Origin of the sequence: Streptomyces sp. NRRL B-24085 (assembly GCF_001282115.1) — a bacterium.
Taxonomy (GTDB): domain Bacteria; phylum Actinomycetota; class Actinomycetes; order Streptomycetales; family Streptomycetaceae; genus Streptomyces.
Genome location: NZ_LJBR01000082.1, coordinates 1 through 48,956, shown reverse-complemented (window position 1 = coordinate 48,956; position 48,956 = coordinate 1). Strand labels below are relative to the sequence as shown.

45 protein-coding genes and 2 pseudogenes are annotated in these 48,956 nt (G+C 71.0%); 30 read left to right on the top strand and 17 right to left on the bottom strand.

The features are described from left to right. The 5 genes and pseudogenes from AOJ26_RS12140 to AOJ26_RS12120 form a co-directional block, all read right to left on the bottom strand. Positions 1-200 (bottom strand): annotated as a pseudogene (locus tag AOJ26_RS12140) (MFS transporter); the annotation flags it as partial. Between the two features lie 194 nt (positions 201-394). Continuing rightward, positions 395-1,426, bottom strand: a complete 1,032-nt coding sequence (locus tag AOJ26_RS12135) for a LacI family DNA-binding transcriptional regulator (RefSeq protein ID WP_053848255.1) — start codon at positions 1,424-1,426, stop codon at positions 395-397. Between the two features lie 76 nt (positions 1,427-1,502). Next, complete coding sequence (locus tag AOJ26_RS12130) at positions 1,503-2,339, bottom strand: ATP-binding cassette domain-containing protein (RefSeq protein ID WP_053848254.1); 837 nt, start codon at positions 2,337-2,339, stop codon at positions 1,503-1,505. Then, positions 2,336-3,349 carry an ABC transporter permease gene (locus AOJ26_RS12125; protein ID WP_053848253.1) on the bottom strand — a complete coding sequence of 338 codons (1,014 nt, stop codon included), beginning with the start codon at positions 3,347-3,349 and terminating at the stop codon, positions 2,336-2,338. Before AOJ26_RS12125 ends, AOJ26_RS12130 begins: the two co-directional genes overlap by 4 nt. A gap of 131 nt (positions 3,350-3,480) precedes the next feature. Further along, a complete protein-coding gene (locus tag AOJ26_RS12120; protein WP_053848252.1) occupies positions 3,481-4,497 on the bottom strand; it encodes a sugar ABC transporter substrate-binding protein in 1,017 nt (338 codons plus the stop codon). A 420-nt stretch (positions 4,498-4,917) separates the two neighbouring features. Here AOJ26_RS12120 and AOJ26_RS12115 point away from each other — a divergent pair, with 420 nt between their 5' ends. Next, the gene (locus tag AOJ26_RS12115) at positions 4,918-7,479 is read left to right on the top strand and encodes a GH32 C-terminal domain-containing protein (protein WP_053848251.1); all 2,562 of its coding nucleotides are present in this window, start codon (positions 4,918-4,920) and stop codon (positions 7,477-7,479) included. Positions 7,480-7,493: 14 nt separating this feature from the next. After that, positions 7,494-7,787 carry a putative quinol monooxygenase gene (locus tag AOJ26_RS12110; protein WP_053848250.1) on the top strand — a complete coding sequence of 98 codons (294 nt, stop codon included), beginning with the start codon at positions 7,494-7,496 and terminating at the stop codon, positions 7,785-7,787. 69 nt (positions 7,788-7,856) lie between these two features. Here the strand turns inward: AOJ26_RS12110 and AOJ26_RS12105 are convergent, their stop codons facing one another. Then, positions 7,857-9,116 carry an ROK family transcriptional regulator gene (locus AOJ26_RS12105; RefSeq protein ID WP_053848262.1) on the bottom strand — a complete coding sequence of 420 codons (1,260 nt, stop codon included), beginning with the start codon at positions 9,114-9,116 and terminating at the stop codon, positions 7,857-7,859. A gap of 157 nt (positions 9,117-9,273) precedes the next feature. On the opposite strand from AOJ26_RS12105, the gene AOJ26_RS12100 reads away from it, so the two are divergent. The 5 genes from AOJ26_RS12100 to AOJ26_RS12080 all read left to right on the top strand — a co-directional run bounded on the left by AOJ26_RS12100 (position 9,274) and on the right by AOJ26_RS12080 (position 16,130). Further along, complete coding sequence (locus AOJ26_RS12100; protein ID WP_053848249.1) at positions 9,274-10,590, top strand: ABC transporter substrate-binding protein; 1,317 nt, start codon at positions 9,274-9,276, stop codon at positions 10,588-10,590. A gap of 5 nt (positions 10,591-10,595) precedes the next feature. Further along, complete coding sequence (locus tag AOJ26_RS12095; RefSeq protein ID WP_053848261.1) at positions 10,596-11,588, top strand: carbohydrate ABC transporter permease; 993 nt, start codon at positions 10,596-10,598, stop codon at positions 11,586-11,588. A 13-nt stretch (positions 11,589-11,601) separates the two neighbouring features. Continuing rightward, positions 11,602-12,441, top strand: coding sequence for a carbohydrate ABC transporter permease (locus tag AOJ26_RS12090; RefSeq protein ID WP_053848248.1), 840 nt, complete (start codon positions 11,602-11,604; stop codon positions 12,439-12,441). A 20-nt stretch (positions 12,442-12,461) separates the two neighbouring features. Next, positions 12,462-13,820 (top strand): GH1 family beta-glucosidase, encoded by a 1,359-nt coding sequence (locus AOJ26_RS12085; protein WP_053848247.1) that lies wholly within the window; start codon positions 12,462-12,464, stop codon positions 13,818-13,820. A 159-nt stretch (positions 13,821-13,979) separates the two neighbouring features. Beyond that, complete coding sequence (locus AOJ26_RS12080) at positions 13,980-16,130, top strand: MMPL family transporter (RefSeq protein ID WP_053848246.1); 2,151 nt, start codon at positions 13,980-13,982, stop codon at positions 16,128-16,130. A 517-nt stretch (positions 16,131-16,647) separates the two neighbouring features. Here the strand turns inward: AOJ26_RS12080 and AOJ26_RS12075 are convergent. The 3 genes from AOJ26_RS12075 to AOJ26_RS12065 all read right to left on the bottom strand — a co-directional run bounded on the left by AOJ26_RS12075 (position 16,648) and on the right by AOJ26_RS12065 (position 19,604). Continuing rightward, positions 16,648-18,099 carry a HAMP domain-containing sensor histidine kinase gene (locus AOJ26_RS12075; protein WP_053848245.1) on the bottom strand — a complete coding sequence of 484 codons (1,452 nt, stop codon included), beginning with the start codon at positions 18,097-18,099 and terminating at the stop codon, positions 16,648-16,650. Beyond that, on the bottom strand, positions 18,096-18,788 hold the full coding sequence (locus AOJ26_RS12070; protein WP_053848244.1) for a response regulator transcription factor: 693 nt from the start codon (positions 18,786-18,788) through the stop codon (positions 18,096-18,098). The genes AOJ26_RS12075 and AOJ26_RS12070 overlap by 4 nt, the downstream gene beginning before the upstream one ends. Positions 18,789-18,956: 168 nt before the next feature. Next, positions 18,957-19,604 (bottom strand): hypothetical protein, encoded by a 648-nt coding sequence (locus AOJ26_RS12065; RefSeq protein ID WP_078959859.1) that lies wholly within the window; start codon positions 19,602-19,604, stop codon positions 18,957-18,959. A gap of 302 nt (positions 19,605-19,906) precedes the next feature. On the opposite strand from AOJ26_RS12065, the gene hemL reads away from it, so the two are divergent. From hemL to AOJ26_RS12020, 9 genes are all read left to right on the top strand, one after another. Then, on the top strand, positions 19,907-21,226 hold the full coding sequence (hemL, locus tag AOJ26_RS12060; RefSeq protein ID WP_053848243.1) for a glutamate-1-semialdehyde 2,1-aminomutase: 1,320 nt from the start codon (positions 19,907-19,909) through the stop codon (positions 21,224-21,226). Beyond that, a complete protein-coding gene (locus AOJ26_RS12055) occupies positions 21,223-21,912 on the top strand; it encodes a histidine phosphatase family protein (RefSeq protein ID WP_053848242.1) in 690 nt (229 codons plus the stop codon). The genes hemL and AOJ26_RS12055 overlap by 4 nt, the downstream gene beginning before the upstream one ends. A gap of 178 nt (positions 21,913-22,090) precedes the next feature. After that, the gene (locus AOJ26_RS12050; protein ID WP_053848241.1) at positions 22,091-23,374 is read left to right on the top strand and encodes a hypothetical protein; all 1,284 of its coding nucleotides are present in this window, start codon (positions 22,091-22,093) and stop codon (positions 23,372-23,374) included. A gap of 66 nt (positions 23,375-23,440) precedes the next feature. Then, positions 23,441-24,049 (top strand): TlpA family protein disulfide reductase, encoded by a 609-nt coding sequence (locus AOJ26_RS12045; protein ID WP_053848240.1) that lies wholly within the window; start codon positions 23,441-23,443, stop codon positions 24,047-24,049. A gap of 1 nt (position 24,050) precedes the next feature. Next, positions 24,051-24,824 (top strand): cytochrome c biogenesis CcdA family protein, encoded by a 774-nt coding sequence (locus AOJ26_RS12040; RefSeq protein WP_053848239.1) that lies wholly within the window; start codon positions 24,051-24,053, stop codon positions 24,822-24,824. Between the two features lie 3 nt (positions 24,825-24,827). Beyond that, positions 24,828-26,522, top strand: coding sequence for a cytochrome c biogenesis protein ResB (gene resB / locus AOJ26_RS12035; RefSeq protein WP_053848238.1), 1,695 nt, complete (start codon positions 24,828-24,830; stop codon positions 26,520-26,522). Continuing rightward, on the top strand, positions 26,519-27,625 hold the full coding sequence (gene ccsB / locus AOJ26_RS12030) for a c-type cytochrome biogenesis protein CcsB (protein WP_053848237.1): 1,107 nt from the start codon (positions 26,519-26,521) through the stop codon (positions 27,623-27,625). Before resB ends, ccsB begins: the two co-directional genes overlap by 4 nt. A 39-nt stretch (positions 27,626-27,664) precedes the next feature. Then, complete coding sequence (locus tag AOJ26_RS12025) at positions 27,665-28,069, top strand: SRPBCC domain-containing protein (protein ID WP_053848236.1); 405 nt, start codon at positions 27,665-27,667, stop codon at positions 28,067-28,069. A 116-nt stretch (positions 28,070-28,185) separates the two neighbouring features. Continuing rightward, the gene (locus tag AOJ26_RS12020) at positions 28,186-29,085 is read left to right on the top strand and encodes a transglutaminase-like domain-containing protein (RefSeq protein ID WP_053848260.1); all 900 of its coding nucleotides are present in this window, start codon (positions 28,186-28,188) and stop codon (positions 29,083-29,085) included. Here the strand turns inward: AOJ26_RS12020 and AOJ26_RS12015 are convergent. Then, positions 29,082-30,380, bottom strand: coding sequence for a PucR family transcriptional regulator (locus tag AOJ26_RS12015; protein ID WP_053848235.1), 1,299 nt, complete (start codon positions 30,378-30,380; stop codon positions 29,082-29,084). The genes AOJ26_RS12020 and AOJ26_RS12015 overlap by 4 nt on opposite strands. A 93-nt stretch (positions 30,381-30,473) precedes the next feature. Between AOJ26_RS12015 and AOJ26_RS12010 the strand changes: the two genes are divergently transcribed. Together AOJ26_RS12010 and AOJ26_RS12005 are read left to right on the top strand one after the other, a co-directional pair. Further along, the gene (locus tag AOJ26_RS12010) at positions 30,474-30,923 is read left to right on the top strand and encodes a nucleoside deaminase (protein WP_179200209.1); all 450 of its coding nucleotides are present in this window, start codon (positions 30,474-30,476) and stop codon (positions 30,921-30,923) included. Continuing rightward, on the top strand, positions 30,916-31,890 hold the full coding sequence (locus AOJ26_RS12005; RefSeq protein WP_053848233.1) for an isopenicillin N synthase family dioxygenase: 975 nt from the start codon (positions 30,916-30,918) through the stop codon (positions 31,888-31,890). Before AOJ26_RS12010 ends, AOJ26_RS12005 begins: the two co-directional genes overlap by 8 nt. 6 nt (positions 31,891-31,896) lie before the next feature. Here the strand turns inward: AOJ26_RS12005 and AOJ26_RS12000 are convergent, their stop codons facing one another. Then, complete coding sequence (locus AOJ26_RS12000; RefSeq protein WP_053848232.1) at positions 31,897-33,288, bottom strand: purine-cytosine permease family protein; 1,392 nt, start codon at positions 33,286-33,288, stop codon at positions 31,897-31,899. A gap of 81 nt (positions 33,289-33,369) precedes the next feature. Beyond that, a complete protein-coding gene (locus AOJ26_RS11995) occupies positions 33,370-33,759 on the bottom strand; it encodes a PLD nuclease N-terminal domain-containing protein (protein ID WP_053848231.1) in 390 nt (129 codons plus the stop codon). An 87-nt stretch (positions 33,760-33,846) separates the two neighbouring features. Here AOJ26_RS11995 and AOJ26_RS11990 point away from each other — a divergent pair, with 87 nt between their 5' ends. From AOJ26_RS11990 to mqnP, 3 genes are read left to right on the top strand one after another with little or no spacing between them, the layout of a single operon-like run. Beyond that, a complete protein-coding gene (locus AOJ26_RS11990) occupies positions 33,847-35,304 on the top strand; it encodes a menaquinone biosynthesis decarboxylase (RefSeq protein ID WP_053848230.1) in 1,458 nt (485 codons plus the stop codon). Then, the gene (locus AOJ26_RS11985) at positions 35,301-35,771 is read left to right on the top strand and encodes a hypothetical protein (RefSeq protein WP_053848229.1); all 471 of its coding nucleotides are present in this window, start codon (positions 35,301-35,303) and stop codon (positions 35,769-35,771) included. The genes AOJ26_RS11990 and AOJ26_RS11985 overlap by 4 nt, the downstream gene beginning before the upstream one ends. Beyond that, positions 35,768-36,691: a menaquinone biosynthesis prenyltransferase MqnP gene (gene mqnP / locus AOJ26_RS11980; protein ID WP_179200210.1), complete on the top strand. Its 924-nt coding sequence runs from the start codon at positions 35,768-35,770 to the stop codon at positions 36,689-36,691. The genes AOJ26_RS11985 and mqnP overlap by 4 nt, the downstream gene beginning before the upstream one ends. Positions 36,692-36,756: 65 nt before the next feature. Here the strand turns inward: mqnP and AOJ26_RS11975 are convergent, their stop codons facing one another. Then, a complete protein-coding gene (locus tag AOJ26_RS11975) occupies positions 36,757-37,350 on the bottom strand; it encodes a rhomboid family intramembrane serine protease (RefSeq protein ID WP_053848227.1) in 594 nt (197 codons plus the stop codon). Between the two features lie 130 nt (positions 37,351-37,480). On the opposite strand from AOJ26_RS11975, the gene AOJ26_RS11970 reads away from it, so the two are divergent. The 7 genes and pseudogenes from AOJ26_RS11970 to AOJ26_RS11940 all read left to right on the top strand — a co-directional run bounded on the left by AOJ26_RS11970 (position 37,481) and on the right by AOJ26_RS11940 (position 42,207). Then, positions 37,481-38,110, top strand: a complete 630-nt coding sequence (locus AOJ26_RS11970; protein ID WP_234358535.1) for a UbiX family flavin prenyltransferase — start codon at positions 37,481-37,483, stop codon at positions 38,108-38,110. A 67-nt stretch (positions 38,111-38,177) separates the two neighbouring features. Beyond that, positions 38,178-38,633 carry an Lrp/AsnC family transcriptional regulator gene (locus AOJ26_RS11965; RefSeq protein ID WP_037720768.1) on the top strand — a complete coding sequence of 152 codons (456 nt, stop codon included), beginning with the start codon at positions 38,178-38,180 and terminating at the stop codon, positions 38,631-38,633. 49 nt (positions 38,634-38,682) lie between these two features. Further along, a complete protein-coding gene (mqnE, locus tag AOJ26_RS11960; RefSeq protein ID WP_053848225.1) occupies positions 38,683-39,846 on the top strand; it encodes an aminofutalosine synthase MqnE in 1,164 nt (387 codons plus the stop codon). A gap of 67 nt (positions 39,847-39,913) precedes the next feature. Further along, positions 39,914-40,559: pseudogene (locus AOJ26_RS11955) on the top strand (UdgX family uracil-DNA binding protein). Between the two features lie 16 nt (positions 40,560-40,575). Beyond that, a complete protein-coding gene (locus AOJ26_RS11950) occupies positions 40,576-41,100 on the top strand; it encodes a GNAT family N-acetyltransferase (protein WP_053848224.1) in 525 nt (174 codons plus the stop codon). A gap of 74 nt (positions 41,101-41,174) precedes the next feature. After that, the gene (locus tag AOJ26_RS11945; protein ID WP_053848223.1) at positions 41,175-41,486 is read left to right on the top strand and encodes a DUF4229 domain-containing protein; all 312 of its coding nucleotides are present in this window, start codon (positions 41,175-41,177) and stop codon (positions 41,484-41,486) included. A 46-nt stretch (positions 41,487-41,532) separates the two neighbouring features. Continuing rightward, positions 41,533-42,207: a TetR/AcrR family transcriptional regulator gene (locus AOJ26_RS11940; protein ID WP_053848222.1), complete on the top strand. Its 675-nt coding sequence runs from the start codon at positions 41,533-41,535 to the stop codon at positions 42,205-42,207. Here AOJ26_RS11940 and AOJ26_RS11935 read toward each other — a convergent pair. Both AOJ26_RS11935 and AOJ26_RS11930 read right to left on the bottom strand, forming a co-directional pair. Further along, positions 42,200-43,117, bottom strand: coding sequence for a MaoC family dehydratase (locus AOJ26_RS11935; protein WP_373413138.1), 918 nt, complete (start codon positions 43,115-43,117; stop codon positions 42,200-42,202). The genes AOJ26_RS11940 and AOJ26_RS11935 overlap by 8 nt on opposite strands. Continuing rightward, positions 43,117-44,397 carry a 3-oxoacyl-ACP reductase gene (locus AOJ26_RS11930; RefSeq protein WP_053848258.1) on the bottom strand — a complete coding sequence of 427 codons (1,281 nt, stop codon included), beginning with the start codon at positions 44,395-44,397 and terminating at the stop codon, positions 43,117-43,119. Before AOJ26_RS11930 ends, AOJ26_RS11935 begins: the two co-directional genes overlap by 1 nt. A gap of 88 nt (positions 44,398-44,485) precedes the next feature. Here AOJ26_RS11930 and AOJ26_RS11925 point away from each other — a divergent pair, with 88 nt between their 5' ends. Both AOJ26_RS11925 and AOJ26_RS11920 read left to right on the top strand, forming a co-directional pair. Next, entirely contained in the window at positions 44,486-45,772 is a 1,287-nt protein-coding gene (locus AOJ26_RS11925; RefSeq protein WP_053848221.1) for an acetyl-CoA C-acetyltransferase, read from the top strand. Positions 45,773-45,992: 220 nt separating this feature from the next. After that, positions 45,993-47,909 (top strand): AMP-dependent synthetase/ligase, encoded by a 1,917-nt coding sequence (locus tag AOJ26_RS11920; protein WP_053848220.1) that lies wholly within the window; start codon positions 45,993-45,995, stop codon positions 47,907-47,909. Here AOJ26_RS11920 and AOJ26_RS11915 read toward each other — a convergent pair. Further along, positions 47,897-48,088: a DUF397 domain-containing protein gene (locus AOJ26_RS11915; protein WP_053848219.1), complete on the bottom strand. Its 192-nt coding sequence runs from the start codon at positions 48,086-48,088 to the stop codon at positions 47,897-47,899. The genes AOJ26_RS11920 and AOJ26_RS11915 overlap by 13 nt on opposite strands. After that, positions 48,085-48,939: a helix-turn-helix domain-containing protein gene (locus tag AOJ26_RS11910; RefSeq protein WP_063790266.1), complete on the bottom strand. Its 855-nt coding sequence runs from the start codon at positions 48,937-48,939 to the stop codon at positions 48,085-48,087. The genes AOJ26_RS11915 and AOJ26_RS11910 overlap by 4 nt, the downstream gene beginning before the upstream one ends. Positions 48,940-48,956 lie beyond the last annotated feature (17 nt).

Below are 48,956 nucleotides of genomic sequence, written 5' to 3'. Positions count from 1 at the left end.
CCGGCGGCGAAGGTGCCGAACGCGGCGATCGTGCCGACGGCGGGGTCGGCGCCGGGGAAGAACAGTTCGCCGAAGACGAGGGCTGCGACGGTGCCGTAGACGAGGAAGTCGTAGAACTCGACGGCGGTGCCGAGCAGGCCGGAGAGGGCGACCCGGCGGAGTTGGCGGGTGCGGTCGGACGGGGCGGGGGACGGGGGCATCGCGGTCTCCCTTGAGCGGGGGAAGGACACCGTGAAATTAGGCTGTCTGATGACCGTCGTCAATAAAGTGCACAACATTGGCTTCGGCGGGACCCGGGTGGGTCGCGCGTCATGGAAACCCGCGGCGGGTTCGCTTCCGGGTTCGGTCGGCCTCCGGGGCGGGTCCCGTCCGCCCCGCCCGCGCGGCCGTCAGGTCAGGCCCGTTGCAGCACCGGGGCGGGCCGCTCGCCCGAGCCTCGTACGATCAGGCGGGTCGGGACCGTGATGGTCCGGGCCCGGGTGCGGTCGCCGTCGAGGCGGGACAGGGCCGTGGTCGCCGCTGTCCTGCCGATCTCCTCGGGGTCCTGGGCGACGACGGTCAGGGCCGGTTCGAGCGCCTCGGCGAGCGGGACGTCGTCGAAGGAGACGACGGCGACGTCCTTGCGCCTGCTGCGGGCGAGTTCGGCGACTATGCCCAGGGCGACGATGTTGTTGCCGGCGAACAGGGCGGTGGGGGGATCGGCCAGGGCGAGGAGTCGGGAGGTCGCGGCCGAAGCCCCCTGCTGGTCATGGGCGTTGGCGACCAGGGAACGGTCGTACGGCAGGCCGGCCCGGTCGAGGGCCTCGCGGTACCCGGCCAGGCGCTCACGCCGGGTGTAGAGCTTGACCGGCAGGTCGCCGACGAAGCCGATGCGCCGGTGGCCGTGGGCGATCAGGTGGGCGACACCGTCGTGCGCGCCGGTGCGGTTGGAGCTGACCACGCTGTCGGCGGCCAGGCCCACTCCGGGGCGGTCGAGGAAGACGACGGGCAGCCCCGTGGCACGGTGGGTCTTGAGGTGGGAGTGGTCGGCGCCGACGGACGGCACGACCAGCAGGATGCTGACGCGGCGGGCCAGGAACTTGTCCGTCAGGGCCCGTTCACGGTCCGGTTCGTCCGCCGAAGAGCCCATGAGCAGGGTCAGTCCGCGGTCGCGGACCGTGTCCTCGATGCTGCGGGCCACCGCCCCGAAGAACGGGTTGCCCAGGTCGGGGATGACCAGACCGATCGTGGTGTCGGGCCCGCCGACGCGGATGTTGCGGGCCATGAGGTTCGGCTGGAAGCCGAGCTTGGCCACGGCGGCGAGCACCTGTTCCCTGGTCTCGGCCGACGCGGGTCCGTCCTCGTTGAGAACGCGGGAGACCGTCTTGGCGCTGACGCCCACTTCGCGGGCGACGTCGGCCAGGGTCGGGCGGCGGTTCGCTGCCATGGAGGAAACCGTCTCCTGTGCTCGTCGGTTCCGGCCGCGGCCTCGGCCGGACGCCGTCGAGTGTCGAGTGCTGTGGTCAGGTGGCCTGGACGCCCGCGGCCTTCGCGGCCTCGGAATCCGCTACGACAGTACCTCCGGCCTCGTCGACGGTGAGCGCGCCGGTCATGATGGCGACGACCTCCGCCATGGAGTAGTCGGAGGGCTTGATCAGGGCGGCCCGCCGGCCCAGCCGGTGCACGTGGATCCGGTCCGCGATCTCGAAGACGTGCGGCATGTTGTGGCTGATCAGGACGACCGGCATGCCCTTGTCCCGGACCCGGCGGATGAGGTCGAGGACCTGTCCGGACTCCTTGACGCCGAGCGCGGCGGTGGGCTCGTCCATCACGACGACGCTGCGCGCCCAGGCGACGGAACGGGCGACCGCCACGGCCTGCCGCTGTCCGCCGGAGAGCGTCTCGACCGCCTGGGTCAGCGACCGCAGGCCGATCTTCAGGTCGGCCATGTGCTCGGCGGCCTCCTGCCGCATCCTTTTCTTGTCGAGCATCCGGAACACGCTCCCGAGGACACCGGGGCGCCGCAGCTCCCGTCCGAGGAACATGTTCGAGGCGATGTCCATGGAGGCGGCCACGGCCAGGTCCTGGTAGACCGTCTCGATGCCGTGGGCGCGGGCGCTCTGCGGGCCGGAGAAGGTGATGGGCTCGCCGTTGAGCCGGATCTCGCCCGCGTCCGGTGTCACCGCACCGGTGAGGGCCTTGATGAGGCTGGTCTTGCCGGCGCCGTTGTCGCCGATGACGGCGAGCACCTCACCGGGCAGCAGGTCGAAGTCGGCGCCGTCGATGGCGGTGACCTGGCCGTAGCGCTTGACGAGACCGCGGGCCTGGAGGACGGGGGTGGGGGAGGCGAGGGCGCTCATCGGGCCTTCTTCCGGGAGATCTGGTCGACGGTCACCGCGAGGATCACCAGCACACCGGTGATCAGGGTCTGGTAGATGGAGGCGACGCCCATCAGCTGGAGCCCGTTGCGGAAGACGCCGACGATGAGGACGCCGATGAAGGTGCCGAGCACCGAGCCGCGGCCGCCGAAGAGGCTGGTGCCGCCGAGGACGACGGCGGTGATGCTGTCGAGGTTGTCGGTCTGGCCCGCCTGCGGGTCGCCCACTCCGGTGCGGGAGATGAGCAGCAGGGCGGCGACGCCGTAGAGGAGACCGGCGACGGTGTAGACGCCGATGGTCAGCCGGGAGGTGCGGATGCCGTTGAGCCGCGCGGCCTCCTGGCTGTTGCCCAGGGCGTAGACGTGCCGGCCCCAGCCGGTGCTGCTCAGTGCGTAGGCGAGCAGCAGGAACAGGCCGATGGTCACGAGGGAGCCGTAGGTGATGTCGGTGTGGCCCATCGGGAAGGTCTGCCCGAGGGCCGTCAGCGGGCCCGGCAGGTTGGTGACCGTCTGCTCCTCGGAGTAGATGTGGGTCAGCGCGAACGCCACGTTGAGCATGCCGAGCGTGACGATGAACGGCGGCAGCGGGATCTTCTGCACCAACAGCCCGTTCAGCAGCCCGAATCCGCCGCAGACGGCCAGTCCCAGCGCGATGGCGAGAAGCGGCGGCAGCGAGCCCTCGGCGGCCATCTTGGCGATCACGATGCTGCCGAACGCCATCACCGCCCCGCACGACAGGTCGATGCCCGCGGTGAGGATGATCAGGGTCTGGCCGATGGCGAGGGTGCCGACGACCATGACCTGCTGCACGATCAGCGAGAAGTTCCCGCCGGTGAGGAACTGGTCGGTCGAGACGGCGAAGAAGACACAGGCGAGCAGAAGGGCGACCAGCGGGCCCGTGGTCGGTGCCGTGAGCAGCCTGCGGGCCGTGGTCGGCGCCTTGAGCTCGGCGTACGGCGAGGAGGTGCTCGGGGGCGTGGACGTGGCGGTCATGCGAAGTCCTTGTCGGAAGACAGAAGTCCTGGTGGGAGGACAAGGGGGCGGCCGTCCCCGGGTCGGGGAGGAGCGGGACCGGCCGCCCCGCTCAAGGGCGGGGCGAGGTCGTAGGGAGCCCGGGGCGGGGCTCAGCCCCAGCAGTTCTCCAGACCGAAGGCGGTGTCCTTGGAGTCGATGCCCGGCTGGGCCTTGTCGGTGATCAGGGTGACGCCGGTGTCGGTGTACCCGGACACCTTCTTGCCGCCCTTGGCGTACGTCACCACGGCGTTGACCCCCTCGGCGGCCATCTTCAGCGGGTACTGCTGCGAAGTGGCCGCGATCTTGCCGTCCTTGACGGCCTGGGTGCCGGTGCAGCCGCCGTCGACGGAGACGATCAGGACGTCCTTCTCGCGGCCCTTGGCCTTCAGCGCGGTGTACGCGCCGAGCGCGGCCGGCTCGTTGATGGTGTAGACGAGGTTGATGCCGGGCTCCTTCTGGAGGCAGTTCTCCATGGCGGTCTGGCCCTTGGCCTGGTCGCCGCCGGTGTCCTGGGCGCACGCCACGTCCTTCTCGGTGGCGCCGAAGCCCTTGAGGAACCCGTTGTGCCGCTGGACGCCGACGGAGACGCCGGGGGCGAGGTCGAGGGCGGCGATCCTGGCCTTCTTGCCCTTCATGGCGGCCTTGGCGTACTCGCCGATCAGCTCGCCGGCCTTGAGGTTGTCGGTGGCGAACAGGGCGTCGACCGCGCTCTCCGGCTCGGTCGGCGTGTCCAGGGCGATGACCAGCACGCCCTTGGCCTTGGCCTTGGCTATCGCGGGCACGATCGCCTTGGAGTCGCTCGGGGTGATCAGGATGCCCTTCACCCCGGCGGCCACCATGTTCTCGATGGCGGTGACCTGACCGGCGTTGTCCCCGTCGAACTTGCCCGCCGCGGTCATGAGCTGGACGCCGTCCTTCTTGGCGGCCTTCTCCGCGCCCTCCTTCATCTTCACGAAGAACGGGTTGGTGTCGGTCTTGGTGATCAGCCCGACCTTGACGCTGCCCGAACCGGCGCCGACGGAGTCCGATCCGGAACCGGAGCCGCAGGCCGTCAGGGCGAGGGCCCCGACCGAGGCGCAGGCGGCGACTCTGAGCAGGGAGGAAGGCAGTCGAGGGGTGCGAGACATGGACGACTCCAGCGGGATTGCGGGCGAGCGGCGGCATCGGAGCATGCCGTCCCTGGGTGTCATCGTTGACTTATGTCATCGTTGACACTGCCGAGGATGATGACCCCGTCTCCCTGAGACGTCAATGCCCCGCGTCCGTCACAAGTCCGCAACGCCGGTGGCGGCCGCCCGGTCCGTGCCCGTTTCCGTCCCGACCCGCCGTGGCGGGGCGGCCCGGGGCAGCGCGCGGCCGTCGGTGGCGCGTGACGGAGGCACGGGCCGGGCAGAAGTGGTCGCGGCACGACCGTTGACGAGCCGTACGCCTTGCGTTCATCATCGGCCCTCGGTGTCAACGATGACATGAGTCAACGATGACACCTCCGACCGGTGGGCCGCGGAGGACGGTGCCGGTCCCAGGCACGTCACCAGTACGGGAGACCCATGACTTCTGGACGTGTATCCCGGCATGCCCGCACCCGGATGATCGCTGCTGCGGCGACCGTCTGCGCCCTGTCCGCGACCCCGCTCGCCCCGCGGGCGGTCGCCGCCGACACCCCGCCGTACACCGAGACCTACCGCCCCGGGTTCCACTACACCCCGCAGCGGAACTGGATGAACGACCCCAACGGGCTCGTGTACTTCAAGGGCGAGTACCACCTCTTCTACCAGTACAACCCGAACGGCGACTCCTGGGGAGACATGTCCTGGGGGCACGCGGTCAGCAAGGACCTCGTGCACTGGAAGGAGCTGCCGCTCGCCCTGTCGCACGACGACAAGGAGATGGTGTTCTCCGGCAGCGCGGTCGTCGACAAGGACAACACCACCGGGTTCGGCACGAAGAAGGACCCGGCGATGGTGGCGGTCTACACCAGCCTCGACAAGAGCACGGGCACCCAGGCCCAGGCGCTCGCCTACAGCACCGACCGCGGCCGTACCTGGACCAAGTACCAGGGAAATCCCGTCCTCGACATCGGCTCGAAGGACTTCCGCGACCCGAAGGTGCAGTGGTACGCGCCCACCAGGAGCTGGCTGATGACGGTGTCGCTGTCCGCCGAGCACAAGGTGCGGTTCTACTCGTCCAGGAACCTCAAGGACTGGGACCTGCTCAGCGAGTTCGGCCCGGCGGGCGCGACCGGCGGGGTGTGGGAGTGCCCCGACCTGTTCCCGCTCGCGGTCGACGGGGACCCGAAGAAGATCAAGTGGGTCCTGGTCGTCAACATCAACCCCGGGGGGATCACCGGTGGTTCGGGCGCCCAGTACTTCGTGGGCGACTTCGACGGCCGGAAGTTCACCGCCGACGACAAGGGCTCCTACACCCCGCCCGCCGGCACGGTGGTCCAGGACTTCGAGGGCACCGGCCTCGACCCGTGGACGACCACCGGGACGGCGTTCGGCGAGGCCCCGGCGCCCGGCGCGCTGGAGGGACAGTCGGCTGTCACCGGCTACGACGGCAAGGGCCTCGCCAACAGCTTCCACGGCGGGGACTCCGCCACCGGCACCCTCACCTCCGAGCCCTTCACGGTGGCGACCCCGTACCTGAACTTCAAGGTCGGCGGCGGCAACCACCCGCACCAGGACGGGACCGTACCGGAACGCGGGGCCCCGCCCGAGGGGACGGTCCTCGCCGACTTCGAGGGCGGCACCTACGGCGGCTGGACGGCGACCGGCGACGCCTTCGGCACGGAACCGGCCACCGGCACCCTGCCCGGCCAGCAGGAGGTCACCGGCCAGCTGGGCGGCGGCCTGGTCAACACCTTCCTGAACGGCGACGCCACCACCGGCACCCTCACCTCGCCCGAGTTCACCCTCGACCGTGACTACGTCGACTTCCTCGTCGGCGGCGGCAACCACCCGGCCGGCTCGGACCACCCGACCGCGCTGGAACTCCTCGTCGACGGCCAGGTCGTGCGCAGCGCCACCGGAAGCGACGCCGAGGCGTTGAACTGGGCCTCCTGGGACGTGCGCGACCTCGCCGGGAAGAAGGCGCGGATCCGGATCGTCGACGACAACACCGGCGGCTGGGGCCACCTGAACGTCGACCACGTCGTGCTGTCCGACACCCGGGCCGCGCCCGTCTCCCGGGAGACCTCCGTCAACCTGCTCGTGGACGGCGAGGTCGTGCGCAGCGCCACCGGTTCCGACAGCGAGACCCTGGACTGGGCCTCCTTCGACCTGCGCCCCTACGCGGGCCGGCAGGCGCGGATCCAGATCGTCGACAACAACACCGGCGGCTGGGGCCACATCCTGGCCGACCGGTTCACCACCGCGGCCGCTCCCGCCAGGTCGGTCGTGCAGCGCGCCGACTGGGCCGACTACGGCAAGGACTACTACGCGGCCGTGTCCTGGGAGAACGTGCCGGGCGGCGGGCGGTACATGATCGGCTGGATGAGCGACTGGGAGTACGGCGGCTCCGTCCCGACCTCTCCCTGGCGCGGCGCGCAGAGCGTTCCGCGCCGGATGGCGCTGCGTACCGTGGACGGCCGGGTCCGGCTGACCAGTGAACCGGTGGCCGGCCTGGCGTCCCTGCGCGTCGGGGACGCGGCGACGGCGTCCGGCGTCACCGTCACCAGCACCTCGCAGCCGCTGATCGGCCCGCAGGCGCAGGGCGCGGAGCTCGACATCGAGGCCGCCTTCTCCCTCCGGGACGCCGACCGCTTCGGCCTCCGGGTGCGCACCGGCACCGGCGGAGAGGAGACGGTCGTCGGCTACGACACCACGACCCAGGAGCTGTACGTCGACCGCACCCGCTCCGGCGCCACGGACTTCAGCAGCGCCTTCCCCGGCGTGCAACGGGCTCCGCTCAAGGCCGTCGACGGCAAGGTCAGGCTGCGGATCCTGGTCGACCGGTCCTCCGTCGAGGTCTTCGGCGGGAACGGTGAGGCCGTGATCACCGACCTGGTCTTCCCCCACCCCGACAGCCGGGGAGTGCGGGTCTTCGCCGAGAACGGCTCGGTGAGACTGGACCGGGCCCGGGTCCGGCACCTCGGCTCCTACCGCGACTGACAAGGACACGAACCGTGAAGAAGACCCTGCTCGCCGAGTTCACCGCCCGTGAGGGAGCCCAGGACGAGGTCGCGCGCATGATCGTGGAGTACGCCGGCAAGGTGCGTGCGGAGGAGGGCAACCTCGTCTTCGACGTCTACACCAAGGCGTCCCACCCGCGTGCCTTCTGGATCTTCGAGGTCTACCGGGACGAGGACGCCTTCCAGGCGCACCTGAAGGCCCCGTACGGCGGCCCGTTCAACGCCGCGCTGGCTCCGCTGATCGAGGAGGACGCCTCCGTGCTGACGTTCCTCGACCCGGTGGTCTGACCGGGGCCGGCCCCGCGGGCACGGTGGCGTTCACCGCGCCGGGCGCCGGGTGCGCGTCTCCGGCGCGGGTCAGCCGTTCGCGGCCTCGTGTTCGCGGTCGGGGGTGGGCCGGCGGCCGCCCTGGGCGAAGAAGTCGGCGAGGGGAAGGCTCGCCGCGCCGACCGTGACCGCGTCCGGGCCCAGCCGGCCGACGTCGATGGAGACGCGTTCGGCGGGGTGGCGCAGCGCGTACGCGTCGGCGTACCGGCGTACGGCGGGCAGGAAGTGGCGGCCGAGCTGGAGGCCCGCCCAGCCGCCGATGAGGATGCGCTCGGGCTGGAAGAGGTTGACCAGGTCGGACAGGCCGGCGCCGACGTACTCGGCGGTCTCCTCCAGGACGGCGACGGCCACCGGCTCGGCCTCGGCGTCCCCCTCCGGGTGGGCGGCGGCGAGCAGCGCCGCCAGCGCGGTCTCCTCGTCGGCGCCCTCCGGCGGGTGACCGCCCGCCTCCCGCCAGCGGTCGACGAGCGCCCCCGCACCCGCGTACGCCTCCAGGCAGCCCTGGGCGCCGCAGCGGCAGCGGCGCCCTCTGACCCGCACGGTCACGTGGCCCCACTCCAGGGCGCGGCCGTACTCCACCTCCTCGGTGACCAGGCAGGCGCCGATGCCCGAGCCGAAGAGGACGACGACCGCGTTCCGGGAGCCCCGGCCGGCCCCGAACCACAGCTCGGCCTGGCCCAGGGTGCGGGCGCCGTTGTCGATGAAGTACGGCACCGAGCCGGGGAGTTCACAGGCCGAACGCAGCAGGGACTCCAGCGGCACGGTGTCCCAGCCGATCGTCTGGCCGTGCACCACCGCGCCCTCGCCCGGGGTGCGGGCCACGATGCCGGGGACTCCGATGCCGACGCCCAGGAGCTGTTCCGGGGTGACGTCCGTGTCGGCGAGGACCTCGGTGATGCCGTCGCGGATGTGGCCGACGACGGCCTCGACGTCGTAGCCGTGGTGCTCCAGGGGCCGTTCGGTGCGGGCGAGTTCGGTGAGGGCGAGGTCGAAGAGCTCGACGCGGACGCGGGTCTCGCCGACGTCGACGCCGATCATGTGGCCGCCGGCGGGGGCGACGCGCAGCAGGGTGCGGGGGCGGCCGCCGTCGGACTCGACGGTGCCGGCCTCCTCGACCAGACCGTCCTCGACGAGTTCGGCGACCACGTTGCTGATCGAGCCGCCGCTCAGGCCGGTGGCGGGGGCCAGTTCGTAGCGGCTCATGGGGCCGTCGAAATACAACCGTTGCAGTACGGCGGTTCGGTTGCCCCGTCGCAGGTCACGCACCGTCCGCCCGCTCCGCCCCGCCATGTGGTTCCCTTCCGACGCCGCCTCGACCTGCAAGATACCCTCGCGCCGACTCTTGACGCGACTTTCCTTCGCGTCTTAAATCACGCCATAAATTAACTCCGGGGTGGTGTTCGAGAAGCGAACGCACCGGGGTTTCCCTGGAAGGGACGCCAGAGCCATGCGCAGAACCCGAGCCGCGGCCGCCGGTGCGGTCACCGTTTCCCTCATGACTCTCGTGACCGCCTGTGGCGGCGGCTCGTCGACGAGCGGCGGGTCCAACGACTCGCCGAAGACCCTGACCTACTGGGCCTCCAACCAGGGCGCCAGCATCGAGGTCGACAAGAAGGTGCTCCAGCCCGAACTCGACAAGTTCGAGAAGCAGACCGGCATCAAGGTCAAGGTCGAGGTCGTGCCCTGGTCCGACCTGCTCAACCGGATCCTCACCGCGACCACCTCCGGGCAGGGCCCCGACGTCCTCAACATCGGCAACACCTGGAGCGCCTCCCTCCAGGCCACCGGCGCGCTGCTGCCCTGGGACGCGAAGAACTTCGCCGCGATCGGCGGCAAGGACCGCTTCGTCGACTCCGCGCTCGGCTCCACCGGCGCCGAGGGCAAGGACCCGGCCGCGGTCCCGCTCTACTCGATGTCCTACGCCCTCTACTACAACAAGGAGATCTTCGCCGACGCCGGCATCACCAAGCCCCCGGCCACCTGGGACGAACTGGTCGCCGACGGCAAGAAGATCCAGGCCAAGGGCAAGTCCGCGCTCGGCGCCGAGGGCGCGAACCTCTCCGAGAACATCCACCACGTCTTCGTCTTCGCCAAGCAGCACGGCGGCGACTTCTTCACCCCCGACGGCAAGCCCGACTTCACCAACGACAACGTGGTGGCCGCGGTCAAGCAGTACGTCGACCTGATGGCCAAGGACAAGGTCATCCCGACCGGCGACGCCGAGTACGCCCAGAACCAGTCGGTCAGCGACTTCGCCAAGGGCAACCAGGCCATGCTGCTGTGGCAGTCCGCCTCCGCCAACCTCAAGTCCCAGGGCATGAGCGAGGACAAGTACGGCATCGCGCCCGTGCCCGTGCAGTCCGGCACCCCGGGCACCGGCACCCAGGTCAACTCGGCCGTCATGGGCATCAACCTGGCCGTCTTCAAGAACACCGACAACATCGACGGTGCCAAGAAGTTCGTGAAGTTCATGACCAGCGACGCCGAGCAGAAGATCCTCAACACCGCCTACAGCTCCATCCCGCCGGTCAAGACCGTGCAGGAGGACACCACGTTCAGCACGGGCCCCAACAAGGTCCTCAAGGACACCCTCGCCACCAGCGCCGCCGCCCTGCCGCAGGTCGCCGACGAGTCGCAGTTCGAGACGGCCGTGGGAACCGCCGTCAAGGACCTGTTCGCCGACGCGGCCGCCGGACGCGCGGTCACCACCGAGTCGGTGAAGGCGGCACTGGAGAAGGCCCAGCAGCAGATGCCGACGAAGTGAGCACGATGACCACCACCGCGCCCGCAGAGGCCGCCGTGGGCGAGACCCCTTCCGGGGCGGCGCATCCGAATCCCCGCCGCCGCCCCGGAAGGATCCGCCGCATCGGGCTGCCGTACCTGCTCCTGCTGCCGGCCCTGCTCCTCGAACTCCTGGTCCACCTGGTGCCGATGGTGATCGGCATCGTGATGAGCTTCAAGGAGCTCACCCAGTTCTACATCCGCGACTGGGGCGCCGCGCCCTGGTCCGGCCTCGACAACTACAAGGTGTCGGTGGACTTCGACGCCCCGGTCGGCGAGGCGCTGCTGCACTCGTTCCTCGTCACCGTGGCCTTCACGCTGCTGTCGGTCGGCCTGTGCTGGCTGATCGGCACGGCGGCGGCCGTCTACCTCCAGGACAACTTCCGCGGCCGGGGCCTGCTGCGGGCGCTGTTCCTCATCCCGTACGCCCTGCCGGTCTACGCGGCCGTCATCACCTGGGTGTTCATGTTCCAGCACGACAACGGCCTGGTGAACCACGTCCTGCACGACCAGCTCCACCTCACCGACAAGCCGTCCTTCTGGCTCATCGGCGACAACAGCTTCTGGGCCCTGCTGACCGTCTCGGTGTGGAAGGGCTGGCCGTTCGCCTTCCTCATCGTCATGGCCGGACTCCAGAACATCCCCGGCGAGCTGTACGAGGCGGCCGCCCTGGACGGCGCCGGGATGTGGCAGCAGATCCGGCGGATCACGCTGCCGTCCCTGCGGCCCGTCAACCAGGTGCTGCTGCTGGTGCTGTTCCTGTGGACGTTCAACGACTTCAACACGCCGTTCGTCCTGTTCGGCAAGTCGGCCCCGGAAGCCGCGGACCTCATCTCGGTCCACATCTACCAGGCGTCCTTCGTCACCTGGAACTTCGGCACCGGCTCCGCCATGTCCGTGCTCCTGCTGCTGTTCCTGCTCGTGGTGACGGGCGTGTACCTCCTGCTGACCTCCCGGGGAAGGAAGCCGGCCCATGGCTAGCACCAACTCGCCGATGGCACCGCCGCGTTCGTTCTTCTGGTCCCGGCGGATCTTCCTCACCCTGCTCACCGGCTTCGTCCTGCTGCCGGTGTACGTCATGGTCTCCAGCTCGCTGAAGCCGCTCGCCGACGTCACGGGCCAGTTCCACTGGCTGCCGAGCGAGGTGACCATCCGGCCGTACATCGACATCTGGTCCACGATCCCGCTCGCGCGGTACTTCGTGAACTCGCTGGTGGTGGCGGGCGCGGCGACCGTCTGCTCGGTGGTGATCGCGGTGTTCGCCGCGTACGCCGTCAGCCGCTACGAGTTCCGCGGCAAGCGCGTCTTCACGGTCACCGTGCTGTCCACGCAGATGTTCCCGGGCATCCTCTTCCTGCTGCCCCTCTTCCTGATCTACGTCAACATCGGCAACGCCACCGGCATCGCCCTGTTCGGCTCGCGCGGCGGGCTGATCCTGACGTACCTGACCTTCTCCCTGCCGTTCTCCATCTGGATGCTGATCGGGTACTTCGACTCGGTGCCGCGCGATCTGGACGAGGCCGCGCTGGTGGACGGCTGCGGGCCGTTCGGGGCGCTCTTCCGGGTCGTGGTCCCGGCCGCGATCCCCGGGATCGTCGCGGTCGCCGTCTACGCCTTCATGACCGCCTGGGGCGAGGTGCTCTTCGCGTCGGTGATGACCAACGACACCACCCGCACCCTCGCCGTCGGACTCCAGGGCTACTCCACGCTCAACAACGTGTACTGGAACCAGATCATGGCCGCCTCGCTGGTCGTCAGCGTCCCCGTGGTCGCAGGGTTCCTGCTGCTCCAGCGCTATCTCGTCGCCGGGCTGACGGCGGGCGCCGTCAAGTGACCGATCTTGAAAGGACTTTCGTGAGCATCGACCTCGCCGCACTCCCGCACGACTTCCTGTGGGGCACGGCCACGGCGGCCTACCAGATCGAGGGAGCCGTGTCGGAGGACGGCCGCTCGCCGTCGATCTGGGACACCTTCTCGCACACCCCCGGCAAGGTCGCCGGCGGCGACACCGGCGACGTCGCCTGCGACCACTACCACCGCTGGCGCGAGGACATCGGCCTCATGCGCCGGCTCGGCACCAACGCCTACCGGCTGTCCGTCGCCTGGCCGCGCGTGCTGCCCGGCGGCGACGGCCCGGTCAACCCCAAGGGCCTCGACTTCTACGACCAGTTGATCGACGCCCTGCTGGCCGCCGGCATCACCCCGTCCGTCACCCTCTACCACTGGGACCTGCCCCAGGTCCTCCAGGACCGCGGCGGCTGGCCCGCCCGCGAGACCGCCGAGCACTTCGCCGCGTACGCCTCGGTCGTGGCCGAGCGGCTCGGGGACCGGGTCGACCACTGGACCACCCTCAACGAACCCCTGTGCTCGGCCTGGATCGGCCACCTGGAAGGGAAGATGGCCCCGGGTCTGACCGACCTCACGGCCGCCGTCCGCGCCTCCTACCACCTGCTCCTCGGCCACGGCCTGGCCGCCCAGGCGATCCGCGCCGCCTCCCCGTCCGCCCAGATCGGCCTCGTCACCAACCTCTCCACCGTGCACGCGGCCACCGACAGCCCCGAGGACCTCGCCGCCGCCCGCCGCATGGACGGCCACACCAACCGCTGGTGGCTCGACCCGGTCCACGGCCGCGGCTTCCCGGCGGACATGCGCGAGGTCTACGGCGTCGACCTCCCGGAGCGGGACGGCGACCTCGCGGTGATCGCCACCCCGCTGGACTGGATCGGCCTCAACTACTACATGCCGGTCACCGTGGCCGACGACCCCACCGGACCGGCACCCCGGGCCCGCCAGGTCGCCCGCCCCGGCGTCCCCCGCACCGGCATGGACTGGGAGATCGACGCGTCCGGCATCGAGACCCTCCTGCTCCGCCTCACGAACGAGTACGGCGCCCGCAAGATCTACGTCACCGAGAACGGCTCCGCCTACCCCGACGTCGTACGCCCCGACGGGACGGTCGACGACCCGGAACGCCAGCAGTACCTGGTCGACCACCTGGCCGCCTGCGCGTCCGCCGCCCGCAAGGGCGCCCCGCTGGCCGGCTACTTCGCCTGGTCCCTGCTGGACAACTTCGAGTGGGCCTACGGCTACGACAAGCGCTTCGGTCTGGTCCACGTCGACTACGAGACCCAGCGGCGCACGATCAAGGGCACCGGCTACCGCTACGCGGACATCATCCGGGCCCACGCGGAGAGGGACCGCAAGGCGGCCTGAGCACGCCTGCACGGAGAAGAAGGGCGGGGTCCCGGGACCCCGCCCTTTCGCCATGCTCGGCCGACCGGTCTGAGCACCGCATTAACAGTCGCCTCAGGTTCGCTCGCTAGGAAGTCGGCATCCAGACAAGCGAAGTGACCCGTATGCAGGAGGCTAGTGATGGCAGTCGACGCAGCGCCGCCCGGACAAGCGCCGGTCGGCCGATTGGCAGGCCGGTGGGTGCCGTGGTTGGTGATCGGTCTGTGGCTGGTGCTGGCGGTGGGCATGGTGCCGCTGAGCGGAAAGCTCAGCTCGGTCACCACCGACAGCGCCGTGGACACCCTGCCGGCCGGCGCCGAGTCCACCAAGGCGGCGGTGCTGGACGACCGCCTCCCCGGCGGCGACGACAACACGTTCGTCTTCGTGTACCACCGCGCCGGCGGCATGACCGACGCCGACCGCGCGACGGTCGAGCGCCACTACGGCACCCTGACCAAGCGGTACCCGCCGAAGGGGACGGCGGCGGCCGGCGAGGACGACGAGGGCTCACCGGTGAGCCCCTCCAGCGACCACAAGGCGATGATGTTCACCCTCGACGTGAGCACGGCCTACGGCGCACCGGAGGAAATCGTCGGCCCGTTGCGAGACGCCGCGAAGGACCGCCCCTCGGGCCTGGAACTCGACGTGACCGGCCCAGGCGCGATCGACGGCGACATGGAAGCCGTCTTCGACGGCATCGACGTGCAGGTCCTCCTCACCACCATCGCCGTCGTCACGCTCCTGCTCATCCTCACCTACCGCAGCCCGGTGCTGTGGATCATCCCGCTGCTGGCCGTGGGCGCGGCCGCACTCACCGCGATGGGGACCGTCTACCTGCTCGTCAAGGGCTTCGGCATCGTGGTCAACGACCAGAACTCGGCGCTGCTGACGATCCTGGTGTTCGGCGTCGGCACGGACTACGCGCTGTTGCTCATCGCCCGGTACCGGGAGGCCCTGCACCACCACGAGAACGTCCGGGTCGCGATGGTCCACGCGCTGCGCGGCGCGGCCCCGGCCGTCGTCGCGTCCGCGGCCACCGTGGTCGCCGGCCTGCTCTGCCTGCTCGTCGCGGACCTCAACAGCACCAGCGGGCTGGGGCCGATCGGTGCGGCCGGCATCCTGTGCGCGCTGGTGGCCATGCTGACGCTGTTCCCGGCGGTGCTCGTGGTGCTCGGCAGGCGGATCTTCTGGCCGGCCGTCCCGCGGTTCAGCACGGCCGTGGAGGAGAAGCCGGGGCTGTGGGGACGGCTCGGCGCCGCCCTCAGCCGTCGCCGGTGGGTGGCGACGCTCGGCTCGCTCGGCATCCTCGGCGTGCTCGCCCTCGGGCTGGCGGGCAACACCGGCGCCCTGCGGGAGCAGGACCAGTTCCTGTCCGCGCCGGAGTCGGTCACCGGGTTCGCCGTTCTCCGCCAGCACTTCCCTGAGCTCGGCGGCCAGCCGATGACGGTCTTCACGCGGCCGGCGCATCAGGAGCGCGTCCTCGATGTCGTCAAGGACACCCGCGGGGTGGCCCTGGCCGTCCCGGAGCAGACCAGCGGGGGCTGGGCGAACATCTCGGTGTTCCCGAAGGACGCGCCGGACACCGCCGCGGAGTACGACACGATCAAGCGGGTGCGCACCGCCGTGCACGCGGTGCGCGGGGCGGAGGCGATCGTCGGCGGGCCGAGTGCGGAGAACATGGACACCGAGGTGACCACCGAGCGCGACGAGAAGCTGGTGATCCCGCTGGTGCTCGTCGTCGTCCTGATCGTCCTCGGGCTGCTGCTGCGCGCGATCGTGGCCCCGCTGGTCCTGATGGCCACGGTGATCGTCTCGTTCGCCGCGGCCTTCGGCGGCAGCGTGTTCGTCTTCGACACGGTCCTCGGTTTCAAGGGTGTCGACTACTCGGTGCCGCTGCTGGCGTTCCTGTTCCTGGTGGCGCTCGGCGTCGACTACAACATCTTCCTGGCCAGCCGGGCCCGGGAGGAGACCGTGCGTCTCGGCACCGCGGCGGGCATGCTCAAAGCCCTCTCCGCCACCGGTGGTGTCATCACCTCGGCCGGCCTGGTCCTGGCCGCCACGTTCGCGGTCCTCGCCACACTTCCGCTGGTGATGCTGATCGAGGTCGGGTTCCTGGTGGCCTTCGGCGTGCTGCTCGACGCCCTGCTGGTGCGGTCGGTCCTGGTGCCCGCGCTCACCCTGCTGATCGGCCGCCGGATGTGGTGGCCGAGCCGGCTGTCCCGTCCGGCGGCCGAGCTGCCGGACGGTCGACAGCCGCTCACCGCCGACGAGGAGGCCGCGCTGCAACGGTGAGCGCGGCGGCACGGACAAGATCCGGGACGGGCCCCAGGCCCGTCCCGCTTTTTTACGGAGCCGACGGACCCCGCCCGGTGGTCCTGCGCCCCGCGCCGAGGGCCGGGGTCTGGGCATCGCGAAGCCCTGTCCGGTGGCGGACCGCTTGTCCCGCGCCGTGCGGCCGGGGCTGGGGCCGGCGCACCGCGGGACGAGCCACCGACGCCGGCCCACGCCGGAGCCACCAGCGCCGGCCCACGCCGCACTACGCGGTCCTGCCCCGGCGGTGGGCCGCGTGGGGCCATGCCCGAGGGCCGTTATCACCTGTCCTGCGCTGTGCCGCCTGGCGGGTCAGCGCCCCGGGGTGTCTTCGCCGGCGGTGGGTCGCGTGGGGCCGTGCCCGAGGTCCGCCGTTCCTTGTCCTGCGCTGTGCCGCCGGGCGGGTCGGCATCTCGTGGGGTCCTGCCTCGGCGGTGGGGCGTGTGGAGCCGTGCCCGAGGGCCGCCGCCCCCTGTTCTGCGCCGCGCCGCCTGGCGGGTCAGCGCCTCGGGGTGTCCTCCCCGGCGGTGGGCCGTGTGATCGGCGTGGGCGGGGGCGCGGCCGGGAGGTCGATCCGGAGCAGTGCGCCACCGCGTGCGGAGCGGGTGACGGTGGCCCGGCCGCCGTGGGCGTCGACGACCCGCTGCACGATCGACAGCCCCAGACCGGATCCCGGCAACGCCCGGGCGCTGTCGGCACGGTAGAACCGGTCGAACACCCGCGGTACGTCGGCGGCGTCGATGCCCGGCCCGGCGTCGTCGACCTCGAGCACCGCCGACATGCCCTCGGCATGGAGCCGGACCTGGACCGGCTGGTCCCCGGGGGACCACTTGCCGGCGTTGTCGACGAGGTTGAGCACCGCCCGCTCGAGCGCGGCGGGACGCCCGCTCACCCAGACAGAGGTCACGTCGAGCGCGATCTCGATGTCGGGCACGCGGGAACGCGCCCGGGCCGCGGCGGCCACCACCACGTCGGCGAGGTCGAGCAGCTCGGTGCTCTCGTCGCTGACGTCACCGCGCGCCAGGTCGGTCAATTCGGCGACGAGGGTGCTCAACTCGGCCACCTGGGCGCCGAGATCCTTGAGCAGCCGGGTCCGGCTCTCCGCCGGTAGCGCGCTGTCCAGGGTGCCGCGCCGATCGAGCCGGATCAGCAGCTCGGCGTTGAGGCGCAGGCTGGTGAGCGGGGTCTTGAGCTCGTGGGCGGCGTCCTCGGCGAGCAGCCGCTGGGCCCGCCGGGAGTCGCGGAGCGCGGCGAGCATGTCGTTGATCGACCGGATCAGCCGCCGGATCTCCCCGCCGCCCTCGTCCGGGATGTCGGCGTCGAGATCCCGGGTGTCCGCGACACGTACCGCGGCGGCGGTCAGCCGGTCGATCGGTGCCAGCCCGGCCCGTGCCACGGTCCGCCCGACAAGGGCGCCGCCGACCACGCAGAGCAGCCCGATCAGCAGCATGCCCGCCCCGAACCGGTTGAGCGGGCTGTCGTCGACGACGTGGGCCACCTGGACCGCGCCGTCGCCGGCCCGCAGCGTGTAGACGAGGTAGCCGTCCTCGTCGCTGTCGTCCGACTCCATCAGGTCGGCCGACACGCCCCGCGCCACGCGCTCGGCGCGCTCGCTGACCGGGGGCAGCGAGGGTTGGCCGGCCGGCGTGCGGACCGAGCCGTCGGGCAGGATGACCCGCACCAGCCGACCTGATCCGGGATACGGCGGCAGCCGGACCTGAGCCGGACCGGCGCGCTCCGCGTCCGCCGCCAGGACGCGGGAATCGGCGCGCAACTGATCCTTGGCGCTGTCCTGGAGCTCCCCGCCCAGCAGCTCGCTGGCCACCTGGAAGGCCACGAACACGCTGACCGCGATGGCCGTCGCCGCGATCACCGTCAGCCTGGCCCGCAGGGACCGCCGGCGCCACCATCGGGTCAGCCGGCGCGGTTCCCGGCCGGTGGGCCTGCTCACGGAGGGGTCTCCCGCAGCGTGTATCCCAGGCCGCGCAGCGTGTAGATCAAGCGCGGCTCGCCCTCGGCCTCCATCTTGCGGCGCAGGTAGCTCACGTACACCTGGAGGTTGTTGGCGGTGGAGCTCATGCCCCAGCCCCAGATCGCCTCGAACAGCGCGTCACGGGTCACGACCCGGGTCGCGTTGCTGATCAGGACCTCCAGGAGGGAGAACTCGGTCCGGGTCAGGTGCAGCGACCGCCCGCCCCGCCACGCCTCGAACCGGTCGGGGTCGAGCCGGACGTCGGCGAACGACAGGATCTGCGACTCCTCGTCGGTCGGCGTGCGCCGGCGCAGCAGGGCCCGCACCCGGGCCAGCAACTCCTCGGTGGCGAACGGCTTGGGCAGGTAGTCGTCGGCGCCCGCGTCCAGCCCCGCGACCCGGTCGGAGACCTGGTCACGGGCGGTCAGCATCAACACCGGCAGATCCCGGCCCGCGGCCCGCAACCGCCGGCAGGTCTCCAACCCGCCGAGGCGGGGCATCATCACGTCGAGGATCAGCAGGTCCAGCGTGTCACCGCCCGCCCCGCCGACCCCGTCGAGCACGGCGAGACCGTTGGCGACGGTGCTGGTGTCGTAACCCTCGACCTGGAGCACCCGCTCCAGGGAATCCCGGATGGCCGCTTCGTCATCCGCGATCATGATCCGCACGCCCGGCCCGCCCCCTCCCGTCGATGTTTTGCGGCTCATTGTCCCCGGCCGACCTGAGGCCAGTGTTAGAGCGCCGCCGGGGACCGCGCAGGTGTCGACGACCGGGCTGCCGCCGACGCCAAAAGGGCGAGGCCCGAAGACCTCGCCCCACTCTCGGGAAGCCTCAGCTCAGGGCCACACGAGGCAGTACGGCTGATGCCCCGCCTCATGCAACCGATGGCTGAAGTCCTGCCACTCGTGCAGCAGTTGGTAGACGTTGAACGCATCCCGCGGGCCGCCCCGGTCCGGGACCGTCGACCAGATGAACGCCGCCGCGCCGACCGCTTCCTCGCCTATGCCGCGCAGTGGGTCCACGACCGTCATGGGGAGCTTGACCACCGCGTAGTCGGGGTGCAGGACGACCAGTTCGAGCGGGGGGACCTTGTGCAGGGGGACGCCCTCGATGCCGGTGAGGACCATGGCCGCCATGGTCTCCGGCTTGATCTTGGTGAACATGCCGTTCATCCCGAGCTCGTCGCCGCCGAGTTCCTCGGGGCGCATCGAGATCGGGACCCGGGCCGCGGTCGCGCCGTCGGGCGCGCCGAAGTACTTGTACGTCACCCCCACCCGACCACCATTCCTGCTTCCCGCCCTCAACGGATCGATACGACGTTCGATACGTCGCTCGTCGCGTTCCGACTCATCCGGGGTGCCCGGAGCACCGCGTCCCTGACGTGTCTCGGCCGCTTCCTCCGCCTCGCGCCGGTGCCTTCCCCGCCGGGCACGTCGAGGACCCAGGTCGTCAGTCCCCTCGCCCAGTCCGCCACCGCGATGCATATCTCCACCCGACTGCTTTTCTAGGACGCGCAGGCCCCGCCGCGCAACCCGATCATCGTGTCAGTGACCTCCCCCACGGCCGCCCGCCGAAACGTGCGTTGAAACACCTGTCCGCAGGATCTTCGCAGCCCCTGAACACACGACTGCGCGCCATCGTCTCCGTGAGCTGTGTGTATCTGCATCCAGTTTCGCAGATCGCGGGACGCCGGGGGGTTGCGAGGGCTGGCCTACCCTGAGGTAGTCACCGGCAACGGAGTCGAGAAAGCCGAACAAACCGGAGAAGGTCGGAGTAGTCGCAGGATATGAGTGAATTGCCCTATTCATACGAGGCGCCTGTCTCGCAGGCCCTGTTCGACCGCGCGTCTGCCGTCACGCCCGGCGGCGTGAACTCCCCGGTCCGCGCCTTCCGTGCCGTGGGCGGCACCCCCCGCTTCATGGTGTCCGGCACCGGGCCCTACCTGACCGACGCCGACGGGCGGGAGTACGTCGACCTCGTCTGCTCCTGGGGCCCCATGATCCTCGGGCACGCGCACCCCGAGGTCATCGCCGCCGTCCAGGAAGCGGTGGCGAAGGGCACCTCCTTCGGCACCCCCGGTGAGGGCGAGGTCGCGCTCGCCGAGGAGATCGTCGCCCGGGTCGAGCCCGTCGACCAGGTGCGGCTCGTCTCCAGCGGGACCGAGGCCACCATGTCGGCGATCCGGCTCGCCCGCGGCTTCACCCGCCGCACCAAGGTCATCAAGTTCGCCGGGTGTTACCACGGTCACGTCGACTCGCTGCTCGCCGCGGCCGGTTCCGGCGTCGCCACCTTCGCGCTGCCCGACACCCCCGGGGTCACCGGTGCCCAGGCCGGCGACACGATCGTGCTGCCGTACAACGACCTCGAGGCCGTGCACGAGGCCTTCCACCGGCACCCCGGCGAGATCGCCTGTGTGATCACCGAGGCCTCGCCCGGCAACATGGGAGTCGTGCCGCCGCTGCCCGGCTTCAACCAGGGACTGAAGGACGCCTGCGCGCAGAACGGCGCCCTCTACATCTCCGACGAGGTCATGACCGGGTTCCGTACCAGCAGGAGCGGCTGGTACGGCATCGACGGGGTCCGCCCCGACCTCATGACCTTCGGGAAGGTCATGGGCGGCGGGTTCCCGGCCGCCGCCTTCGGTGGCCGCGCCGACGTCATGGCCCACCTCGCCCCCGCCGGACCCGTCTACCAGGCCGGCACCCTCTCCGGGAACCCGGTCGCCACCGCCGCCGGCCTCGCCCAGCTGCGGCTGCTCGACGACGCGGCCTACGCCAAGGTCGACGCCGTCTCCGAGCAGATCCGCTCACTGGTCTCCGAGGCGCTCGGCAAGGAGGGCGTCGCGCACACCGTGCAGACCGCCTCCAACATGTTCTCGGTGTTCTTCACCGACCGGCCGGTGCGCGACTACGAGGACGCCAAGGCACAGGAGTCCTTCCGGTTCACCGCGTTCTTCCACTCCCTCCTGGAGAACGGCGTCTACCTGCCGCCGTCCTCCTTCGAGTCGTGGTTCGTCTCCACGGCCCACGACGACCAGGCGGTTCAGCGCATCGCCGACGCCCTCCCGGCGGCGGCCCGAGCGGCGGCGGAGGCCACGGCAGCATGAGCACCCCCAGCAACAGCGACATCACCGTCGTCCACCTGATGCGGCACGGCGAGGTCGCCAACCCCGACGGGGTCCTCTACGGCCGTCTCGCGGGCTACCACCTCTCCGAGCTCGGCCGGCAGATGGCCGACCGGGTCGCCGAGCACCTCGCCCCCCGGGACGTCACCTATGTCTGCGCCTCCCCGCTGGAGCGGGCGCAGGAGACGGCCACGCCGATCGCCAAGGCGCACGGCCTCGACCTCGCGACCGACGAGCGGCTCATCGAGGCGGAGAACGTCTTCCAGGGCAAGACCTTCGGCGTCGGCGACGGGGCGCTGAAGAACCCGGAGAACTGGAAGCACCTCGTCAACCCCTTCAAGCCGTCCTGGGGCGAGCCGTACATCGACCAGGTCGTCCGGATGAAGGGGGCGCTGGACGCGGCCAGGGACCGGGCGCGCGGGCACGAGGCCGTCCTGGTCAGCCATCAGCTGCCGATCTGGATCGTGCGGTCCTACGTCGAGAAGCGGCGGCTGTGGCACGACCCGCGCAAGCGGCAGTGCACGCTCGCCTCCCTGACGTCCTTCACGTACCAGGGCGACCGGATCGTGTCCGTGGGGTACAGCGAGCCGGCGATCGACCTGGTGCCGGTTCATCTCCGGGCGGGTGCGCGGCCGGTGAAGGGCAAGAGCAAGGCGTTCGGGGCGTAGTCGGTTCGTGGGGAGCTGCGGGTCCGTTGTGGCTGGTCGCGCAGTTCCCCGCGCCCCTGTCAGGGGCGCGCCACCTCGGCCTCGTTGTTACGTAATCCGGAAAAACGGCCTGGAACCTCCCCCCTCGTCACTGCCTCTGACTGGGTGACCACCCAAGCACGTGACGAATCGGGGAAGCATGCACTCTCTCACTCGAAGGGGAGCCATAGGCCTCGGGGCGGGCGCCGCGGCCGCCGTCGGACTCTCGGGGTGCGGCACTCTCACCGGCTCGGACGGCTCGGACGGGGTGACCCACGGGGCCGGCTCCCCGCCCAGCAAGAAGCCGACCCCCACCGCGCGCCCCATCGGCGACGGCTCCACCTCCTTCACCGGCAAGCAGCCCCACCAGCCCGGCAAGCCGGTGCCGCTGGAGCCCGGCCAGACCCCGCCGCAGTTCGTCGTCTTCTCCTGGGACGGCGCCGGCGAGGTCGGTAACGGCCTCTTCCCGCGCTTCCTCGACCTCGCCAGGAAGCACGACGCGCACATGACCTTCTTCCTCTCCGGGCTGTATCTGCTGCCCGAGTCGAAGAAGCGGCTCTACGACCCCCCGAACAACCCCCGCGGTGCCTCCGACATCGGCTACCTCACCGACGAGCACGTCAAGGCGACCCTGACCAACATCCGCCGGGCCTGGCTCGAGGGGCACGAGATCGGCACCCACTTCAACGGTCACTTCTGCTCCGGCTACGGCACCGTCGGCAACTGGACGCCCCAGCAGTGGAAGAGCGAGATCCAGCAGGCGAAAGCTTTCGTCAAGGAGTGGCGCACCAACACCGGCTGGACCGACCTGCCCGCGCTGCCCTTCGACTACGACAAGGAACTCGTCGGCGGCCGCACCCCCTGCCTGCTGGGCCAGGACAACCTGTTGCCCACCGCCCGCGAGCTCGGCTGGCGCTACGACGCCTCCTCGCCCGGCGGCCGCCAGGTCTGGCCCGGGAAGAAGAACGGCATATGGGACCTGCCGCTTCAGCAGATACCGTTCCCCGGACGCGGCTTCGAGGTCCTGTCCATGGACTACAACATGCTCGCCAACCAGTCGATCAACTCGACCAACGCGCCCGCCCACAACTACCCGGGCTGGCGTGAGCAGTCCGCCGGGGCCTACATCGCCGGCTTCCAGCGGGCCTACGAGACCAACCGCGCCCCCTTCTTCGTGGGCAACCACTTCGAGCACTGGAACGGCGGCATCTACATGGACGCCGTGGAGCAGGCCTTCAAGCACATCGCGCGGGAGAAGGAGAAGGGCGCCGACGTCCGCATGGTCTCCTTCCGGCAGTTCGTCGACTGGATGGACGTGCAGAAGCCGGAGGTGCTCGCCAAGCTGCGCACGCTCGACGTCGGCCAGGAGCCGGCGGGCGGCTGGAACACGTTCCTCAAGGCACCCTCGACACCCTCCTCTTCCGCCTCCTCGAACGCTGCCTGAAATGCGGGTTTCCGCCCGCAAGGGGGGTGCCCAAGATCCCCGGAACGGGCATGCGAAACTTTTCACATGAGTGCCGCCAGCCGTAGTCGCTCCCGAATCCGCACCGCCCTGCTCAGCGCGGGTGCCGCAGCCGCGGCGCTGACCCTGTCCGCGTGCAGCTCGGGCGGCACCTCGGGCGGTGGCGGCGACACCAACTTCATCATGGGCGCGGACGGCATCTCCACCGCCGAGCAGGGGGACCGGGGGGCCGCCCCCGACCTGTCCGGCAAGACCGTCGACGGGGGGCAGCTCGACGTCGCCGACTACAAGGGCAAGGTCGTCGTCCTGAACATGTGGGGCTCCTGGTGCGCCCCGTGCCGGGCCGAGGCACCCAACCTGGAAGCGGTCTACAAGCAGCTCAAGGGCAAGGGCGTGCAGTTCGTCGGCGTCAACACCCGCGACACCAGCGTCCAGAACGCCCGCGCCTTCGAGAAGGACATGGGCATCACCTTCCCCAGCCTGTACGACCCGACCGGCAAGCTGATGCTCCGCTTCGCCAAGGGCACCCTCAACCCGCAGGCCGTGCCCTCCACGCTGGTCATCGACCGGGACGGGAAGATCGCCGCCCGCTCACTGGCCGCGCTCAGCGAGGGCAAGCTGCGCAAGATGATCGACCCGGTCCTGGCGGAGAAGTGACGTGAGCGCAGTCGCCACGCTCGCCGCCGAGACGGGCTACAACGGCACCGTCCTCAACGGCGCCCTGCTCCTCGCCCTGCCCATCGCGGTCCTCGGCGGCCTCGTCTCCTTCTTCTCGCCGTGCGTCCTGCCGCTGGTGCCTGGCTATCTGTCGTACGTGACCGGCGTCACCGGCACGGATCTGGCCGAGGCCCGGCGCGGCCGGATGGTCGCGGGTGCCTCCCTGTTCGTGCTCGGCTTCACCGCGGTGTTCGTCTCCAGCGGGGCGCTGTTCGGCTACTTCGGCCAGACGCTCCAGGAGAACCAGGGCGTGCTGTCCAAGGTGCTGGGCGTGCTCATGATCCTCATGGGCGTCTTCTTCATGGGCCTGATGCCCTGGATGACCCAGCGGGAGTTCCGCTTCCACAACAAGCCCACCATGGGCCTGGTCGGCGCCCCGCTGCTCGGCGCGCTGTTCGGCATCGGCTGGACCCCCTGCATCGGCCCGACCCTCGCCTCGGTGATCGCCCTGTCCTCCCAGCAGGGCAGCGCGGGCCGCGGTGCCATACTGACCGTCGCCTACTGCCTCGGCCTCGGGGTGCCCTTCGTGCTCGCCGCGGTCGCCTTCCGCAAGGCGCTCGGCGCCTTCGGCTGGGTCAAGCGCCACTACGTCTGGGTCATGCGCATCGGCGGCACCATGATGATCGTGACCGGGCTGCTGCTGCTGACCGGCGCGTGGGACCGCCTCGTGCAGGACGTCCAGTCCTGGTCCGCCGGCTTCACTGTGGGGATCTGATCCATGAGCAAGACCGCACCCGACACCCCCGACGCCCCCGTCGGCGACCAGGACCTCGGCGCCGCCGGCTCCCAGCTGTCCACCGCGCCCGTCGAGTCCGCGCCGAACCTGCCGTCGCTCGGGGTGATCGGCTGGGCCCGCTGGTTCTGGCGGCAGCTGACCTCCATGCGGGTCGCGCTGCTGCTGCTCCTGCTGGTGGCGCTCGGCGCGATCCCCGGCTCGCTGATCCCGCAGACCGGGACCGACGCCACCAAGGTCGCCGACTTCGTCAAGAAGAACCCCACCCTCGGGGACGTCTACGACAAGCTCGGCCTCTTCCACGTCTACAGCTCGGTGTGGTTCTCCGCGATCTACATCCTGCTGTTCGTCTCCCTCATCGGCTGCATCGTGCCCCGCACCTGGCAGTTCGTCGGCCAGCTCCGCAGCCGCCCGCCGGGCGCGCCCAGGCGGCTGACCCGGCTGCCCGCCTACACCACCTGGCGCACCGGGGCCGAGCCCGAGCAGGTCCGCGAGGCCGCGCTCACCCTGCTGAAGAAGCGGCGCTTCCGTGCCCACCTCGCCGGTGACAACGTCGCCGGTGAGAAGGGCTACCTCCGCGAGGTCGGCAACCTCGCCTTCCACATCGCGCTGATCGTGATGCTGACCGCCTTCGCCTGGGGCCAGCTCTTCAAGTCCGAGGGCAACAAGCTGGTCGTCGAGGGCGACGGCTTCTCCAACACCCTCACCCAGTACGACGACTTCAAGTCCGGGAACCTCTTCGACACCGGCGACCTGGTGCCGCTCAGCTTCACCCTGGACAAGTTCACCGGCACCTACGAGACCACCGGCCCCAACAAGGGCACCCCGCGTCTCTACCAGGCGGCCATCACCTACAGCGAGGGCGCCTACGGCAAGGAGCGCAAGACCCTCGTCAAGGTCAACGAGCCGCTGGAGATCGGCGACGCGAAGGTCTACCTCACCGCCCACGGCTACGCCCCCCTCATCACCGTGCGGGACGGCAAGGGCAACGTCGTCTTCCATGACGCGGTCGCCCTGCTGCCGCTGGACTCCAACGTCACCTCCACCGGTGTGATCAAGGTCCTCGACGGCTACCGCAACGCCAAGGGCGTCAGCGAGCAGCTCGGCATCTCGGCCTTCTTCCTGCCCACCTACACCAAGGGCAGCGAGACCGCCTCGACCTTCCCCGCGCTGCTCAACCCGGTGCTCAACCTCACGCCGTACCACGGCGACCTCGGTGTCGACTCGGGCATCCCGCAGAGCGTGTACCAGCTCGACAAGTCGCATGTGAAGGACTTCAAGGACGCCAAGGGCCAGGAGCTCAGGGAGAACCTCAAGCCCGGTGAGACCATGCAGCTCCCGAACGGTGCCGGCTCGGTCACCTACGAGGGCACCAAGCAGTGGGCGAACTTCCAGGTCGTCCAGCAGCCCGCCAGTGGCTGGGCTCTCGGCGGTGCCCTCACCGCGATCTTCGGCCTCGCCGCGTCCCTGTTCATCCAGCGCCGCCGGGTGTGGGTGCGGGCGGTGCGCGGCGACGACGGTGTGACGGTCGTGGAGATGGCCGGCCTCGGCCGCAGCGAGTCCGCGAAGCTGCCGGAGGAGCTGGGCGAGCTGGCAGGAGTCCTGTACGACCGAACGCCGAGTACCGAGCAATCCACCCCCGAACCCCAAGAAGCACCCTCCGAAGGGGCTGAGAAGTGACTCTCGCCGCCGCAACCGAGTTGGCCACCGCCACCAACGAACACCTCGCCAACATCAGCAACACGCTGATCTACTCGTCGATGGCCGTCTACACGCTGGCCTTCTTCGCGTACATCGCCGAATGGCTCTTCGGCAGCCGCAGCAAGGTCGGCCGCACGGCCGCCGCGCTCACCGCCGACACGAAGGCCAAGGCCAAGGCCAAGGCGCCCGCCGTCACCGTCAACCAGGGCGGCAGCACCGCCGTACTGGAGCGGCCGCAGGTCGTGGTGCGGTCGGCGGCCGGGGCGCGGGACGTGCCGGACGGGCCCGGGGCGCACGGCGGGGACGAGCAGGGCGACCTCTACGGGCGTATCGCCATCTCCCTGACGGTGCTCGCCTTCCTCGTCGAGCTCGGCGGCGTGATCGCCCGCGCGGCCTCGGTGGAGCGGGCGCCCTGGGGCAACATGTACGAGTTCAACATCACCTTCTCCACGGTGGCCGTCGCCGTGTACCTGGGGCTGCTGGCCCTGAAGAAGAACGTGCGCTGGCTCGGGCTGTTCCTGGTCACCACGGTCCTCCTCGATCTCGGTCTCGCCGTCACTGTCTTGTACACCGCCAGCGACCAGTTGGTTCCCGCCCTCCACTCGTACTGGCTGTACATCCACGTCTCCACCGCGATCTTCTGCGGCGCGGTGTTCTACGTGGGCGCGGTCGCCACGATCCTGTACCTCTTCAAGGACAGCTACGAGAACAAGATCGCGACCGGCGGCACCCCCGGCCGGTTCGCGAACTCCGTCCTCGACCGGCTGCCGGCCTCCGCGAGCCTCGACAAGTTCGCCTACCGCGTCAACGCGGCCGTCTTCCCGCTGTGGACCTTCACGATCATCGCGGGCGCGATCTGGGCGGGCGACGCGTGGGGCCGCTACTGGGGCTGGGACCCGAAGGAGACCTGGTCGTTCATCACCTGGGTCGCCTACGCCTGCTACCTGCACGCCCGCGCCACGGCCGGCTGGAAGGGCCGCAAGGCCGCCTACCTGGCGATGCTCGCCTTCGGCTGCTGGCTGTTCAACTACTACGGCGTCAACATCTTCGTCTCCGGCAAGCACTCGTACGCAGGCGTCTGACCACGTGCGGAACGCCGGGCTCCGGGTGACCCTGGAGGCATGACCGGTTCCGTCGAACACGGCAGCAGCCAGACCCACGGCAGCACCCGTGTGCTGCACTTCCTGGTGCGGTTGCCGGCGCCCATGGAGACGGTCTGGCCGGCGGTGGCCACCGCGGAGGGGCTCGCCGCCTGGTGGACCGGGGCGGAGGCGCTCGAACCCCGGCTCGGCGGCGCGGTCGTGCTGCCGGGCCTCGGGGAGGGCCAGGTCACCGCGTGGGACGTGGACCGGGTCGCCGAGTACACGCTGGAGCGGGGCGGCCGGGTCCGCTTCCATCTGGAGCGGGACGGGGACGACGGGGCGGTCCTGCGCTTCACGCACGAGTACGAGGGCGAGGGTGAGACGGAGCCCGCGTGGCGGGCCCGGTTCGAGCGTCTGCTGGAAACCCTGGGTCCCGCTTCGTGAGTGCCGCCCCCGACCGCACGACCGCCTTCTGGACATTTCGCGGCGAATTTTGACACGGTGAGGTGCACCGGCCCGTAATCGAACGCGCGGTCGATGACGCCTTCCGGGAGGCCTCCGTGTCGCTCTCCTTCCATGCCGGGCAGAGCACGTTCACCGACCCGGGCGACCTCGTCCGTCTCTACGACGGGTTGCCGCGCGATCCCGCCCGCCTGGCCCGGGTCGCGCGCGACCTGATGATCCACCGGCTGGAAGGCGGCCTGTTCGGCCACACCCATCCGACCGACCGCCTCCACAACGACGCCGAGTCCCGCTACCTCGACGACATCCTGCGCATCGTCGTGGACCGGAACGACGCCCCGCTGACCGTGCGGCGCGAGCCAGGCGACCGGTTCGTCGGGACCTGCCGCGACTTCACGCTGCTGCACGTCTCGTTGCTGCGCCATGCCGGCGTCCCGGCCCGGCTGAGGTCCGGGTTCGCCGACTACTTCTCGCCCACCGGCTTCCACGGCGACCACGTGGTCACCGAGTACTGGGACGAGGAACGGGGCTGGCTGCTGGCGGACGCGCAGCTGGCGGACCCGGAGATCACCGCGCACTGGCCCGTGGACTTCGACCCCATGGACGTCCCCCGGTCCCGGTTCCTCGTCGCCGGCGAGGCCTGGCGGGCCATCCGGGAGGAGGGGGCGGACCAGGAGACCTTCGGGTTGCATCCGCCGGCGGAGGGGCCGTTCTTCGGGGAGCGCTTCGTGGCCGGGAACATCAGGCTCGACCTCGCCGCGCTCAACAAGGTGGAGACGCTGCTGTGGGATGTGTGGGGCGCGGACGAGGGGGAGCCGGGCACTCCGTTGCCGCCGCGCGCCCGGGAGTTGTACGACCGGGTGGCGCCCGTGGTGAGCGGGCAGGTGTCGGTCGAGGCCGTGCGGAAGGTGTTCGCGCAGGAGGACGGGTTGCGGACACCCGCGACGGTGACGTGTTACGCGCCCTTCAACGGGCCGAGCCTCGTCACCCTTCGCTAGGCCACCGTCCGCAGCCCGCCGCGTACGACGGTGGGCGTCCCGCGCACCACCCGGTACGCGCAGGTCGCCGTCAGCAACTCGCCCAGCAGGTCCGGGTCGTCCACCTCCAGGCCCAGCAACGACTCGATGCGCTCCAGGCGTTGGTACAGCGACTGGCGGCCGATGTGGAGCAGAGCGGCCGTGCGGGTCGGGGAGCAGCCGTTGCGCAGATGGACCTCCAGGGTGCGCACCAGGTCGCTCGGGTGGGCGGCGTCCCAGGTCAGGAGGGGATCCAGGGTGTGCTGGACCAGGGCCGTCAGGCGGTCCCGGTTGGCGTCCACCCCGCCCCGGGTCAGCTCCCGCTCCAGTGCCAGGGCCCGGGAGGAGGTCACCAACGGGCCGTCGGGGGCGGCCGGTTCGGCCGAGGGGACGGTCAGTGCCAGTTCCCGTGTCGTACGGGCCGCCCGCAGTGTGTCGCTCCAGCGCAGCCAGCCGTCGCCCTGGGCCACGGCGTGCCCCACGGCGACCGTGAGTCCGGGGGCCGCCGTCGTGCGGAAGGCCTCCTGGACCGCCTTCACGGGGTCACCGGTGCGTGCCGCGGGGAGGGACAGCAGGGCCAGGACGTCCCCCGGGAAGGCGGCCCGCAGCACCCCCGCCCCGCCCAGCTGCCGTACCGCGCGGTCGACCGTGCTCACGTCCCGCGTGCCGTGCAGGGACACCCCGATCAGACGGGCGCCGGGGCCGGGGTGGAAGCCCGCGAGCGCCGCCCGCCCCTCCACCTCGGGCTGGTTCAGCGCCGCCCGGTCGGCGAGGTCGGCGAGCAGGGCCGCCGTGTGGTCGCCGCCCCACGGCCGTACCACCGCACGGCCCGACAGCCCGCGGGCCACGATCGCCCGGTTGGCGGCCTCCGTGATCCGTACGAAGGGCACCACCCGGTGCATCGCCAGCAGCGGCAGCCCGCGGCGGCGGGCCTCGTCGACCACCTCGGCGGGCATGACCGGCAGGGAGCGTCCCACCTCCACGGCGAGCCCGGCGGCGCCCCGGGCGGCCAGCTCGCGGACGTAGCGGCGGCGGGTCTCCTCGTCGGGGTCGGTCAGCCCGAATCCGTTGGTGAGCAGCAGTTCGCCGCCGTCCAGGAAGTTCGCGCCTTCGTAGACCTCGCTGATGGGGGTCCCCCCGCTTCGAGCGAAGTCGAGAAGGAGGGGGAGGACCCAGCGGACCGGGCGGTCCAGGGCGGTGTGTCCGGCCAGCAGCTCGGGCTCGGCGGCGCGGACCGGGTCGAGGGCGAGGATCTCGCGAAGGGTGAGTGCGGGCATGCGCGCCTCCCGACAGTTCGTCCGGCTGTGGGCTGCCGGGAGAGTACTTTCCGCACGTTGCCCTCGTGTTTCGGCCACAGGAGAGTGAGGGACATGGATCAGGCACAGGCACACCGGTGGCTCGCCGCCGCCGTCGAGGAGGCCCGCGCCGGGCTCGCCGAGGGCGGCATCCCCATCGGTGCCGCGCTCTACGGCGCTGATGGCACCCTCCTCGGACGGGGCCACAACCGGCGCGTCCAGGACGACGACCCCTCCATGCACGCGGAGACGGCCGCCTTCCGGGCGGCGGGACGGCAGCGCTCGTACCGCGGTACGACGATGGTGACCACCCTGTCGCCGTGCTGGTACTGCTCCGGGCTGGTCCGCCAGTTCGGGATCTCGCGCGTGGTGATCGGGGAAACCGCCACCTTCCACGGCGGGCACGACTGGCTGGCCGGGCACGGCGTGGAGATCGTGCTGCTCGACGATCCCGAGTGCGTCCGGATGATGACCGACTTCATCGAGAAGAACCCGGCACTGTGGAACGAGGACATCGGTGACTGACACCCCGCAGCCCCGCATTCCGACCATCGACCTGCGCCCCTGGCTCTCCGGGGACCCCGAGGCCCGCGCCGCCGTCGCCCGCACCCTCGACGAGGCCCTCCAGACCGCCGGGTTCTTCCTGGTCACCGGGCACGGCGTGGACCCGGCCCTGCGCGCGGGCATCCGGGAGGCGGCGCGGACCTTCTTCCGGCTGCCCGCGGCGACGAAGCGGGCGTACGAGGCGAAGGTCGGCGGCCGTGGCTGGCTCGGCCCCGGCGCCGAGGCCAACGGCTACGCGGAGGGCACCGAGACCCCGCCCGACCTGAAGGAGTCGCTGACCTTCGCCACCCACGAACCCTTCGAGGACCCGGTCGTCAACGCGGAGTGGTACGCGCCGAACGTCTGGCCCGCCGAGGTGCCCGGGCTGCGGGAGCTGTGCGAGGAGTACCTGGCGCGCATGGCCGAGCTGGAGAAGCGGCTGCTGACCCTCCTCGGCGAGGCGCTCGGGCTCGAACCCGACTTCTTCTCCCGGCACATGGACCACCCGACGTACGGCTTCAACATCAACTGGTACCCGGGGACCGAGGTCGTCGGGGAACCGCAGCCGGGTCAGTTCCGCATCGGCCCGCACACCGACTTCGGCACCGTGACCATCCTCGACCGGCAGGCCGGCAAGGGCGGGCTCCAGGTGTTCACGGACGCGGGCGGCTGGGAGGACGCCCCCTTCGACCCGGACGCCTTCACCATCAACATCGGTGATCTGATGGCCCGTTGGACCGGCGACCGGTGGCGGTCCGGACGCCACCGGGTGCTGCCGCCGCCGGCCGACGCGCCCGCCGAGGAGCTGATGTCCCTCGTCTACTTCGGCGAGTGCACCCCCGGCACGACCGTCGAGTCCGTCCCGGCACCCGTCGGGCGAGTGGCGTACGAACCGGTCGACTCCCACGCGTACCTGAGGGCCAAGCTGGACTCGATCACGGTTGCCTGAGAGCCGTCACCGCGCCGGGAACCGCCTCCGCAGCACCGCGTACAGCAGCGCGCTCACCGTGAAGCCGACCACGGGGGTGATGTCCCCGAACGACGGCCAGTGCTCCGGCACGTAGCCGACGTAGTCCTCCTGGTTGGAGAAGAGGGGGACGGACACGGCTACGCCCGTCAACAGGGCCGCGAGGCCGGGCCGGTTGGTGAAGGAGCGGTCGGCGAGGCGGGTCGCCGACCGCTCCTGGGGCACCCGGGCCCGCAGCCACCGCTCCACCAGGACCACGCCCAGCCACGGCGCCACCCAGTACGCGATCACCAGCAGGAACGCCTCGTAGGCCGCCCCCGCGTCGGAGAGCGAGGCCCAGGCCGCCGCCGTACCGGCGATCCCGGACACCACGACCAGCACGCTCCGGCTCAGCCAGGCGGGCAGGTCAAGGCCGAAGGAGGCGATCGAGATCGCGCCGGAGTACACGTTGAGGGCGTTGGCGGAGACCGCGCCCAGGATGATCGCGAGCAGGACCAGGTCACCCAGCCAGCCGGGGAGATGGCCGGTGAAGGCGGCCGTCGGGGTGGCGCCCTCCGGGGCCGCGATGGTCGCCGAGGCCGCGCCGGTCACCGCCACCACGGTGACCGACAGGAACAGGCCGAGCGCCGGACACAGAACCGTCCTGGCCCTGTTCGCCGTACGGGGGAGATAGCGCGAGTAGTCCGAGGCGTACGGGTTCCAGCCCGCCGCGTATCCCCAGGCCGCGCTGAACGCGAGCAGGAACCCGCCGATGCCGCCGCCCGTGCCGCCCCCGCCGAGGTCGGCGTCCTTGAAGGTCCACACCCCGGCCAGCAGGAAGATCACCGCGAGGACGGGGAAGGCGTACTTCTCGAAGATGTGGACGAAGTTGTGGCCGATGAAGCCGATCAGGATCTCGGCGGCCACCACGAGGAGGAGGGAGGGCAGCGGCCGCAGCCCGGTGAGGGTGTTGAGCGCGTAGGCCGCGCTGACGCTGTTCACCGCGAACCAGCCGACGCCCGCGACCAGGCCGTTGGCCGCGGCGGGCAGGATGTTGCCGCGGTACCCGAAGGAGAGGCGGCCGATCACCATCTGCGGCACCCCGAACCGGGGCCCGTCCAGGGACAGGATGCCCTGGGTGAGCGCGCCGAGGGCGGTGCCGAGCACGATGGCGGCCGTGGCCTGCCAGAAGCTCAGGCCGAAGAAGAGGACCGCGATCACCCCGATGAAGACCGTGGCGAACTCGATGTTCGGGGAGGCCCAGGTCCACAGCAACTGGAGCGGGCCGCCGTGCCGTTCGGACTCGGGGACGGGTTCCGAGCCCGCCGCCTCGACGGCGATGACCTTGTCACCGTATGCGGGAGCGAGGGTGCCGGGGGAGTCGGCGGGAGCTGTCGTCATGCGAGGTAAGTGTCCGGCCCCCGCCCGCCTCCGCCCAGGGGCGCGATGTCCGCTCCGGGGCCCTCGCCGGCGTACAGCCTGTCAGTCGCCCTTCGGCTCCTCGCCGGCCTCCCGGCGCTTCAGCTCCTCCTCGCGGCGGCGCAGGTCCGCCTCCCAGTCCTTCAGCAGGGCCTCGTCCTTCTTGTTGTCGGCCTTGAGGGAGTTCAGGAACTCGGGGTTGTCGTCCGGGGCGACGTACTCCATGCGGTGGTTGCGGTGCCACTCGGAGGGGGTGCGGCCGTTGGCCGGCGGGGTGCGCAGCTTGCCCGCGGCGAGCCAGGCGATCGGGCCGACGATCCAGAACAGCAGGATGATGAAGACCCAGGCGATCTTGGGAAGGTGCTTCGCCTCGTCCTCGGGAGTGTTGAGGCAGTCGATGAACGCGTAGATCGTCAGCGCCAGCGGGATCAGGTACATCAGCAGCCGGAACATGTGCTTGGGCCCCCCAGGGAACGGTGTGTGGAGCCTGTGACGGGCCCCTGACGGGGTCAGGGTAGCGGCTCGGGGATACTGGACCCCATGGCTTACGACGATCTTCGCTCCCTGCTCAGGGCACTGGAACGCGAGGGAGACCTCAAGCGGATCAAGGCCGAGGTCGACCCGTATCTGGAGGTCGGGGAGATCGTCGACCGCGTGCAGAAGGCGGGCGGCCCCGCGCTGCTCTTCGAGAACGTCCGCGGGTCGGCCATGCCGCTCGCCATGAACGTCTTCGGGACCGACCGCCGGCTCCTCAAGGCCCTCGGCCTGAAGTCGTACGGCGACATCTCCGACAAGATCGGCGGGCTGCTGCGCCCCGAACTCCCGCAGGGCTTCGTCGGGGTGCGCGAGGCCTTCGGCAAGCTCGGCGCGATGACCCACGTCCCGCCGAAGAAGGTGAAGTCCGGCGACGCCCCGGTGCAGGAGGTCGTCCTCACCGGCGACGACGTGGACCTCGACCGGCTGCCCGCGCTGTTCACCTGGCCCAAGGACGGCGGGTCCTTCTTCAACCTGGGACTGACCCACACCAAGGACCCGGAGACCGGGATCCGCAACCTCGGTCTGTACCGCCTCCAGCGCCACGACAAGCGCACGATCGGCATGCACTGGCAGATCCACAAGGACAGCCGCAACCACTACCAGGTCGCCGCCCGGCGCGGTGAGCGCCTCCCCGTCGCCATCGCCTTCGGCTGCCCGCCCGCCGTCACCTACGCCTCCACGGCCCCGCTCCCCGGCGACATCGACGAGTACCTCTTCGCCGGGTTCATCGCGGGCAAGCGGATCGAGATGGTGGACTGCAAGACGGTCCCGCTCCAGGTCCCGGCGCAGGCCGAGGTGGTCATCGAGGGCTGGCTGGAGCCCGGCGAGATGCTCCCGGAAGGGCCCTTCGGGGACCACACCGGGTTCTACACCCCGCAGGAGCCGTTCCCGGCGCTGACCATCGACTGCGTGACGATGCGGAAGCGGCCGCTGCTCCAGTCGATCGTTGTGGGCCGCCCCCCGACCGAGGACGGACCGCTGGGCCGCGCGACGGAACGCTTCTTCCTCCCGCTGCTGAAGATCATCGTCCCGGACATCGTGGACTACCACCTGCCCGAGTCGGGCGGCTTCCACAACTGCGCGATCGTCTCGATCGACAAGAAGTACCCCAAGCACGCACAGAAGGTGATGCACGCGGTCTGGGGGGCACACATGATGTCGCTGACCAAGCTGATCGTGGTCGTCGACGCCGACTGCGACGTCCACGATCTGCACGAGGTCGCCTGGCGGGCGCTGGGCAACACGGACTACTCCCGGGACCTCTCGGTCGTCGAGGGACCGGTCGACCACCTCGACCACGCCTCCTACCAGCAGTTCTGGGGTGGCAAGGCGGGCATCGACGCGACGAAGAAGTGGCCCGAGGAGGGCTACACCAGGGACGGCGGCTGGCCGGACATGGTGGAGTCGGACCCCGAGACGGCGGCGAAGGTCGACCGACGGTGGAAGGAGTACGGCCTGTGAGCCCCATCGCCGTGGGCGGCCCGGCCCTGTTCATCGGCACCGACACCGACTACGTGGCCCTCGTGCGGCCCGCGCTGGACCCGGCCGACCCCGGCGTCAGGCTGGCCGCCGAACAGGCGGGCGTCACGCCGGAGGAGCTCGCCGGCGCCGGTGACACCTGGGCGGTCCTCTTCGAGCGCGGCGGCGACGGCGACGGCTTCGAGCTGCCCGGCGTGCGCGACGCGGAACCCGCCGACTTCGCGGAGCGGCTGCGCGCGGGGCTCGTCGCGGCGGACGGTCCCTTCACGGTCGACGGCGGAGCGGCGCTGCGGCTGGACGCCCGTCCGGCCGGCCCGGACGGCTACGCCTTCACCGCGCACGTCACCCCACCCGACGACGCCGCGACACCGCTGACCGTGGAGACGGGCCCGCTGCCCGCCGCCGCACTCCTGACCGACCTCGACGCCTTCCTCGGGAGCCTCGCATGATGACCACCGCCGACGGGGTCGTGGGCCCGGGCCCGGCGCCGCAGCCGGCCGGGAAGGTGAAGAGCTTCCTGCGCCTCGTGATGATCGAGCACTCGGTCTTCGCGCTGCCCTTCGCGTACATCGCCGCGCTGACCGCGATGTACGAGTGGGACAAGAACATCCACTGGGGGCGGCTGCTCCTGGTGACGATCTGCATGGTCGGCCTGCGCACCTTCGCGATGGCGGTCAACCGGATCATCGACCGCGAGATCGACGCGCGGAACCCCAGGACCGCCCAGCGCGAACTGGTCACCGGGGCGATGTCGGTGAAGCACGCCTGGACCGGGGCGCTGGTCGCGCTCGTGGTCTTCCTCGGCTCGGCGGCGCTGCTGAACCCGCTGTGCCTGGCCCTGGCGCCCGTCGCGGTGATCCCGATGGTGGTCTACCCGTACGGGAAGCGGTTCACGAACTTCCCGCAGGCCATCCTCGGTCTCGCCCAGGCGATGGGGCCGATCGGCGGCTGGCTCGCCATCACCGGGTCCTGGTCCTGGGACGCGGTCGTCCTCGGCCTCGCGGTCGGCATCTGGATCGGCGGGTTCGACCTGATCTACGCCTGCCAGGACGTGGAGACGGACCGGGAGATCGGGGTCATGTCGGTGCCGGCGCGGTTCGGCATCCCGGCGGCGATCCGGGGCGCGCGGGTCTGTCACGCCCTGACGACGGCCCTCCTCGTCTGGTACGCCGTCGCCACCGAGGCCGGTGGGTTCTTCTGGGTGGGCCTGATGATCGTCGCGGGCGCGTTCGTGTACGAGCACTCGATCGTGCGCCCGCATGACCTGTCCCGCCTGAACCGGGCGTTCTTCAGCGTCAACGGCTTCATCGGGATCGCCCTGTTCGTGTGCGCGCTGCTGGACCTGCTGGTGCGGGGACTGACGGTCTGAGCCGGGTCCGCAGGGTCGTTGCGGGGTGCGGGTCGTGGGGGTTGCTCGCGCAGTTCCCCGCGCCCCTAGGTGGGTACAGGTCCTCGGCGTCCGAAGGCGAACGCCGTCGCCACCCCCGCCATCAGACCCACCAGATGTGCCTGCCAGCTCACGCCCGACTGGGTCGGTGCCAGGCCCACCAGGATCGACGTGCCCCAGACCGCAGCGACCAGGAGCCCCACCAGGACGCCCAGCGGCCTGCGCTCCACGAAGCCCGTCACCACCAGGTAGCCGAACAGGCCGAAGACCAGGCCCGACGCGCCCGCCGTGTTGCTGTGGGCCGGGGCTATGAGCCAGACGCCGAGGCCGTCGGCCACGACGATCGCCGCGCAGACCATCGCGAAGCGCCGGATACCGCCGAGCGCCGCCAGGAACCCCATGACCAGCAGCGGGACGCTGTTCGCGGCCACGTGGGCGAAACCGAAGTGGATGAAGGCCGCCGGCACGACGTCGACCAGCTCGGACGGCGTGCGAGGCGTGATGCCGAGGCCGTCCAGGGCGTGACCGCTCGCCACGTCCACCACTTCGAGCAGCCACAGCAGCGCGACCCAGCCCACCATCAGCTTGGCCGCGGCCTTCGCCCGGTCCCCGCGCGACCACTCAAGTTCATTGCCCGTCATGGCAACCCCCATCCCCACAATGGAACGCCCCGACCCCTTGGCCGGTTCCCACCCCGTGGCGCCGGATAGGCTCGGGGGTGTGAACCCAGTCAAGCCAGGAGAGACGCGGCGTACGCCTTGGATCGTAGGGGTGTCCGGCGCCTCCGGCACCCCGTATGCCGCGTCCGTGCTGCGTGCGCTGCTCGCCGCCGGAGAGAGCGTCGACCTGGTGGTCTCCCGTGCCTCGCGGCTCACCCTCCTCGACGAGACGGGGATCTCGTTCCGGGACGCGCACTGGCGCGAGGACCTGCGGGAATGGCTGTGCCGGGGAGCCGACGGCAAGCCGGCCTTCGACGTGGACACCGACGCGGTGCGGTACTGGCCCGCCGGGGACCTGGCCGCGGGGCCGTCCTCGGGGTCGTACCCGAGCAAGGGGATGCTGATCGTCCCCGCCTCCACCGCCTGCGTCGCCGGAGTCGCCCTCGGTCTCTCCAAGGACCTGCTCCAGCGGGCCGCGAGCGTCACGCTGAAGGAGCGGCGGCCGCTGGTCGTGGCCGTACGGGAGACCCCCCTGAACGGGCAGACCCTGCGGCACCTCGTCGCACTCGACGACGCCGGCGCGAGCGTGGTCCCGGCCTCGCCGGGTTTCTACGCGGGCGCCACCCACATCCAGGACCTGGTGGACTTCGTCGCCGGGCGGGTGCTGGACGCGGCGGGCGTCGGGCACGACCTGTACCGGCGCTGGCAGGGCGAACTGGGCGGCGGCACATCGGGTCAGTAGGGCAAGTGGCAGTACCGGCAGTACCTCTCATCACTTCAGGCACTTTTCAGCGGAAGGCTTCGATCCCATGGACGCGGTGGACAGGCAGCTCATCCAGGCCCTGAGGGAGAACGGCCGGGCCTCCTACGCGGAGCTGGGGCGCCTCGTCGGTCTGTCGGGACCCAGCGTCACCGACCGCATCAACCGGCTGGAGGCGGCCGGTGTCATCACCGGTTACCGCGCCACCGTGGACGCCGCCTCGCTCGGCCTCGGCGTCACCGCGCTGATCGGCATCTCGCTGTCCGACGCGGTGGACCACGAGGACGTGGCGCGCCGGCTGCGGGACCTCACCGAGATCGAGGACTGCTGGTTCATCGCGGGCGACGACTCGTACATGCTGAAGGTGCGGGCGCCCGACGTGGACGGCCTGGAGAAGATCATCCGGCGGCTGTCCGGGACCGAAGGGGTCTCCCGGACCCGCACCACGATCGTGCTCTCCACGAAGTGGGAGAACCGGGTCGGGGAACTGCCCGAAGAGGCGTAGTGGCAGGGACGTACCGTTGTAGCAGTCGTCGGAGAAAGGTGTGACCCCCATGGACGTCGGGCTCAAGCGCGAGCTGGAGGAGAAGGTCAGGGCCGGTGAGCGGCTGACCCGTGAGGACGGCATCGCGCTGTACGAGTCGGACGACCTGGCCTGGCTCGGCGGCCTCGCGCACGAGGTGCGGACGCGGAAGAACGGCGACGTCGTCCACTTCAACGTGAACCGCCACCTCAACATGACCAACGTGTGCACGGCGTCCTGCGCCTACTGCTCCTTCCAGCGCAAGCCGGGCGAGAAGGACGCGTACACGATGCGCATCGAGGAGGCGGTCAAGCTCGCCAAGGCGATGGAGGGCGAGAACCTCACCGAGCTGCACATCGTCAACGGCCTGCACCCGAACCTGCCGTGGCGCTACTACCCGCGGTCGCTGCGCGAGCTGAAGGCGGCGCTGCCCGGTGTCTCGCTGAAGGCGTTCACCGCGACGGAGATCCACCACTTCGAGACGATCTCGGGTCTGTCGGCCTCCGAGATCCTCGACGAGCTGATCGACGCGGGTCTGGAGTCCCTCACCGGCGGCGGCGCCGAGATCTTCGACTGGGAGGTCCGGCAGCACATCGTGGACCACCGCACGCACTGGGAGGACTGGTCCCGGATCCACCGCCTGGCGCACGAGAAGGGTCTGAAGACCCCGAGCACCATGCTGTACGGCCACATCGAGGAGCCCCGCCACCGCGTGGACCACGTGCTGCGCCTGCGGGAGCTCCAGGACGAGACCGGCGGCTTCCAGGTCTTCATCCCGCTGCGCTACCAGCACGACTTCGTGGACGTGAAGGACGGCAAGGTCAGGAACCGCCTCCAGGCGCGGACCCGGATGGCGACGGGCGCGGAGGCCCTGAAGACCTTCGCGGTCTCCCGCCTGCTGTTCGACAACGTCCCGCACGTCAAGGTCTTCTGGGTCATGCACGGTGTGCAGACCGCCCAGCTCGCCCTCCAGCACGGCGCGGACGACATGGACGGCTCGGTCGTCGAGTACAAGATCACCCACGACGCCGACAACTACGGCACGCCGAACAAGCTCACCCGCGAGGACCTGCTGGACCTGATCCGGGACGCGGGCTTCCGGCCGGTGGAGCGGAACACGCGGTACGAGGTGATCCGGGAGTACGACGGGCCTGACGCGGGGCGTCGGGAGTCTCCTCAGCCGATGCGGGTCTGATTGCGGCCGCGGGTGCGTGGGGGCTGGTCGCGCAGTTCCCCGCGCCCCGGGTGGGTACCCGGGGCGCATGACTGCGAAGGCACCCGAGGATGCCTATACCGCTGAACCGTTTCTTCCGGAGCGCGGTGGCCTTCCCGCTCTGCGGCGGGCCGCCGCTGCATGTCGTGGGTGCCCGCTTCATCGCGATGCCACTCAGGTCGTCTTCGGCACCGGCGACCCCCACGCGCGTGATGCTCGTGGGGGAGCAGCCCGGGGATCAGGAGGACCGGCAGGGGAAGCCGTTCGTCGGGCCTGCCGGGAAGCTGCTGGACCGGGCGCTCGCGGAAGCCGGGATCGATCCCGCGCACGCCTATGTCACCAACGCCGTGAAGCACTTCAAGTTCACGCAGGCCGAACCGCGCAAGCGGCGCATCCACAAGTCGCCCACGCTGCGGGAGATGACGGCCTGCGGGCCCTGGCTCGCCAAGGAGCTGGCACTCGTCGAGCCGGAGCTGATCGTCGTGCTCGGCGCCACCGCGGGCAAGGCCCTCCTCGGCTCCTCCTTCCGCGTCACCCAGGTGCGCGGGACCGTGCTGGAGGAGGAGATCCACGGCAGGCCGGAGCGGCTGGTGCCGACCGTGCACCCCTCGGCCGTGCTGCGGGCCGACGACAGGGAGGCCGCGTACCGGGGCCTGGTGGCGGACCTGGAGGTGGCGGCACACGCGCTGGGGTAAGGCTTACGATGCTGCTGTGTCCCTTACCTTTACTCTCGACCCGGCCGTCACTCCCGCCCTGCGGGACGGCCTCCTCGACCTGTGGACGGACGTCAGCAACGCGGGCGGCGCCGTGGGTTTCGTCCCTCCCGTGGAGCGGGAGACCGTACGCCCCGAGCTGGTGAAGCACTTCGCGGCGATGGCCGACGGCCGCACCCGGCTGCTCGTCGGACACGACACCGAGGGCCGGGTGGCCGCCACCGCGTTCCTCACCTTCAACACGCACCGGCTGATGACCCACTGGCTGTGGCTCTACACGGTGATGGTCCACCCCCGCCACCAGGGCCGCGGCTACGGCCGCGACCTGCTCGCCGCCGCCGCCGACGCGGCCCGCGGGCTCGACGGCATCGAGGCGATACGGCTCACCTGCCGCGGCGGCCTCGGCCTGGAGCGTTTCTACGGCTCGTGCGGCTACAAGGAGGTCGGCCGCATACCCGACGCCATACGGGTCGCCCCCGGGGACGACCGGGACGACGTGATCATGCTGCTGCCGCTCGGCTGACCCCCGTCGAAGATCGGGTGCCCGGCGTGCTTCACTGGACGGTGTCCCTTTAGGAACCGGAAGAGTGGATTGACATGCTCCGCTACACGCTGATGCGCCTCGGGATCTTCGTGGGCTGCCTCGTGGTCGTCTGGGGCCTCGTCTACTCCGGCCTCGCCCCGCGCGGCCTCGGCGACTCCAACGGCATGTGGATCGTCCTGCTCTCCCTGCTGCTCTCGGCCCCCATCAGCTTCGTGGTCCTGCGCAAGGAGCGCGACCGCGCCTCCATCCAGGTCGTGCAGCGCGTCGACCGGATGAAGGCGAACCTGGAGGCGAACCGCAGCCAGGAGGACGAGGCCGCCGACGGGGCCGCCCCCTCCCAGGGCCAGGCCCCGCAGACCTCCTGAGCCCAACGCCCGCGCCGGCGTGCCCGGGTGACCGTAGGCTTTGGGCATGGGTGTCGTGAAGAGCAAGCGCATGCCGCGTGCCGTGCGGGAGCAGCAGATGCTGGACGCCGCCGTGGAGATCTTCGGGCGGCGCGGGTACATGGCCGCCTCGATGGACGAGATCGCCGAACTCGCCGGTGTGTCCAAGCCGTTGGTCTACCTGTACCTGAACTCCAAGGAAGACCTCTTCACCGCGTGCATCCGCCGGGAGGCGGCCGCGCTCACCGAGGCCGTGCGGACGGGCGTGGGCACCGGCCCCGCGGCCGACCGTCAGCTCTGGGACGGTCTGCTGGCGTTCTTCACGCACACCTCCCAGAACCCGCACGGCTGGTCCGTGCTGCACCTCCAGGCCCGTATCCACGGTGAGGCGTTCGCCGCCGAGGTCACCGCGATGCGCGAGGAGATCGTGGCGTTCGTGACCCATCTGATCGTGGTCGCGGCCCGTGCGGCCCACCGCGACCCGGACCTGCCCGAGCGCGAGGTCGCCGGGCTCGCCGAGGCGCTCGTGGGCGCCGCCGAGTCCCTCGCCGCCTGGGCGAACGCGACCCCGGGCGTGACGGCGAGGCAGTCCGCGGCGACCCTGATGAACTTCGCGTGGGCCGGACTCGGCAACCTCATGGAGGGCCGGCCGTGGACGCTCCAGGACACGCCGTCCGGGAGCGCCCCCGTCCAGGTCAGCTAGCGGCGCCCGCCGGGGCGGGGCCGCCCGGCGGGTACACACCGCCGGTCACGTGCACGCGCTCCCCGTCGCACAGTTCGAAGCGCTCCCCGTCCGCCGCGTAGGTCACCGTCCCCGGCAGCAGCACCGGCGCCCTGAACTCGGCCAGCACCCGTACCGCCGGGGGCGTGCCGTGCGCGGCCAGACAGCGGGCCGCCGTCCACATGCCGTGCGCGATCGCCCTCTTGAAGCCGAAGAGGCGGGCCGTGAGCGGGTACAGGTGGATCGGGTTGCGATCGCCGGACGCGGCGGCGTAACGCCGTCCGATGTCCCCGGCCAGCCGCCATTCGGCGACCGCGGGCAGCGGCCCGTGCTTCTCCTGGTCCGGGCCCCGGTCCCGCTGCGCACCGGTCTCCGTCGTGCGGTGCCGTGCCAGATAGGTGCTCACCGACTCCCACACGACGTCCTCGCCCACCCGCAGCTCGGTGACGACCGAGGCCTCGGTGCCGCGTCGGTGCGGCGCCAACCCGTCGACGTACACGGTGAGTTCGTACTCCCCGGACGCGGTCAGCTCCCGGTGGCGGGTGATCTCGACGGAGGTGTGCACCAGTCCGAGCAGCGGCAGCGGGAAGTCCCGTCCGCTCATCAGGCTCATGGCCAGCGGGAAGCCCAGCACGTGCGGATACGTCACCGGCAGCGCGTCCTCCCCGGTCGCGAACCCGCACACCCGCTCGTAGGCGGCCAGTCGCGCGAGGTCCACGCGCAGCCCGGGCAGCACGAGGCGGGTGCGGGGGAAGTCCGCGGTGGCCGAGGGCCGCTTGAAGGGGGAGCGCAGGGCGCCCCGCGCGAGGAGCGGGAGGAGGGCGGGGGAGCGGCGCAGGACGGTCCGCGGGCGGCCGTACGACCGCTCGGCCCGTGTGTCGTGGGATCCCACTACGCCCCCAACAGGCTCTGGCCGCACACCCGTACGACCTGGCCGTTCACCGCGCCGGAGGCGGGGTGGGCCAGCCAGGCCGTCGTCTCGGCCACGTCGACGGGCAGTCCGCCCTGTCCGAGGGAGTTCATGCGCCGCCCCGCCTCCCGGATGAACAGCGGGACCGCCGCCGTCATCTTCGTCTCGATGAATCCCGGGGCGACGGCGTTCACCGTCACTCCGTGCCCGGCCAGCGCCCGGGGTGCCAGGGAGCGCACCAGTCCGACGACTCCGGCCTTGCTCGCGCCGTAGTTGGTCTGTCCGGCGTTGCCGGCGAGCCCCGCGATGGACGCGGTGGCGACGATCCGCCCGCCGCGCCGCAGCGTGCCCGCCTCCAGCAGCGCGTCCGTCGTGCGCAGCACACTCGCCAGGTTCACGTCGAGCACCGAACTCCAGCGTTCCGCGGGCATGTTGACCAGCCGCCGGTCCCGGGTGATGCCCGCGTTGTGGACGAGCACGTCCAGGCCGTCGGGCAGCGCCTCGGCGATCCGCGCGCCCGCGTCGGGAGCCGTGATGTCCAGCGCGAGGGCGCTGCCACCGAGCCGCCCGGCCAGTTGCTCGGCGTCCGCCGCCGCCCCCGGCACGTCGAGTACGACGACCCGCGCCCCGTCCCTCGCCAGGGTCTCGGCGACCGCCGCGCCGATGCCCCGCGCCCCGCCGGTCACCAGGGCCGTGCGCCCGGCGAGCGGGAGGTCCCGGTCGAAGTCGGCCTCCTGCGGCTGCCCGACCTCGATCACCTGGCCGCTGACGTACGCCGACCTGGGGGAGAGCAGGAACCGCAGGGTCGACTCGGCGGCGGAGGCGTCGGTCAGCCGGACGAGGTTGACCGTCCGGCCCCGCCCGATCTCCTTGCCGAGGGAGCGTGTGAACCCCTCCAACGCCTGCTGGGCGGCGGCCTGGTGGTGGTCGGCGGGGTCGAGCGGTGCGCCGAGGACGACGACCCGTCCGCTCGCGGCGACCGAGCGCACGACCGGGTGCAGGGCCGCGTGCACCTCGGCGAGCCCCTCGACGTCCCGCACTCCGGTGGCGTCGAGGAGGACCGCGGCGGGCGTGTCCGACGCGGCCGGGAAGTCCAGCCCGGACAGCACCGACTTGCCCGCCGTCAGCTGGAGCACCCCGCCCTCGAACTCCGGGGACTCGGGTGACCAGCGGCGCAGCACCGCCGGTTGCGGGAGTCCGAGGCGGCGGGTGAGGAACCGGCCCGGCGCGGTACCGGTGAAGCTCAGATAGCGGTCGGCCATGTCCATCTCCCGGGTCGGTCGCAGATTCCTTACTCTGGAGTAAGGTTACCGTAGGTAAGTCCATTCTCGTGGTGAGGAGCTGGTGGAGATGAGCCCCCTGGAGCCGCCGGTGGCCCGGCGTGTGGCGATCGTCGCGGGGACCCGTGTGCCCTTCGCCCGCTCGGACGGCCCCTACGCCACCGCCTCGAACCAGGAGATGCTCACCGCCGCCCTCGACGCCCTCGTCGAGCGGCAGGGGCTCCAGGGGCCGGGCGCGGTGGGGGAGTTCGTTGCCGGTGCCGTCCTCAAGCACGCCCGTGACTTCAATCTCGCCCGCGAGACGGTCCTCGGCTCGAAGCTGGACCCGCGCACCCCGGCGTACGACGTCCAGCAGGCGTGCGGGACCGGACTCCAGGCCGTCATCGCCGCCGCCAACAAGATCGCCCTCGGCCAGACCGAGTCCGCGATCGCGGGCGGCGCGGACACCGCGAGCGACGCGCCCCTCGGCGTCAACGACGACCTGCGCCGCATCCTGCTGGAGGCCCGGCGCGCGAAGTCGGCCGGCGCCCGCCTCAGGGCACTCGCCCGCATCCGCCCCGCCCACCTCGTGCCCGACATCCCGCGCAACGCCGAGCCCCGCACCGGTCTGTCGATGGGGGAGCACGCCGCCGTCACCGCCCGGGCGTGGGGCGTGAGCCGCGAGGACCAGGACGAGTTGGCGGCGACCAGCCACCAGCGGCTCGCGGCCGCCTACGAACGCGGCTTCTTCGAGGACCTGGTGGTCCCCTTCCGCGGCCTGGCCCGCGACCAGAACCTCCGCCCCGACTCGACGGCCGCGAAACTCGCCGCGCTCAAGCCGGTGTTCGGCCTCAAGGACCCCGAACCGACCATGACGGCCGGGAACTCCACCCCGCTGACGGACGGCGCGGCGGTGGTCCTGCTGGCGTCGGAGGAGTGGGCTAAGGCGCGCGGCCTGGAGGTGCTGGCGTACCTCACGGCGTACGAGACGGCGGCCGTCGACTTCGTGCGGGGGGATGTGGCCCAGGGCGAGGACGGGCTGCTCATGGCTCCCGCCCACGCCGTCCCCCGGATGCTGGAGCGGACCGGGCTCGGCATGGAGGACTTCGACCTGGTCGAGATCCACGAGGCCTTCGCCTCCCAGGTCCTCGCGACCCTCGCCGCCTGGGAGAAGCGGGGTCTGGCCCCGGTCGACCGGGCCCGGCTCAACGTCACCGGGTCCTCCCTCGCCACCGGGCACCCCTTCGCGGCGACCGGGGCGCGGATCGTGGCCACGCTCGCCAAGCTGCTGGCCGAGCGGGAGGGCCCGGGCCGCGGGCTGATCTCGGTATGCGCGGCGGGCGGTCAGGGGGTGACGGCGATCCTGGAGCGGCCGTAGCAACCGATAGCTGACAAATTCTCACTTTGCGGTCGAGATTGCACAGTCCTGGCTCCGGACCATCAACGAACCCGCACAGAGTCGCCACTTGAGCCACTTAGGATCACCCTCCTACCCCTGGTAACCCTTCCCGGCGCACTCGCGGGTGAACGCCCCGGTACGTCCCCTGCGTACCTCATGCAGCGGAGCGGTACCGAGCTGCACGTCCCAGGAGCTGACCATGTCCCTCTCGTACGTGTCCGGCCACGACTACGACGGCGCGCCCGTACTCGTGGAACCAGAGATCGTGCGGCTGGACGGTGAGGTCCGCGAGGTGTCGGTGCCGCCGCTGGTGCCGCCGGTGACCCACGGCTCACTCGCGGACCTGCCGTTCGACAACGCGGAGGCGGCGCCGCAGCAGCGGGTGATGAGCCGCCGCACCGAGGACGGCCGCTGGGTCGACCTCACGGCGGCCGAGTTCGCCCAGCAGGTACTGGCGGTGGCGAAGGGCCTGATCTCCGAGGGCCTGATGCCGGGCGACCGGGTCGCGATCATGGCGCGTACGACGTACGAGTGGACGCTCCTGGACTTCGCCGCCTGGGCCGCGGGCCTGGTGACGGTCCCCGTCTATCCCACGTCCTCCGTCTTCCAGACCCGGTTCATCCTGCAGGACTCCGGCGCGGTCGCCCTGGTCACGGAGACGGCCGCCCAGGCCGCCGCCCTCGGCCCGGAGCTCAGCCGCCTCCCCGACCTGCGCCACATGTGGGTCATGGAGAAGGGCCACGTGGACCGCCTGGCCGAGCTCGGCCGGCCCGTCCCGGAACAGGAGATCGGCGTACGGCGGGGCATGCTGGGCCCGGACACGGTCGCCACCGTCGTCTACACCTCCGGCACCACCGGCCGCCCCAAGGGCTGTGTGCTCAGCCACGGCAACTTCCTCGCCGAGATCGACAACGCGGTCGAACTCCTCTACCCCGTCTTCAAGTCGAAGTCGGAGGAGGCGGACCTCGCGACCCTGCTCTTCCTGCCCATCTCGCACGTCTTCGGCCGCATGGTCGCCATCGCCTGCGTCCGCGCCCGGGTCCGCCTCGGGCACGCGCCGAGCCTCCAGGCCGAGGACCTGCTGGCCGACCTGGCGAGCTTCAAGCCGACCTTCCTCCTCGTGATCCCGTACATGCTGGAGAAGGTCTTCAACAACGCCCGCGCCAAGGCGGAGAGCGGCGGCCGGGTCACCGTCTTCGACCGCGCGACCAACGTCGCCGTGCGCTACGGCGAGGCGATGGAGGCCCGCAACGCGGGCACCGGCTCCGGTCCGGGCGCGGCCCTGAAGGCGGCCCGCACCTTCTACGACCCGCTGGTGTACCGCCGTATCCGCAACGCCATGGGCGGCCGGATCCGGCACATCATCTCCGGCGGCTCCCCGCTCGGCCGCCGTCTCGCGGCCTTCTACGCGGGCGCGGGCATGGAGATCTACGAGGGCTACGGCCTGACCGAGTCGACCGGGGCCGCCACCTGCACCCCGCCCCTGAAGCCCCGGCTGGGCACGGTCGGCTGGCCCCTCCCGGGCACCCGGATCCGCATCGCGGCCGACGGCGAGATCCTGCTGAGCGGCGGCCAGGTGTTCCGCGGCTACTGGGACCCCTACGGCGAGGGGGTGGCCCCCGCCTCCGCCGACGGCTGGTTCCCGACCGGTGACATCGGACAGCTGGACGACGAGGGCTATCTGACGATCACCGGCCGCAAGAAGGAGATCCTGATCACGGCCGGCGGCAAGAACGTCGCCCCGGCCCCGCTGGAGAACTGGCTGCGCTCCCACCCCCTGATCTCGCAGTGCATGGTCCTCGGTGACCGCCGCCCCTACATCTCGGCCCTGATCAGCCTCGACATGGACGGCGTCCACCACTGGCGCCAGATGAACGGCAAGCACCCCGTCCCCGCCGAACTCCTGGTCAACGACGAGGAGTTGCGGCAGGTCCTGCAACGCGCGGTGGACGAGGCGAACAAGATGGTCTCCCGCCCGGAGTCCATCCGCCGCTTCGCCGTCCTGCCGACCGACCTCACCGAGGCGGCCGGCCATCTGACCCCGTCGATGAAGCTGCGCCGGGAGGCGGTCATGCGGGACTTCGCGGACGAGATCGAGAGGCTCTACGAGCGCTGAGCACCGTGCGCGGCGAGGAAGGCCGACCAGGCGCCGGGGGAGAGGGCGAGGTGGGGGCCGGTGGGGTGCTTGGAGTCACGGAGGTGGACGGTGCCGGGGGTTACGGCGACCTCCAGGCATTCGCCTCCCTCGCCGCCGCTGTAGCTGGACTTGAACCAAGTGAGCTGCTCGACGTTCATAGCTCCTCCAGCTTCCGCTCGATCAACTTCCGGGACTCCGAGGGCGAGAGTGCCATCGCTCGCATGATCCCATAGCGGTCGGTGATCTTCCGGACCTCTTCCGACTCGGTGATCAAGCGGGGGTATCCCTGGACCTCCGTGTACGCCACCTGGTTGTGCCCCTTCGGCGTCAGCAGGTTGAACGCCCCGTCCATGTTGGGGTGTTCCTCCAGCGTGGACGGCATCACCTGGATCTCGACGTTCTGCATCTGCCCGACCTGGAGCAGGCGTCGAAGCTGATCCGCGTGCACCCGGCGTCCGCCGATCGGTCGGTCCAGCACGATCTCCTCAAGGACGTAGCTCACGATCGGCACGGGCCAACGTCCGAAGACCTGCTGTCGGGAGAGGCGGTCCGCGACCCGCTTCTCGATCGTCTCCTCGTCCAGGAACGGCCGCCGTTTGGCGAACACGGCTCGCGCGTAGTCTTCGGTCTGCAACAGGCCCGGCACCCCGTGGTTGGCGTAGAAGTGCAGCTCGACCGCCTCCGCCTCCAGCCCCGCGTAACTGCGGTACCACTCCGGGTGTCGAGTCCGTGTCTTCGCCATCGCCTCCTCGACCTCCGGGACGACCTCCTTCAACAGGCCCCCCGCGTCGAGCAGTTCGTCGGCCTTGGTGAGCACCTCGGGCCGCAGCGTCCGCACTCCCCGTTCCATCGAGGAGATCGCGTCGGGGCCGTACCCCACCATTTCCCCGAACTCCTTCTGGGTGAGCCCCTTCCGCTCGCGCAGCAGCTTCACCATCTTGCCCAGCGCGACGAACAGCCCCGCCGTACCGTCCGCCTCCGCAGGCGTCTCCGGCCTCCGCTCGACCATGCGCCCCCCCCCTCCCG

What these genes read in the sequence shown, in the direction of transcription:
- AOJ26_RS12135 (WP_053848255.1), bottom strand. Translation starts at nt 1,426, where the DNA reads ATGGCAGCGAACCGCCGCCCGACCCTGGCCGACGTCGCCCGCGAAGTG.
- AOJ26_RS12130 (WP_053848254.1), bottom strand. Translation starts at nt 2,339, where the DNA reads ATGAGCGCCCTCGCCTCCCCCACCCCCGTCCTCCAGGCCCGCGGTCTC.
- AOJ26_RS12125 (WP_053848253.1), bottom strand. Translation starts at nt 3,349, where the DNA reads ATGACCGCCACGTCCACGCCCCCGAGCACCTCCTCGCCGTACGCCGAG.
- AOJ26_RS12120 (WP_053848252.1), bottom strand. Translation starts at nt 4,497, where the DNA reads ATGTCTCGCACCCCTCGACTGCCTTCCTCCCTGCTCAGAGTCGCCGCC.
- AOJ26_RS12115 (WP_053848251.1), top strand. Translation starts at nt 4,918, where the DNA reads ATGACTTCTGGACGTGTATCCCGGCATGCCCGCACCCGGATGATCGCT.
- AOJ26_RS12105 (WP_053848262.1), bottom strand. Translation starts at nt 9,116, where the DNA reads ATGGCGGGGCGGAGCGGGCGGACGGTGCGTGACCTGCGACGGGGCAAC.
- AOJ26_RS12100 (WP_053848249.1), top strand. Translation starts at nt 9,274, where the DNA reads ATGCGCAGAACCCGAGCCGCGGCCGCCGGTGCGGTCACCGTTTCCCTC.
- AOJ26_RS12095 (WP_053848261.1), top strand. Translation starts at nt 10,596, where the DNA reads ATGACCACCACCGCGCCCGCAGAGGCCGCCGTGGGCGAGACCCCTTCC.
- AOJ26_RS12090 (WP_053848248.1), top strand. Translation starts at nt 11,602, where the DNA reads ATGGCACCGCCGCGTTCGTTCTTCTGGTCCCGGCGGATCTTCCTCACC.
- AOJ26_RS12080 (WP_053848246.1), top strand. Translation starts at nt 13,980, where the DNA reads ATGGCAGTCGACGCAGCGCCGCCCGGACAAGCGCCGGTCGGCCGATTG.
- AOJ26_RS12065 (WP_078959859.1), bottom strand. Translation starts at nt 19,604, where the DNA reads ATGCATCGCGGTGGCGGACTGGGCGAGGGGACTGACGACCTGGGTCCT.
- hemL (WP_053848243.1), top strand. Translation starts at nt 19,907, where the DNA reads ATGAGTGAATTGCCCTATTCATACGAGGCGCCTGTCTCGCAGGCCCTG.
- AOJ26_RS12055 (WP_053848242.1), top strand. Translation starts at nt 21,223, where the DNA reads ATGAGCACCCCCAGCAACAGCGACATCACCGTCGTCCACCTGATGCGG.
- AOJ26_RS12050 (WP_053848241.1), top strand. Translation starts at nt 22,091, where the DNA reads ATGCACTCTCTCACTCGAAGGGGAGCCATAGGCCTCGGGGCGGGCGCC.
- AOJ26_RS12045 (WP_053848240.1), top strand. Translation starts at nt 23,441, where the DNA reads ATGAGTGCCGCCAGCCGTAGTCGCTCCCGAATCCGCACCGCCCTGCTC.
- resB (WP_053848238.1), top strand. Translation starts at nt 24,828, where the DNA reads ATGAGCAAGACCGCACCCGACACCCCCGACGCCCCCGTCGGCGACCAG.
- AOJ26_RS12025 (WP_053848236.1), top strand. Translation starts at nt 27,665, where the DNA reads ATGACCGGTTCCGTCGAACACGGCAGCAGCCAGACCCACGGCAGCACC.
- AOJ26_RS12015 (WP_053848235.1), bottom strand. Translation starts at nt 30,380, where the DNA reads ATGCCCGCACTCACCCTTCGCGAGATCCTCGCCCTCGACCCGGTCCGC.
- AOJ26_RS12010 (WP_179200209.1), top strand. Translation starts at nt 30,474, where the DNA reads ATGGATCAGGCACAGGCACACCGGTGGCTCGCCGCCGCCGTCGAGGAG.
- AOJ26_RS12000 (WP_053848232.1), bottom strand. Translation starts at nt 33,288, where the DNA reads ATGACGACAGCTCCCGCCGACTCCCCCGGCACCCTCGCTCCCGCATAC.
- AOJ26_RS11995 (WP_053848231.1), bottom strand. Translation starts at nt 33,759, where the DNA reads ATGTTCCGGCTGCTGATGTACCTGATCCCGCTGGCGCTGACGATCTAC.
- AOJ26_RS11990 (WP_053848230.1), top strand. Translation starts at nt 33,847, where the DNA reads ATGGCTTACGACGATCTTCGCTCCCTGCTCAGGGCACTGGAACGCGAG.
- mqnP (WP_179200210.1), top strand. Translation starts at nt 35,768, where the DNA reads ATGATGACCACCGCCGACGGGGTCGTGGGCCCGGGCCCGGCGCCGCAG.
- AOJ26_RS11975 (WP_053848227.1), bottom strand. Translation starts at nt 37,350, where the DNA reads ATGACGGGCAATGAACTTGAGTGGTCGCGCGGGGACCGGGCGAAGGCC.
- AOJ26_RS11965 (WP_037720768.1), top strand. Translation starts at nt 38,178, where the DNA reads ATGGACGCGGTGGACAGGCAGCTCATCCAGGCCCTGAGGGAGAACGGC.
- mqnE (WP_053848225.1), top strand. Translation starts at nt 38,683, where the DNA reads ATGGACGTCGGGCTCAAGCGCGAGCTGGAGGAGAAGGTCAGGGCCGGT.
- AOJ26_RS11945 (WP_053848223.1), top strand. Translation starts at nt 41,175, where the DNA reads ATGCTCCGCTACACGCTGATGCGCCTCGGGATCTTCGTGGGCTGCCTC.
- AOJ26_RS11940 (WP_053848222.1), top strand. Translation starts at nt 41,533, where the DNA reads ATGGGTGTCGTGAAGAGCAAGCGCATGCCGCGTGCCGTGCGGGAGCAG.
- AOJ26_RS11930 (WP_053848258.1), bottom strand. Translation starts at nt 44,397, where the DNA reads ATGGCCGACCGCTATCTGAGCTTCACCGGTACCGCGCCGGGCCGGTTC.
- AOJ26_RS11925 (WP_053848221.1), top strand. Translation starts at nt 44,486, where the DNA reads ATGAGCCCCCTGGAGCCGCCGGTGGCCCGGCGTGTGGCGATCGTCGCG.
- AOJ26_RS11920 (WP_053848220.1), top strand. Translation starts at nt 45,993, where the DNA reads ATGTCCCTCTCGTACGTGTCCGGCCACGACTACGACGGCGCGCCCGTA.
- AOJ26_RS11915 (WP_053848219.1), bottom strand. Translation starts at nt 48,088, where the DNA reads ATGAACGTCGAGCAGCTCACTTGGTTCAAGTCCAGCTACAGCGGCGGC.
- AOJ26_RS11910 (WP_063790266.1), bottom strand. Translation starts at nt 48,939, where the DNA reads ATGGTCGAGCGGAGGCCGGAGACGCCTGCGGAGGCGGACGGTACGGCG.